The 56,940-nt window shown below is 61.8% G+C and carries 53 protein-coding genes and 1 pseudogene (2 of these 54 only partly in view); 30 read left to right on the top strand and 24 right to left on the bottom strand.

The genetic code is table 11. The annotated features are described in order from the left end of the window. The 7 genes from AF337_RS21480 to AF337_RS21450 all read left to right on the top strand — a co-directional run. Window positions 1-340, top strand: partial view of an ABC transporter substrate-binding protein gene (locus tag AF337_RS21480; protein WP_049733704.1) — the 3' end only. 959 nt of this gene lie to the left of the window's left edge; the window shows 340 of its 1,299 coding nt (coding positions 960-1,299); the start codon falls outside the window, past its left edge; the stop codon is at window positions 338-340. A gap of 267 nt (window positions 341-607) precedes the next feature. After that, window positions 608-1,522: an ABC transporter permease gene (locus AF337_RS21475; RefSeq protein WP_049733703.1), complete on the top strand. Its 915-nt coding sequence runs from the start codon at window positions 608-610 to the stop codon at window positions 1,520-1,522. A gap of 1 nt (window position 1,523) precedes the next feature. After that, window positions 1,524-2,345, top strand: a complete 822-nt coding sequence (locus tag AF337_RS21470) for an ABC transporter permease (protein WP_049733702.1) — start codon at window positions 1,524-1,526, stop codon at window positions 2,343-2,345. A gap of 1 nt (window position 2,346) precedes the next feature. Continuing rightward, window positions 2,347-3,081: an aspartate/glutamate racemase family protein gene (locus AF337_RS21465; RefSeq protein WP_049733701.1), complete on the top strand. Its 735-nt coding sequence runs from the start codon at window positions 2,347-2,349 to the stop codon at window positions 3,079-3,081. A gap of 3 nt (window positions 3,082-3,084) precedes the next feature. Further along, window positions 3,085-3,696, top strand: coding sequence for a flavin reductase family protein (locus AF337_RS21460; RefSeq protein WP_049733700.1), 612 nt, complete (start codon window positions 3,085-3,087; stop codon window positions 3,694-3,696). Between the two features lie 88 nt (window positions 3,697-3,784). Then, a complete protein-coding gene (locus AF337_RS21455) occupies window positions 3,785-4,279 on the top strand; it encodes a heme-degrading domain-containing protein (protein ID WP_049733720.1) in 495 nt (164 codons plus the stop codon). A 128-nt stretch (window positions 4,280-4,407) separates the two neighbouring features. Next, entirely contained in the window at window positions 4,408-5,031 is a 624-nt protein-coding gene (locus tag AF337_RS21450) for a DUF2799 domain-containing protein (protein WP_049733699.1), read from the top strand. A gap of 104 nt (window positions 5,032-5,135) precedes the next feature. Here AF337_RS21450 and AF337_RS21445 read toward each other — a convergent pair whose 3' ends face one another. Then, complete coding sequence (locus AF337_RS21445) at window positions 5,136-6,380, bottom strand: AGE family epimerase/isomerase (protein WP_049733698.1); 1,245 nt, start codon at window positions 6,378-6,380, stop codon at window positions 5,136-5,138. Window positions 6,381-6,551: 171 nt separating this feature from the next. On the opposite strand from AF337_RS21445, the gene metH reads away from it, so the two are divergent. From metH to AF337_RS21430, 3 genes are all read left to right on the top strand, one after another. Then, window positions 6,552-10,325 carry a methionine synthase gene (metH, locus tag AF337_RS21440; RefSeq protein ID WP_049733697.1) on the top strand — a complete coding sequence of 1,258 codons (3,774 nt, stop codon included), beginning with the start codon at window positions 6,552-6,554 and terminating at the stop codon, window positions 10,323-10,325. A gap of 190 nt (window positions 10,326-10,515) precedes the next feature. Continuing rightward, entirely contained in the window at window positions 10,516-10,749 is a 234-nt protein-coding gene (locus tag AF337_RS21435; protein WP_049733696.1) for a type II toxin-antitoxin system Phd/YefM family antitoxin, read from the top strand. After that, window positions 10,746-11,147, top strand: coding sequence for a type II toxin-antitoxin system VapC family toxin (locus AF337_RS21430; protein WP_049733695.1), 402 nt, complete (start codon window positions 10,746-10,748; stop codon window positions 11,145-11,147). The genes AF337_RS21435 and AF337_RS21430 overlap by 4 nt, the downstream gene beginning before the upstream one ends. Before the next feature lie 2 nt (window positions 11,148-11,149). On the opposite strand, the gene AF337_RS21425 is transcribed toward AF337_RS21430, so the two are convergent. Next, on the bottom strand, window positions 11,150-11,914 hold the full coding sequence (locus tag AF337_RS21425) for a GntR family transcriptional regulator (protein WP_049733694.1): 765 nt from the start codon (window positions 11,912-11,914) through the stop codon (window positions 11,150-11,152). Then, the gene (locus AF337_RS21420; protein ID WP_049733693.1) at window positions 11,911-12,795 is read right to left on the bottom strand and encodes a glucosamine kinase nucleotide-binding domain-containing protein; all 885 of its coding nucleotides are present in this window, start codon (window positions 12,793-12,795) and stop codon (window positions 11,911-11,913) included. The genes AF337_RS21425 and AF337_RS21420 overlap by 4 nt, the downstream gene beginning before the upstream one ends. A gap of 523 nt (window positions 12,796-13,318) precedes the next feature. Between AF337_RS21420 and AF337_RS21415 the strand changes: the two genes are divergently transcribed. The 5 genes from AF337_RS21415 to AF337_RS21395 all read left to right on the top strand — a co-directional run bounded on the left by AF337_RS21415 (window position 13,319) and on the right by AF337_RS21395 (window position 18,649). Next, window positions 13,319-14,578, top strand: coding sequence for an ABC transporter substrate-binding protein (locus AF337_RS21415; RefSeq protein WP_049733692.1), 1,260 nt, complete (start codon window positions 13,319-13,321; stop codon window positions 14,576-14,578). Between the two features lie 204 nt (window positions 14,579-14,782). Further along, the gene (locus AF337_RS21410) at window positions 14,783-15,730 is read left to right on the top strand and encodes a carbohydrate ABC transporter permease (protein ID WP_049733691.1); all 948 of its coding nucleotides are present in this window, start codon (window positions 14,783-14,785) and stop codon (window positions 15,728-15,730) included. 9 nt (window positions 15,731-15,739) lie between these two features. Continuing rightward, complete coding sequence (locus AF337_RS21405) at window positions 15,740-16,579, top strand: carbohydrate ABC transporter permease (RefSeq protein ID WP_049733690.1); 840 nt, start codon at window positions 15,740-15,742, stop codon at window positions 16,577-16,579. Further along, window positions 16,576-17,637: a Gfo/Idh/MocA family protein gene (locus AF337_RS21400; RefSeq protein WP_049733689.1), complete on the top strand. Its 1,062-nt coding sequence runs from the start codon at window positions 16,576-16,578 to the stop codon at window positions 17,635-17,637. The genes AF337_RS21405 and AF337_RS21400 overlap by 4 nt, the downstream gene beginning before the upstream one ends. A 10-nt stretch (window positions 17,638-17,647) precedes the next feature. Then, window positions 17,648-18,649, top strand: a complete 1,002-nt coding sequence (locus tag AF337_RS21395; RefSeq protein ID WP_049733688.1) for an ABC transporter ATP-binding protein — start codon at window positions 17,648-17,650, stop codon at window positions 18,647-18,649. 69 nt (window positions 18,650-18,718) lie between these two features. Here AF337_RS21395 and AF337_RS21390 read toward each other — a convergent pair whose 3' ends face one another. Together AF337_RS21390 and AF337_RS21385 are read right to left on the bottom strand one after the other, a co-directional pair. Continuing rightward, entirely contained in the window at window positions 18,719-19,024 is a 306-nt protein-coding gene (locus AF337_RS21390) for an NIPSNAP family protein (protein WP_020050879.1), read from the bottom strand. A 179-nt stretch (window positions 19,025-19,203) separates the two neighbouring features. Then, window positions 19,204-19,383, bottom strand: a pseudogene (locus AF337_RS21385) (TOBE domain-containing protein); the annotation flags it as partial. A 255-nt stretch (window positions 19,384-19,638) separates the two neighbouring features. Here AF337_RS21385 and AF337_RS21380 point away from each other — a divergent pair. Next, a complete protein-coding gene (locus AF337_RS21380; RefSeq protein WP_049733686.1) occupies window positions 19,639-20,667 on the top strand; it encodes a trans-3-hydroxy-L-proline dehydratase in 1,029 nt (342 codons plus the stop codon). Between the two features lie 74 nt (window positions 20,668-20,741). Here AF337_RS21380 and AF337_RS21375 read toward each other — a convergent pair whose 3' ends face one another. From AF337_RS21375 to AF337_RS21355, 5 genes are all read right to left on the bottom strand, one after another. Beyond that, window positions 20,742-21,803, bottom strand: coding sequence for an ABC transporter ATP-binding protein (locus tag AF337_RS21375; protein WP_049733685.1), 1,062 nt, complete (start codon window positions 21,801-21,803; stop codon window positions 20,742-20,744). Window positions 21,804-21,815: 12 nt separating this feature from the next. Further along, window positions 21,816-22,604 carry an ABC transporter permease gene (locus tag AF337_RS21370; RefSeq protein WP_003593296.1) on the bottom strand — a complete coding sequence of 263 codons (789 nt, stop codon included), beginning with the start codon at window positions 22,602-22,604 and terminating at the stop codon, window positions 21,816-21,818. After that, a complete protein-coding gene (locus AF337_RS21365; protein ID WP_049733684.1) occupies window positions 22,601-23,494 on the bottom strand; it encodes an ABC transporter permease in 894 nt (297 codons plus the stop codon). Before AF337_RS21365 ends, AF337_RS21370 begins: the two co-directional genes overlap by 4 nt. 73 nt (window positions 23,495-23,567) lie before the next feature. Then, window positions 23,568-24,671, bottom strand: a complete 1,104-nt coding sequence (locus tag AF337_RS21360; RefSeq protein ID WP_049733683.1) for an ABC transporter substrate-binding protein — start codon at window positions 24,669-24,671, stop codon at window positions 23,568-23,570. Between the two features lie 190 nt (window positions 24,672-24,861). Next, window positions 24,862-25,734: a MurR/RpiR family transcriptional regulator gene (locus AF337_RS21355; protein WP_049733682.1), complete on the bottom strand. Its 873-nt coding sequence runs from the start codon at window positions 25,732-25,734 to the stop codon at window positions 24,862-24,864. A 175-nt stretch (window positions 25,735-25,909) separates the two neighbouring features. On the opposite strand from AF337_RS21355, the gene AF337_RS21350 reads away from it, so the two are divergent. From AF337_RS21350 to AF337_RS21325, 6 genes are all read left to right on the top strand, one after another. Continuing rightward, entirely contained in the window at window positions 25,910-26,680 is a 771-nt protein-coding gene (locus tag AF337_RS21350; RefSeq protein ID WP_049733681.1) for an N-formylglutamate amidohydrolase, read from the top strand. Window positions 26,681-26,799: 119 nt separating this feature from the next. Then, window positions 26,800-28,392, top strand: a complete 1,593-nt coding sequence (locus AF337_RS21345; protein ID WP_049733680.1) for an amino acid permease — start codon at window positions 26,800-26,802, stop codon at window positions 28,390-28,392. A 137-nt stretch (window positions 28,393-28,529) separates the two neighbouring features. Next, window positions 28,530-29,894 (top strand): glutamine synthetase family protein, encoded by a 1,365-nt coding sequence (locus AF337_RS21340; RefSeq protein WP_049733679.1) that lies wholly within the window; start codon window positions 28,530-28,532, stop codon window positions 29,892-29,894. A gap of 202 nt (window positions 29,895-30,096) precedes the next feature. Next, window positions 30,097-31,482, top strand: a complete 1,386-nt coding sequence (locus AF337_RS21335) for an aldehyde dehydrogenase family protein (protein WP_049733678.1) — start codon at window positions 30,097-30,099, stop codon at window positions 31,480-31,482. After that, a complete protein-coding gene (locus tag AF337_RS21330; RefSeq protein WP_049733677.1) occupies window positions 31,479-32,630 on the top strand; it encodes an iron-containing alcohol dehydrogenase in 1,152 nt (383 codons plus the stop codon). The genes AF337_RS21335 and AF337_RS21330 overlap by 4 nt, the downstream gene beginning before the upstream one ends. A gap of 231 nt (window positions 32,631-32,861) precedes the next feature. Then, window positions 32,862-33,560, top strand: coding sequence for a ParA family protein (locus AF337_RS21325; RefSeq protein WP_049733676.1), 699 nt, complete (start codon window positions 32,862-32,864; stop codon window positions 33,558-33,560). A 56-nt stretch (window positions 33,561-33,616) separates the two neighbouring features. Here the strand turns inward: AF337_RS21325 and AF337_RS21320 are convergent, their stop codons facing one another. From AF337_RS21320 to AF337_RS21305, 4 genes are all read right to left on the bottom strand, one after another. After that, window positions 33,617-34,372, bottom strand: coding sequence for an ABC transporter ATP-binding protein (locus tag AF337_RS21320; protein ID WP_049733675.1), 756 nt, complete (start codon window positions 34,370-34,372; stop codon window positions 33,617-33,619). Window position 34,373: 1 nt separating this feature from the next. Continuing rightward, on the bottom strand, window positions 34,374-35,213 hold the full coding sequence (locus tag AF337_RS21315) for an ABC transporter permease (RefSeq protein ID WP_049733674.1): 840 nt from the start codon (window positions 35,211-35,213) through the stop codon (window positions 34,374-34,376). Between the two features lie 82 nt (window positions 35,214-35,295). Continuing rightward, window positions 35,296-36,267 (bottom strand): aliphatic sulfonate ABC transporter substrate-binding protein, encoded by a 972-nt coding sequence (locus tag AF337_RS21310; protein ID WP_049733673.1) that lies wholly within the window; start codon window positions 36,265-36,267, stop codon window positions 35,296-35,298. A gap of 227 nt (window positions 36,268-36,494) precedes the next feature. Beyond that, the gene (locus AF337_RS21305; protein WP_049733672.1) at window positions 36,495-37,895 is read right to left on the bottom strand and encodes a L,D-transpeptidase; all 1,401 of its coding nucleotides are present in this window, start codon (window positions 37,893-37,895) and stop codon (window positions 36,495-36,497) included. Window positions 37,896-38,150: 255 nt separating this feature from the next. Here AF337_RS21305 and AF337_RS21300 point away from each other — a divergent pair, with 255 nt between their 5' ends. The 3 genes from AF337_RS21300 (at window position 38,151) to AF337_RS21290 (ending at window position 39,818) form a co-directional block, all read left to right on the top strand. Continuing rightward, window positions 38,151-38,990 (top strand): DUF4432 family protein, encoded by an 840-nt coding sequence (locus AF337_RS21300; protein ID WP_049733671.1) that lies wholly within the window; start codon window positions 38,151-38,153, stop codon window positions 38,988-38,990. A 71-nt stretch (window positions 38,991-39,061) separates the two neighbouring features. Continuing rightward, window positions 39,062-39,400, top strand: a complete 339-nt coding sequence (locus tag AF337_RS21295) for a protein tyrosine phosphatase family protein (RefSeq protein ID WP_049733670.1) — start codon at window positions 39,062-39,064, stop codon at window positions 39,398-39,400. A gap of 73 nt (window positions 39,401-39,473) precedes the next feature. Continuing rightward, window positions 39,474-39,818: a RidA family protein gene (locus AF337_RS21290; RefSeq protein WP_049733669.1), complete on the top strand. Its 345-nt coding sequence runs from the start codon at window positions 39,474-39,476 to the stop codon at window positions 39,816-39,818. A 42-nt stretch (window positions 39,819-39,860) separates the two neighbouring features. On the opposite strand, the gene AF337_RS21285 is transcribed toward AF337_RS21290, so the two are convergent. Genes AF337_RS21285 through AF337_RS21270 form a run of 4 tightly spaced genes read right to left on the bottom strand, consistent with a single transcriptional unit; the run spans window position 39,861 to window position 44,659 of the window. Continuing rightward, complete coding sequence (locus tag AF337_RS21285) at window positions 39,861-41,528, bottom strand: thiamine pyrophosphate-binding protein (protein ID WP_049733668.1); 1,668 nt, start codon at window positions 41,526-41,528, stop codon at window positions 39,861-39,863. Further along, window positions 41,525-42,724, bottom strand: a complete 1,200-nt coding sequence (gene caiB, locus AF337_RS21280) for a succinate--glutarate CoA-transferase (RefSeq protein ID WP_049733667.1) — start codon at window positions 42,722-42,724, stop codon at window positions 41,525-41,527. Before caiB ends, AF337_RS21285 begins: the two co-directional genes overlap by 4 nt. A 16-nt stretch (window positions 42,725-42,740) precedes the next feature. Further along, the gene (locus tag AF337_RS21275; protein WP_049733666.1) at window positions 42,741-43,697 is read right to left on the bottom strand and encodes a DMT family transporter; all 957 of its coding nucleotides are present in this window, start codon (window positions 43,695-43,697) and stop codon (window positions 42,741-42,743) included. 17 nt (window positions 43,698-43,714) lie between these two features. Continuing rightward, window positions 43,715-44,659 (bottom strand): alpha/beta fold hydrolase, encoded by a 945-nt coding sequence (locus tag AF337_RS21270; protein ID WP_049733665.1) that lies wholly within the window; start codon window positions 44,657-44,659, stop codon window positions 43,715-43,717. Window positions 44,660-44,818: 159 nt separating this feature from the next. Between AF337_RS21270 and AF337_RS21265 the strand changes: the two genes are divergently transcribed. The 4 genes from AF337_RS21265 to metF all read left to right on the top strand — a co-directional run bounded on the left by AF337_RS21265 (window position 44,819) and on the right by metF (window position 49,400). Continuing rightward, complete coding sequence (locus AF337_RS21265) at window positions 44,819-45,559, top strand: ribonuclease T2 family protein (protein ID WP_049733664.1); 741 nt, start codon at window positions 44,819-44,821, stop codon at window positions 45,557-45,559. 99 nt (window positions 45,560-45,658) lie between these two features. After that, window positions 45,659-47,308 carry an energy-dependent translational throttle protein EttA gene (ettA, locus tag AF337_RS21260; protein WP_049733663.1) on the top strand — a complete coding sequence of 550 codons (1,650 nt, stop codon included), beginning with the start codon at window positions 45,659-45,661 and terminating at the stop codon, window positions 47,306-47,308. A gap of 162 nt (window positions 47,309-47,470) precedes the next feature. Beyond that, a complete protein-coding gene (locus AF337_RS21255) occupies window positions 47,471-48,496 on the top strand; it encodes an ArsR/SmtB family transcription factor (protein WP_049733662.1) in 1,026 nt (341 codons plus the stop codon). Window position 48,497: 1 nt separating this feature from the next. Then, a complete protein-coding gene (metF, locus tag AF337_RS21250) occupies window positions 48,498-49,400 on the top strand; it encodes a methylenetetrahydrofolate reductase [NAD(P)H] (RefSeq protein WP_049733661.1) in 903 nt (300 codons plus the stop codon). Between the two features lie 455 nt (window positions 49,401-49,855). Here metF and AF337_RS21245 read toward each other — a convergent pair whose 3' ends face one another. From AF337_RS21245 to AF337_RS21225, 5 genes are all read right to left on the bottom strand, one after another. Continuing rightward, entirely contained in the window at window positions 49,856-50,761 is a 906-nt protein-coding gene (locus tag AF337_RS21245; protein WP_049733719.1) for a DMT family transporter, read from the bottom strand. A gap of 132 nt (window positions 50,762-50,893) precedes the next feature. Beyond that, complete coding sequence (locus AF337_RS21240) at window positions 50,894-52,111, bottom strand: lytic murein transglycosylase (protein WP_049733660.1); 1,218 nt, start codon at window positions 52,109-52,111, stop codon at window positions 50,894-50,896. An 80-nt stretch (window positions 52,112-52,191) separates the two neighbouring features. After that, a complete protein-coding gene (locus tag AF337_RS21235; protein ID WP_049733659.1) occupies window positions 52,192-52,989 on the bottom strand; it encodes a glycoside hydrolase family 25 protein in 798 nt (265 codons plus the stop codon). 124 nt (window positions 52,990-53,113) lie between these two features. Continuing rightward, the gene (locus AF337_RS21230; protein WP_049733658.1) at window positions 53,114-53,788 is read right to left on the bottom strand and encodes a class I SAM-dependent methyltransferase; all 675 of its coding nucleotides are present in this window, start codon (window positions 53,786-53,788) and stop codon (window positions 53,114-53,116) included. Further along, window positions 53,785-55,029 carry a BtaA family protein gene (locus AF337_RS21225; RefSeq protein WP_049733657.1) on the bottom strand — a complete coding sequence of 415 codons (1,245 nt, stop codon included), beginning with the start codon at window positions 55,027-55,029 and terminating at the stop codon, window positions 53,785-53,787. The genes AF337_RS21230 and AF337_RS21225 overlap by 4 nt, the downstream gene beginning before the upstream one ends. 190 nt (window positions 55,030-55,219) lie before the next feature. Here AF337_RS21225 and AF337_RS21220 point away from each other — a divergent pair, with 190 nt between their 5' ends. Further along, on the top strand, window positions 55,220-56,644 hold the full coding sequence (locus tag AF337_RS21220; RefSeq protein WP_049733656.1) for a serine hydrolase domain-containing protein: 1,425 nt from the start codon (window positions 55,220-55,222) through the stop codon (window positions 56,642-56,644). Between the two features lie 39 nt (window positions 56,645-56,683). Here AF337_RS21220 and AF337_RS21215 read toward each other — a convergent pair whose 3' ends face one another. After that, window positions 56,684-56,940, bottom strand: partial view of a lytic transglycosylase domain-containing protein gene (locus AF337_RS21215; protein WP_049733655.1) — the end only. The gene runs 676 nt beyond the window's last position; 257 of the gene's 933 nt are visible here — the last part of the coding sequence; its start codon lies beyond the right edge, outside the window; the stop codon is at window positions 56,684-56,686.

The following is a 56,940-nucleotide window of genomic DNA, read 5'->3' as shown; positions in this document are numbered from 1 at the left end:
CTCGCATCTGAAGGGCGCCGAGCTCGACGCGGCTTACGAGTACATCAACTGGTACACATCAGGCTGGGTCGGCGGCTATCTCAACCGCCAGGGCTACTATTCCGCCTGCATGGACACCGCCAAGAACTTCATGTCGGCTGACGAATGGGGCTACTGGATCGAGGGCAAGGCGGCGCAGGGCGATATCCTGTCGCCTGAGGGCAAGGTCATGGAAAAGGCCGGAGCCGTCCGCGACGGCGGTTCCTTCGAAGCCCGCATGGGCGCCGTCGCCTGCTGGAACTCGGTGATGGACGAAGACCGCTACATGGTCCGCCGCTGGAACGAGTTCATCGCCGCCTGATGCAGGTCGGCGTGTGCCGCTTTCCCCTCCCCAACCCTCCCCACAAGGGGGAGGGAGCCCGGCGAGGTTGCGGCAGAGAAACTCCCTCCCCCTTGTGGGGAGGGTTGGGGAGGGGTCTTTTTTTGAGCCCTCCCTATCCGACGCAAGGTCCGCGGTAGCCAAGGCGCTGCCGCGCTTCCCTTCTCCCCGCCTGCGGGGAGAAGGTGCCGGCAGGCGGATGAGGGGCATCCCTCGTCTGCCGGAATATGGATAAAGGGAGAACCGGATATGGCAACCATCGCAGCAGATACGGAAGAGGGCAGCCACGGCGCCCGCGGCGGCCGCGCCTTCCGCCTCTCCCCCTCGGCCATCTCCTATCTCCAGGCGACACCGCTGATCGCCATTCTCGGTTTCTTCTTCCTGCTGCCGATCGCCATGATCGCGGTCGTCAGCTTCTGGGATTATGATTTCGCCGGCCTCTATCCCGATTTTCTCACCATGAACTACACCGATACGCTCGGTTCATGGGTGACGTGGAAGACCTATCTCAACACGCTGAAATTCACCGCCATCGTCTGGGGGCTGACGCTTCTCATCGGTTTCTGGGTTGCCTATTTCCTGGCCTTCCACATCCGCAAGACCTCGACGCAGATGATCCTCTTCCTTGTCTGCACCGTGCCGTTCATGACCTCGAACATCATCCGCATGATCTCGTGGATCCCGGTGCTCGGGCGCAATGGCCTCGTCAATTCGTCGCTGATCAAGATGGGTATCATCCCGCAGCCGATCGAATGGCTGCTCTATTCCGATTTTGCCGTCGTGCTTGCGATGGTGCATCTCTATACGCTGTTCATGGTGACGCCGATCTTCAACACGCTGATGCGCATCGACCGGTCGCTATTCGAGGCGGCGCGCGATGCCGGCGCGTCGGGCTGGCAGGTGCTGTGGAACGTCGTCATTCCGCTCGCCAAGCCCGGCATGGCGATCGGCTCGATCTTCGTCGTCACCCTCGTCATGGCCGATTTTTCGACGGTGCAGGTGATGTCCGGTGGCCAGAGCGCCTCGGTGGCGCTGATGATGAAGAACCAGATGTCGCTGCTGCAATATCCGGCCGCTGCCGCCAATGCCGTGGTGCTGCTGGCCGTGGTGCTCCTGATGGTCGCGGCCATCCTGCGCGTCGTCGACATCCGCAAGGAGCTTTGAGATGAACCACGAAAAACGCGGCCTCGAATTCTATCTGCTGGCGATCTTCTTCGCCGTCTTCGTGCTGTTCCTCTACGGCCCGCTCTCGGCGATCCTGATCCTCTCCTTCCAGGGGCCGGACGGCGGCCTGACCTTCCCGATGAACGGCGTTTCCACCCACTGGTTCTTCAACCTGTTCGAAAAGCAGGCGGTCGGCGATTTCGGCGCCTCTTTCCGCCGGTCCTTCACCCTCGGGCTGATGGTGATGGTCGTGACCGTCACGGTGTCGCTGCTTGCCGGCCTTGCCTTCCGCCGCCGTTTCCGCGGCTCGACTGCGCTGTTCTATGCCACGGTCGCCAGCCTCGTGGTGCCGTCGATCATCGTCTCGCTCGGCATCGGCGTCGTCTTCCAGGAGGGAGGGCTGAAGCCCGCCTGGTATTCCTCGGCCTTCGGCGCGCATCTCACCTGGACGCTGCCCTTCGGCGTGCTGATCATGTTTGCCGTCTTCAACCGCTTCTCGCCGGCCTATGAGGAGGCGGCGCGCGACCTCGGCGCCAGCTCCTGGCAGACCTTCCGCCATGTCGTGCTGCCGATGATCGCGCCAAGCCTGATCGGCGTCGGCCTATTCGGCTTCACGCTCTCCTATGACGAATTCGCCCGCACGCTGATGACCTCGGGCAGCTACAACACGCTGCCGCTCGAAATCTACGGCATGACCACCAATGTCACGACGCCGGTGCTCTATGCGCTCGGCACAGTGACGACACTGTTTTCCTTCACCATCATTCTCATCGCGCTCGGCATCATGATCATGCTCGGCCGGCGGCAGGCAAAGATCAACTGACATGCGCATTCTCATCGTCAATCCGAACACCACGGCCTCCATGACCGAGAAGGCCGCCACTGCCGCGCGCGCGGTGGCCGCGTCCGGCACGGAAATCATCGCCGCCACTTCGCAAATGGGGCCTGTTTCCATCGAAGGCCATTACGATGGGGCGCTGGCGATCCCCGGCCTGCTTTCCGAACTGAAGGAGCGGCAGGTGGCGGGCTATGACGCGGCCGTCATCGCCTGCTTCGACGATACCGGCCTTGAAGCGGCGCGCAGCTTTGCCGACGTGCCGATCCTCGGGCTTTGCGAATCCGCCGTCGCAACGGCCGGCTTCCTGGCGCAGCGCTTTACCGTGGTGACGACGCTGGAGCGCTCGCGGGTGCTGATCGACAATCTGGTGCGCCGCTACGGCATGGGCGAGCGCGCCAAGGTGCGCGCCTCCGACATTCCGGTGCTGGAGCTCGAAGATGCGGCATCGGGCGCAATCTGCAAGCTCAGGGCCGAGATCGAGCGGGCGCTGGAAGAAGACGGTGCCGAGGCGATCGTGCTCGGCTGCGCCGGCATGACGGATCTGGCTAGGGAATTGCAGGATATTTACGGCGTGCCCGTCATTGACGGCGTCGCAGCCGCCGTCAAGCAGGCCGAGGCGCTGGTCTCGCTCGGGCTTTCCACGAGCAAGCGCGGCTCCTACGCCTCGCCGCTGCCAAAACCCTTCACCGGCGCGATGAGCGCCTTCTCGCTGGCCGGCTGAGCCATGGCCGTTTCCTTCGACTTCACAGAGCTTTCCGAGCGCCAGCGTTACAAGCTGATGATCGGCACGATCATTCCGCGACCGATCGCGCTGGTGACGACGGTCGATGAACACGGCCGGATCAACGCCGCCCCATTCAGCTTCTTCAACTGCCTGTCGGCCGATCCGCCGATTCTGGCGATCGGCGTCGAGAACAATGCCGACATGTCATTCAAGGACACCGGCCACAATATCCGCATGACCGAGGTCTTCACGGTCAATATCGTGTCTTTCGCCATCGCCGAGGCGATGCATGTTTGCGGCGCCAAATATCCGCGCGGTGTCGACGAGCTGAAGCAAGCGGGATTGACGGCGATGGCGGGGGAGAAGGTGGCTTCGCCCTGGATTGCCGAGGCGCCGGCCGCCTTCGAATGCCGGCGGCATGTGACGCTGGAGCTCGGCCGCTCGCGGCAGATCGTCATGGGCGAGATCGTCTACGCGCATTACCGCGACGGCGTCGTCGATCCGGAACGGCTGCATGTCGATCCGGCCGCCGTCGATGCCATTGCGCGGCTCGGTGGCGATACCTGCGCCACAACGCGCGACCGTTTCGAGATGCTGACGCCGAAGCTCTGAGCTGGGGCAGATCCAAGTTTTGCTTTACTTTTTCGCCTCTCGCGAGAATGGTCTGCAACGGATCATTGCGGCAGAGGAGCGCCTTATCATGACACTCGACGACGATCTCAACCGGATCGCGGAGCAGGAAAAAGCGCTGAGCTTCGATGCCTTCGACCTGACGACGGCATGGCAGCTCGGCAAGCTCCTGCAGGAACTCGCCACCGAGCGCGGCCTCGGGATTGCGATCGATGTGACCCTGCATTCGATGCCGGTCTTCTATGCCGCGCTGCCGGGGGTGACGCCCGATAATGTCAATTGGGTTCGCCGCAAACGCAACATGGTGCTGCGCTATTTCCGCAGCAGCTATGCCTCCGGCCTGAAGCTCGGCAAGGACGGCAAGACGGTCGAGGATAACGGGCTTTCCGGCGCCGATTATGCGCCGCATGGCGGCAGTTTCCCGATCAACGTCAAGGGCACCGGCTGCATCGGCGCGGTCACCGTCTCCGGCCTGCCGCAGCGCGACGACCATAATCTCGCGGTCGAGGCGCTGGCGCTGATGCTGGCGAAGGACCTGGATACGCTGCGGCTCGCTCCGCTCTGAGTGGGTTTCTGCCGTAATTTCGACAGAAAAAAGCCATGAAAAGTGCAAAATCGCGTCGCCGCTCCGGTGACGCGGGCTTGTCCTGTGGTTAAGGTGCGGCATCGCCTTCCTCAACTCCCCGGGACGCCATGATCCGCCTCTTCCTTGCGCTTGCCGCTGTTGCCGGCTTCGGCCTTCTCCTTGCCTCCTGCAACACGCTCTCCAAGGAGGAATGTGTGGCCGCCGACTGGCGGGTGATCGGCGAGAGCGACGGTGCGGCGGGCTACGAGCCGCAGCAGCGCTTTGCCGCGCATGCGAAATCCTGCGAGCGGGTGAAGATCGTGCCGGATCAGACGATCTGGTTCCAGGGATATCAGTCCGGGCTGGTGCGCTACTGCACGCCGCTGAGCGGCCTGGCGCGCGGCCAGGCTGGCAGCGGCTATGCCAATGTCTGCCCGCCGGAAACCGCTTCGGGCTTCCTGCGCGGCTTCAATCTCGGAGCCAAGCAGCACGGGCTGCAGGAGCGCTTCAACTCGATGCAGAACGACTACAGCACCAAGGAGGCTGAGATCGACCAGCTTTCCGACAGGCTGAAGGATGCGAAGGACGGCGACAGGTCGGAATTGCGCCGGCGGATCGAGGATCTGGAAGACGACATGCACGACATCCGCCGCGACCAGCGCGACGTGCAGGACGAACTCGACCGCGTCAACGAGGATGTCGAATGGTTCCAGCGCAACCCGGCGGCCGAATTGCGGGCGCCGGGTTACTGAGCCTCAGAGCATGTCTCGCAAAAGTGTGCAGCGGTTTTGCGATAAAGACATGCGCACACAAAGACCTAAAGCGTGACAAGCGATCTGAAAGATTGCGACACGCTTTAGAGCTTGCCGCCGGCTTCGGTGATGCCCTTCGTCAGGCTGCCGGTTGCCGGGAAAAGCGGGATGAGGCAGGCCTGCAGGGCATGGTAGATGTCGCCCTTGCCGGGGAAGAGCGAATGGGCGGGAACGAGGTCTTCCGTCAGTTCCTCGTGCCAGCCGCCATTCCTGTGGTCGATGAAGGCGCGTTCGATCACGTTCCAAATCTTGCGGTAGCATTCCTCGTGGTCGTCGCTCGGCAGATGCTCGTTGAGGAAGTGGGCTGCGGCAGCACCCTCGCAGGCCGGCCACCAGAGCTTGTTACGCTTGGCGGGCTTGTCGTCCCAGTCGAGCGTATAGAAGAAGCCGCCCTTGTCATTGTCCCAGCCGAGCGCCATCGACTGCTCGAAGAGCGCCTTGGCCGCATCCGGCATCCATTCGATGCGTTTGCCGCCGAGCACCCAGAGCTGCAGGATGAGGCGGGCCCATTCCAGCCAGTGGCCGGGCGTCGTGCCGGCCGGGCGGAACATTTCGTTCGGATGATAATATTGCTTGTCGAGCTTCCAGTCGGCGTCGAAATGCTCGGCGACGCGCCAATCGACCGAGCCCGCCTGCCGGCGGATGACGAGATCGGCGATGCTTTCGGCCTTGGTCAGGTAGTCCCGGTCGCCTGATGCTTCGAAGGCGGCCATCAGCGCTTCGGTCAGGTGCATGTTGGAGTTCTGGCCGCGATAGGCGCCGCCGTCGAGCGGCTGCCAGTCGGCGGTGAATTCCTCGGCGATGGCGCCGTGGCGCGGTTCCCAGAACCTGCTGTTGAGGATTTCGGTGATGTCGGACAGCATGCCGTCGGCCAGCGGATGGCCGATCGTCTTGGCGGAGGAGGCGGCCAGCAGCACGAAAGCGTGGCCATAACCCTGCTTGGTGGTATCGACCGGGCCGTCATTGTTCAGCGACCAGAAATAGCCGCCGTTTTTGCGGTCGCGATGATGGTTCCAGAGATAGTCCATGCCGTGGTCGACGAGGTCGCTCGCACCCGGGCGGCCGAGCAGCGTGCCGATCGAGAAGCAATGCACCGCGCGCGCGGCGATATGGATGCCGCGCACCTGGCCCTCGGCGTCAAGCGGCCTGCCGCTGTCGTCGAGATCGTAGAAGCCGCCCTTGGGGTTCAGCGAATTATGCTGGAAGAAATCGAAGAGGCCGTTTGCCTGGGCGAGCAGCCAGCCGCGGTGATAGGCGCGGCTCGTCCAGTTTCCAAGCACGGGTGCCATGACATTTCCTCCGATTTCGTGGGCGATGCTTTTGAAATGCCTATATAGGGGCCATTCGAGTCTGTCATGGGGCCAGGCTTGCAAAGCACGAAATCGACAGGCATATATTGACATAAAGATATCTTTATGTGATTTGAACTGTCTGGTCTTACGACGTCAAGGAGCCCTCCCGTGTTCGATACTCTCTTTGGTCCGGAAACGGGCAAACGTGACGGCAATGAAGTCTTCGCAGCGCTGCGCAAAGCCGCGAGCGAACGCATCCTCGTCCTCGACGGCGCCATGGGCACGCAGATCCAGGGGCTCGGCTATGACGAAGACCAGTTCCGCGGCACCCGCTTCATCGGCTGCGCCTGCCACCAGAAGGGCAATAACGACCTTCTGATCCTGACCCAGCCGGATGCGATCGAAGAGATCCATTACAAATACGCCATGGCCGGCGCCGATATTCTCGAGACCAACACCTTCTCCTCGACCCGCATCGCGCAGGCCGATTACGCGATGGAAGGGGCTGTCTACGACCTCAACAAGGAAGGCGCGGAGATCGTCCGCCGGGCAGCACAGCGTGCCGAGCGCGAGGACGGCCGCCGCCGCTTCGTCGCCGGCGCCATCGGCCCGACCAACCGCACTGCCTCGATCTCGCCCGATGTCAACAACCCGGGCTTCCGGGCCGTCACCTTTGACGATCTGCGCTCCGCCTATGGCGAACAGATCGACGGCCTGATCGACGGCGGCGCCGACATCATTCTGATCGAGACGATCTTCGACACGCTGAACGCCAAGGCGGCGATCTTCGCCTGCGAGGAGCGCTTCGAGGCCAAGGGCGTGCGCCTGCCGGTGATGATCTCCGGCACGATCACCGACCTTTCCGGCCGCACACTCTCCGGCCAGACGCCGTCGGCCTTCTGGAACTCGGTGCGCCACGCCAATCCCTTCACGATCGGCCTCAACTGCGCGCTCGGCGCCAATGCGATGCGCCCGCACCTGCAGGAGCTTTCGGGTGTGGCCGATACTTTCATCTGCGCCTATCCGAATGCCGGCCTGCCGAACGAATTCGGCCAGTATGACGAAACGCCGGAACTGATGGCGGCCCAGATCGACAGCTTCGCCCGCGAAGGCCTGGTCAACATCGTCGGCGGCTGCTGCGGCTCGACGCCGGAACATATCCGCGCGATCGCCGAGACCGTGGCGAAATACAAGCCGCGGCCGATCCCCGAGCACCGCCCCTTCATGTCGCTGTCGGGCCTCGAACCTTTCGAGCTGACCAAGGACATTCCCTTCGTCAATGTCGGCGAGCGCACCAACGTCACCGGCTCGGCGAAGTTCCGCAAGCTGATCACCAATGCCGATTACACGGCGGCACTCGATGTCGCGCGCGACCAGGTCGAAAACGGCGCGCAGGTGATCGACATCAACATGGACGAGGGCCTGATCGATTCCGAAAAGGCGATGGTCGAGTTCCTCAACCTGATCGCTGCCGAGCCCGATATCGCCCGCGTGCCCGTGATGATCGATAGTTCGAAATTCTCGATCATCGAATCCGGCCTGAAGCGCGTCCAGGGCAAGCCGATCGTCAACTCGATCTCGCTGAAGGAAGGCGAGGAGAATTTCCTCGCCCAGGCGCGGCTGTTGCACAATTACGGCGCGGCCGTCGTCGTCATGGCCTTCGACGAGACGGGGCAGGCCGACAGCTATGAGCGCAAGGTGGAGATCTGCACGCGCGCCTACAAGCTTCTGACCGAAAAGATCGGTTTCCCGCCCGAGGACATCATCTTCGACCCGAACATCTTCGCGGTCGCGACCGGCATCGAGGAGCACAATAATTACGGCGTCGATTTCATCGAGGCGACGCGGACGATCCGTGAGCGCATGCCGCTCGTGCATATCTCCGGCGGCGTCTCGAACCTGTCCTTCTCGTTCCGCGGCAACGAGCCGGTGCGCGAGGCGATGCATGCCGTGTTCCTCTACCACGCCATCCAGGCGGGCATGGACATGGGCATCGTCAATGCCGGCCAGCTGGCGGTCTACGACAATATCGATCCCGAACTGCGCGAGGCCTGCGAGGACGTGGTGCTGAACCGCCGTGCCGACGGCACCGAGCGGCTGCTCGAAGTCGCCGAGCGCTTCCGTGGCGCCGGCGCCAGGGAAGGCCGGGTTCAGGATCTCTCCTGGCGCGAATGGAGCGTCGAGAAGCGTCTCGAACATGCGCTTGTGAACGGCATTACCGAATATATCGAAGCCGATACCGAAGAAGCGCGCCAGCAGGCCGCCCGGCCGCTGCATGTCATCGAAGGGCCGCTGATGGCCGGCATGAACGTCGTCGGCGATCTCTTCGGTTCGGGCAAGATGTTCCTGCCGCAGGTGGTCAAATCGGCGCGCGTCATGAAGCAGGCGGTCGCCGTGCTGCTGCCCTACATGGAAGAGGAAAAACGCCTGAACGGCGGCGAGGAGCGTCGCTCGGCCGGCAAGATCCTGATGGCGACGGTCAAGGGCGATGTGCACGATATCGGCAAGAATATCGTCGGCGTTGTGCTCGCCTGTAACAATTACGAGATCGTCGACCTCGGCGTCATGGTGCCGGCGACGAAGATTCTCGAAACGGCGATCGCCGAGAAGGTCGATGTCATCGGCCTTTCAGGCCTGATCACGCCGTCGCTCGACGAGATGGTGCATGTCGCGGCCGAAATGGAACGGCAGGGTTTCGACATCCCGCTGCTGATCGGCGGGGCGACGACCAGCCGCGTGCATACGGCCGTCAAGATCCATCCCGGCTACAACAAGGGCCAGGCGATCTACGTCACCGATGCGAGCCGCGCTGTCGGCGTCGTCTCGGCGCTGCTCTCGCCGGAAACGCGCCAGGGCTATGTCGACGATACAAGGGCCGAATATGCCAAGGTGGCGGCCGCCCATGCCCGCAGCGAAGCCGAGAAGGTGCGCCTGCCGCTACCGCGGGCTCGCGAGAATGCGCATAAGGTCGACTGGCCTGCCTACAAGCCGACAAAGCCGCAATTCTTCGGTACGCGGGTGTTCGAGGATTACGATCTGGCCGAGCTTGCCAGATATATCGACTGGACGCCGTTCTTCCAGACCTGGGAACTGCGCGGCCGTTACCCTGCCATCCTCGAAGACGAGAAGCAGGGCGAGGCGGCGCGTGCACTCTGGGCGGATGCGCAGGCGATGCTCAAGAAGATCATCGACGAGAAGTGGTTCCGCCCGCGCGCCGTCATCGGCTTCTGGCCGGCCGGCGCCGTCGGCGACGATATCCGCCTGTTTACCGACGAGAGCCGCAGCCGGGAGCTCGCCACCTTCTACACGTTGCGCCAGCAGCTTTCGAAGCGGGACGGGCGGCCGAACGTGGCGCTCTCCGATTTCGTCGCCCCTGTCGCAAGCGGTGTGCCTGATTATATGGGCGGCTTCGTTGTGACATCAGGCATCGAGGAAATCGCCATCGCCGAGCGCTTCGAACGTGCCAATGACGATTATTCCTCGATCCTCGTCAAGGCGCTGGCCGACCGCTTCGCCGAAGCCTTCGCCGAGCGCATGCATGAGCAGGTGCGCCGCGAATATTGGGGCTATGCGAAGGATGAGACGCTCAGCAAAGAGGATCTCATTGCCGAAGCCTATGCCGGTATTCGGCCGGCGCCCGGTTATCCCGCCCAGCCCGATCACACCGAGAAGGCAACGCTTTTCAAGCTGTTGGATGCGGAAAAGGCGGCTGGCGTCAAGCTGACGGAGAGCTATGCGATGTGGCCGGGTTCATCGGTCTCCGGCCTCTATATCGGCCACCCCGACTCCTATTACTTCGGCGTCGCCAAGGTGGAGCGCGATCAGGTGGAAGACTATGCCAAGCGTAAGGGTATGGAAGTTTCCGAAGTCGAACGCTGGCTCGGGCCGGTGCTCAACTACGTGCCGCGCAAGACGGGCGAGGAGATCGAGGACGCGGCCTGATTTGGCGAGTCTTCGCAGTCGCTTGAGGCGGCGCGCTCAGGAACTGATTCAATGAATGAAAGCCGGGAAGTGATTCACTTTCCGGCTTTATGATTTTGATATGGTTCAATAATTATCCGAATTTTCGAATTCGGTAGCGGAATTCGTGGTGAGGTGATATGATTAGCTAAGTTAGCTAATGAGGACTGCGATGCAGGTTACCATTCATGCCGCGAAGACCAATCTGTCGAAGTTGATCGACGCCGCCCTTTCCGGTGAGGAAGTGGTGATCGCCAAAGGGCATAAGCCTGTTGTGAAGATCATTCCGATTGCGCAATCTTCCTTCAAAATCGGCCTGCTCAAGGGACAGGTTGCTGGAAAGGGGCCGGACTTTTTCGAGCCCATGGATGGAAGCGATCTTGCTGCCTGGGAAGGGATCGAGTGAATTCGCTTCTGCTCGACACCCATGCCTGGGCATGGTCGCTGACCGGCGACGAGCGGCTCTCGGCCAAGGCGGTCGCTCTGATCGAAAAAGCGGAGACTATTCTCGTCAGCCCGATATCCCTTTTTGAAATCGGGCAGAAGGTTCGCCTCGGTAAATGGCCAGAGATGGAGCCTTTCATCGGCCGGCTGCCGGAAATGTTGCAGGAGCAGGGTGGCATTGCTGCGGCCCTGACACCGGAAATCTGTCTGGCTGCAGCCATAATGGACTGGGCCCATCGCGATCCGTTCGACCGGCTTCTTGCCGCGACCGCCACGCAGAACGGGATACCAATCATCTCAGCCGATGCGATCTTCGACGAACTCGCCGGGAACCAGCTTTGGATCGCCCGCTTCTGGTAGGCTCAGGTCACCCCGATCGTCAACTCCGCGACGAAATCATAGGCGTCGCCGCGATAGAGCGAGCGGGTGAATTCGACGGCGCGGCCGGAGCCGAGATAGGAGATGCGCTCGATCGACAATCCGGCGGCGCCGACGGAGACGCCGAGAAGCTGGGCGTCGGCTTCCTTCATATTGGTCGCCGAGATGCGCTGCACGGCGCGCACGGGGCGGACCTGGAGGCGTTCGAGTTCGGCGTAAAGCGAATTGGTGACGACTGAGGGATCGGGCAGGAATTCGCCGGAGACGCTGGCGTTCTCGATTGCCAGCGGCTGGTCGTCGGCAATGCGCAGGCGCGAGAGGCGCGAAACCTTCACGTCAGTGCCAAGGCCGAGAATCATCATCTCGTCAGGCGAGGGGGTGTGGACGCCCTTGTGCAGCCACTCGGAGCGGGAGGACATGCCGCGGCGCGCCATATCCTCGGTGAAGGAGGTGAGCTGCGACAGGCGCTGCTCGACCCTCGAGACCGGTTTGGCGACGAAGGTGCCGGAACCATGGCGGCGTACCAGCAGGCCGTCGGCAACGAGTTCGTCGATCGCTTTGCGCACGGTAACCCGGCTGACAGCGGCAAATTCGGCGATGTCGCGTTCCGGCGGCAGCGCATCGCCATGGCCGAGCGTGCCGGTGCGCACGGCTTCCTCGAGTGTGCGGCGCAGCTTGACGTAGAGCGGGCCGGTGCCGGCCGCCTGCAGGCGCTGCAGGGAAAGGAGAGCGGCGAGGTCGTCGGTCATGCCGCACCTCTCTGCCCGTTGTTGAGGAGTTTCACCGCAAGTTCGACTGCACCCTGTAGCGCATCGCCCTTCGGCCTGACGAGTCGTGAGTTATAGCGTTCGGAAAGCCACGGCGCATAGGCTTCCGCAAGCCCGCCGAGCAGGCAGATCGACGGGCATTCCGGCCAGAGCAGCGCGTCAAGGCTTTCGCCGATCGCCGTTGCCGCATCCCTGACAATGCCGGCCGCGACAGCATCACCCTTGGCCGCATGTTCGAAGACGACAGGCGCGTAGCGGGCAAAATCCGTCGGTCTTGCCGAATGGGCAAATTCAACGATGCGTTCAGGATCGTTGCCGTATTCGGCCAGGATCGCTTCGGTGATTGATGAAGCCGGGCGTACGCCGTCATGGGCGAGCAGCGATCGCTCCATCAGGTCGCGGCCGAGGCGGGCGCCGCTTGCCTGGTCGCCGACGATAAAGCCCCAGCCGCCGATGCCGTTCAGCCGGCCGTTCCTGCGGGCATTATAGACCGAGCCGGTGCCGAAGGCGCCGACGATGCCGTCGGCATCGCCGAGTGCGCCCTGCAGGGCAATCAGCGCATCGGTGACAACTAGGCCTTCGGCAAAGGGCAGGGCCTTTTCGATTCGCTGGCCGTTATCGCCGACATTGGCGCCGGCGACGCCGACGACTGAGGCAACGGAGGAAACGGCTTCAGCATCGAGCCCCGCATCGCGCAGCGCCTGTCGGGCGGATTCGACGATGTTGAGAAGCGAGTTTTCCAGATCCGACAGGATGTTGGCAGGGCCTGATTTGCCGCGGCCGATGATGTTGCCGTTTCTATCCGCGACCGCTGCCCGGCAGCTCGTTCCGCCGCCGTCTATGCCGATTGCAAGCTCTGTCATCGGGCCTCCGAATACGCCGTTCCCCATGGTTTTTATTACAATACCAAAAAAATACCATTTACCAAGTAAGAATGACGGAGAAAATCAATCTTTTTATCATATTGATTTTGTTAAATAAAATTTTTAAATGAATTTTCGGAGGCTAAAAAGTTAAAATCGGCTGGACAATTGGTATTTTTTTGGCCTTAATTCGGCAAAAGGGAACAGCGCATCGAGGCCCACGAAAACCGGCAGCCAAGCCAAGCCGGAGCCGCTTCGAGGATGATCGAGAAACAGCCCGCCGGCCCGTCAGGCTGGGGGTGAAGTTCAGGTATCCATCGGCCTTTCCATCGTTTGCCGCGCCCGATGCACGTCACCGGGAGGCGGCCCGGCCGCAGGCAATCTGCCTTCGCGGTCATCGAGCTTTCGGGACCGGCAGCCGCTGGCGGTCCTCCAAGGGGCATTGGGTGTTTCCTCAGGCACGCCAACGCTTGTTTCAGATCGAAAACAGCGCCTTGTGGCGCTCAAAACACAGGAGAGGGAAATGAAAAACACTGCTCTGAAAAGCTTTCTGCTTGCCTCCAGTCTGCTGACGTCGGCAGGTCTCGTCCATGCCGCCGACGTCACGCTGACTGTGGAAAGCTGGCGTAACGACGACCTGCAGATCTGGCAGGAAAAGATCATCCCGGCCTTCGAAGCCAAGAACCCGGGCATCAAGATCGTCTTCTCGCCGACCGCGCCGACCGAATACAACGCGTCGCTGAACGCCAAGCTCGATGCCGGTTCCGCTGGCGACATCATCACCTGCCGTCCGTTCGACGCTTCGCTCGAACTCTTCAACAAGAAGCAGCTCGTCGACATCACCAGCCTGCCGGGTATGGAGAACTTCTCGCCGGTCGCCAAGGCCGCCTGGACGACAGACGACGGCAAGTCGACCTTCTGCGTGCCGATGGCTTCGGTCATCCACGGCTTCATCTACAACAAGGATGCCTTCGACAAGCTCGGCATCTCCGTGCCGAAGACGCAGGACGAATTCTACGCGGCGCTCGACAAGATCAAAGCCGACGGGACCTATATCCCGCTCGCCATGGGTACGAAGGATCTCTGGGAAGCCGCCACCATGGGCTACCAGAACATCGGCCCGAACTACTGGAAGGGTGAGGACGGCCGCGCCGCCCTGATCTCCGGCAAGCAGAAGCTGACGGATGCCGACTGGGTCAAGCCCTACGAGGAGCTTGCCAAGTGGAAGCCTTATCTCGGCGACGGTTTCGAAGCCCAGACCTATTCGGACAGCCAGAACCTCTTCACGCTCGGCCGCGCCGCGATCTATCCGGCCGGTTCCTGGGAAATCGCGCTCTTCAACACGCAGGCGCAGTTCAAGATGGGCGCCTTCCCGCCGCCGGTTCCGAAGGCCGGCGACACGGGCTACATCTCCGACCATCCCGATATCGGCGTCGCCCTGAACGCGAAGAGCACGCATGCCGAGGAAGCCAAGAAATTCCTCAGCTGGGTCGCTTCGCCCGAGTTTGCCGATATCTACGCTAACGCGCTGCCGGGCTTCTTCAGCCTGAACTCCAACCCGGTCAAGATGTCCGATCCGCTTGCTCAGGAATTCGTTTCCTGGCGCGGCCCGTACAAGTCGACCGTGCGCTCGACCTATCAGATCCTGTCGCGCGGCACGCCGAATCTCGAAAACGAGACCTGGGTGGAATCGGCCAACGTGATCAACGGCACCGATACGCCGCAGGTCGCTGCCGAAAAGCTCCAGAAGGGTCTCGACAGCTGGTACAAGCCGGCGAAGTGATGTGATGAGGGGCGGCGTGTGCTGCCCCTCATCCGGCCTGCCGGCCACCTTCTCCCCGCTCGCGGGGAGAAGGAGACTCGCAGCGACCTCTCGGTCCGATGGCATCCCAGCAGGGCGTTGCCTCTCTTCCCAGGTGGCAGAGAGTTCGGGTGAGGCGCAACGTTTTCCACCTGTGCACGCAAGTGACTAGAACAGGCAAAAGCCATGAGTTCAACCGACAACGCGGCCGATATCGTCCCGATCAAGCGCCCGGTACGCTGGCACATCTTCGTTTTCATGCTGCCGGCGGTAATCGTCTATTCCGCCGTCATGGTGCTGCCGCTGATCGAGACGCTCAGGCTTTCGCTCTACAATATTGTCGACGGTCAGCCGGCCTTCGTAGGCTTTGCGAATTTCAAGGTGCTGTTCGGCGACCCGCGCTGGGCGCATGATTTCTGGAACGCGCTGGTCAACAACCTGATCTTCTTCGCCATCCACATGTGCGTACAAAACCCGATCGGTATTGCGCTTGCCGCCCTGCTTTCGGTGCCGAAGCTGCGCGGCGTCGCCTTTTACCGCACGGCGATATTCCTGCCAACGCTGCTTTCTTTCGTCATCGTCGGCTTCATCTGGAAACTGATCCTTTCGCCCATCTGGGGTGTGGCGCCCTGGATGCTCGATCTCATCGGGTTGAAATTCCTGTTCGCGCCCTGGCTCGGCAAGCCCGGCTCGGCGCTGATCGCCGTGTCGCTGATCTCCAACTGGCAATATATCGGCATTCCGATGATGCTGATCTATGCGGCGCTGCTCAGCATTCCCGAAGAGGTGATCGAGGCGGCAGAATGCGACGGCATCACCGGCTGGGCCCAGTTCTGGAAGATCAAGCTGCCGCTCATCCTGCCGGCGATCGGCATCATCTCGATCCTGACCTTCGTCGGCAATTTCAATGCCTTCGACCTGATCTACACCGTGCAGGGGGCGCTCGCCGGGCCTGACATGTCGACCGACATTCTCGGCACGCTGCTCTACCGCACCTTCTTCGGTTTCCAGCTGCAACTCGGCGACCGCTCGATGGGCGCGACGATCGCCACGGTGATGTTCCTCATCATCCTCGCCGGCGTCTCGCTTTATCTCTTCGTCATCCAGCGGCGCATGCGTCGCTACCAGTTCTGAGGAGCGCGCATGTCCAAGGCACGCACATCTCCCATCCGCACCGGCCTCGTGCATCTGGCGCTCGGCGCCTATACGCTGGTCGCGCTGTTTCCGGTTTTCCTGACCGTGGTCAACTCGTTCAAGGATCGCGCCTCGATCTTCCGCGAGCCGCTGATGGTGCCGACGCCGTCGACCTTCAGCCTCGTCGGCTACCAGACGGTGCTGGGGCAGGGCGATTTCGCCACCTATTTCCAGAACAGCTTCATCGTCACGATCGTCTCGATCCTGCTGGTGCTGCTGTTCGGAGCGATGGCGGCCTTCGCGCTCTCGGAATACCGCTTCCGCGGGAATACGCTGCTCGGGCTCTATATGGCGATCGGCATCATGATCCCGATCCGTCTCGGCACGGTGGCGATCCTGCAGGGCATGGTGGCGGCCGGTCTCGTCAACACGCTGACGGCGCTGATCCTCGTCTATACCGCGCAGGGCATACCGCTGGCGATTTTCATCCTGTCGGAATTCATGCGCACGGTTTCGGACGATCTCAAGAATGCCGGGCGCATCGACGGACTTTCCGAATATGCGATCTTCTTCCGCCTGGTGCTGCCGCTGGTGCGCCCCGCCATGGCGACAGTCGCCGTCTTCACCATGATCCCGATCTGGAACGATCTCTGGTTCCCGCTGATCCTCGCGCCCTCCGAGGCCACCAAGACGGTGACGCTCGGCTCGCAGATCTTCATCGGCCAGTTCGTCACCAACTGGAATGCGGTGCTGGCGGCGCTGTCGCTGGCGATCCTGCCGATCCTCATCCTCTACGTCATCTTCTCGCGGCAGCTGATCCGCGGCATCACGTCAGGAGCCGTCAAATGAGCCAGGATAAACCGATCCGCGTCCTCGTTGCCGGCCTCGGCAATATGGGCCGCAGCCATGCGCTCGCCTATCACAACAATCCGAGCTTCGAGATTGTCGGTCTCGTCAATCGTTCAACGCCGAAGCTGGAGCCCGAGCTGCAGGGTTACAAGATCCATCCCGACTTCACGACGGCGCTCGCCGAGCTGAAGCCGGATCTCTGCTCGATCAATACTTATTCCGACAGCCATGCCGATTTTGCGGTCGCCGCCTTCGAGGCCGGCTGCGACGTTTTCGTCGAAAAGCCGCTGGCGACCACCGTCGCCGATGCCGAGCGGGTTGTTGCGGCAGCGAAAAAGGCGGGGCGCAAGCTGGTGATCGGTTATATCCTTCGCCATCACCCGTCCTGGACGAGGCTGATCGAAGAGGCGCGCAAACTCGGCCCGCCTTATGTCTTCCGCATGAACCTCAACCAGCAATCCAGCGGCCCGACCTGGGCGACGCACAAGTCGCTGATGCGCACGACCTCGCCGATCGTCGATTGCGGCGTGCATTATGTCGACGTCATGTGCCAGATCACCGATGCGAGAGCCGTCGAGGTGCGCGGCATGGGGCTGCGGCTGTCCGACGAGATTGCCGCCGACATGTATAATTACGGCCAGCTGCAGGTGCTCTTCGAGGATGGTTCGGTCGGCTGGTACGAGGCCGGCTGGGGACCGATGATTTCGGAGACCGCCTTCTTCGTGAAGGATGTGATGTCGCCGAAGGGCGCGGTGTCGATCGTCATGGATCCGAACGCCAAGTCCGATGATATCGATACGCACACCAAGACTTCGGTGATCCGTCTGCATACGGCGGAGACCGGCCCGGACGGCAAATTCATCCGGCCCGACCAGGACATGACGATGACGGGCGAGCCCGGTCATCAGGAACTTTGCGACCTGGAACAGGCCTTCGTGCTGAGGGCGATCCGCGAGGATCTCGACCTCGATCGCCATATGGCGGATGCGGTGGCGTCGCTGCGCATCTGCCTTGCCGCCGACGAAAGCGTGCGTACCGGCCAGCCGATCAGATTGTAAGGAAAAATCAGTGGGATCGCTTCAACTCAAATCCATCCGCAAGACCTATGGCACGCATGAGGTGCTGAAAGGCATCGACCTCGAGGTGAGGGATGGCGAATTCGTCATTTTCGTCGGGCCGTCGGGCTGCGGGAAGTCGACGCTGTTGCGCAGCATTGCCGGCCTCGAGGACGTTACCTCGGGCGCCGTCGTCATCAACGGCCGCGACGAGACACTGACGCCGCCGGCCAAGCGCGGCATCGCCATGGTGTTCCAGTCCTATGCGCTCTATCCGCACCTGACGGTCAAGGACAATATGGGGCTCGGCCTCAAGCAGGCCGGCACCGCCAAAGACGAGATCGACAGCCGAGTCGGCAAGGCATCGGGCATGCTGTCGCTGGCTCCCTATCTGGCGCGACGGCCGGCCGAACTATCAGGTGGCCAGCGCCAGCGCGTCGCGATCGGCCGCGCCATCGTGCGCGAGCCGGAACTCTTCCTGTTCGACGAACCGCTGTCGAACCTCGATGCGGCGCTGCGTGTCCAGACCCGCCTCGAAATCGCCCGGCTGCACCGCAGCCTGAAGGCGACGATGATCTATGTCACCCACGACCAGGTCGAGGCGATGACGCTCGCCGACAAGATCGTGGTGCTGAATGCCGGCGCGATCGAGCAGATCGGCTCGCCGATGGAACTTTACAACCGTCCCGCCAATGTCTTCGTCGCCGGCTTCATCGGTTCGCCGCAGATGAATTTCATCGCGGCCGAGAAGGTCGGCGACCACAGCGCCAAGACGATCGGCGTGCGTCCCGAACATATGACGCTGTCGCGCGAACAGGGAACCTGGGCGGCGAAGGTCGTACATGTCGAACATCTCGGCGCCGACACGATCATCTATCTGGAATCCGACCAATGCGGCCTGCTGACGGCACGTCTGTTCGGCGAACACCAATATGAACCTGATGAAATCGTTTATGCGACGCCGGATCAGACCCGTGTCCACCGCTTCGACGTGGACGACCAGGCAATCCGCTGAGCGCATGACAGAAGGAAAAGCCCTGCCAGCGCGCGGGGCTTTTCGCTTTCAGTCGGCGCGCGGGCTCGATCAGCCGAGGACGGGTCGCATGAAACTCCGTTCATAGCTGACGATACTGCGGTTGCGTTTGTCGAGTTCGAAAGCGGCCTGACATTCCGGATCGCTTGCCATCCGTGTGCGATAGTCCTCGTAGGCGGCAAGGCTCGGGAATGAAAACAGCGCAATGGCAATGTTGTTGGCGCCTTCGGATGGCAGGAAATAACCGTGATGGGTGCCGCCCATCCTGTTGACGATCGGAATCCAGAGCCGGGCATATTCCTCGAATTCGGCAAGCTTGTACGGATCGATCACATAACGCAGGTGGCAGGTAATCATTGACATATCCCATCGCGTAAAATACCGGGCGGACGGCTGCCCTGCTCACGTTCTGGCACCGAGCTGGGAGAGTTCAAGCGCATTGTAGTGATGGCTGCATCACATTTGCTGACAGTTCGGCCGATCGAACTGAAAAAGGCGCCGTTTTTGGCGCCTTTTTCATGAGTGGCTTGTCAAACTTAGTCGCGGATGACCAGAAGATCGGCCGCCATGAGCCGCAGGGTCACCGTTTCGCCGGCCTGCGGCGGGGTGGACGCCGGGCTATTGAACATGTCGAAGGAGATGACGTTGCCGCCGACGTTCATGCGGGTGCGGATGACCGACTCCAGGAAATGGGCCGAGACGACCTGGCCGGTGATGGTCAGGATCATACCTTCGCTGCGCCGCCGGAATATCGTCGCCGCTGCTTACCGCAGAACAATTTCCTTTCTGCTCGCGTTCCGCGTCGCCCTGAGGCGGCTCTCACTTGACTCCGATATCGTAGATCGTATACGTTATTTTAAGCTGAAGAGTGTGGCGTCCCCAGCTTTGCTTTCCTGCAATTTCGGCCGCAAGATTGCTGTACGGTTTTGTCGGACTGCTCCAGCTTCGAAGAACAGGTGCGGGAACATCAAATGCGTACATCCAAGATCGTGCATATCGTCAGCTGCCATGCGGAAGGTGAGGTCGGCGACGTCATCGTTGGCGGCGTCGCGCCGCCTCCCGGCGCGACGGTGTGGGAGCAGTCGCGCTGGATTGCCGAGGATGAGACGCTGAGAAATTTCGTATTGAACGAACCTCGCGGTGGCGTGTTCCGCCACGTCAACCTGCTTGTCCCGCCGAAGAACCCCAAGGCGCAAATGGGCTGGATCATCATGGAGCCGGCCGACACGCCTCCGATGTCCGGTTCAAACTCCATGTGCGTGTCGACCGTGCTGCTCGATACGGGCATCATTCCGATGCAGGAACCCATCACCCGCATGATCCTCGAGCCGCCGGGCGGCCTGATCGAGGTCGAGGCCGAGTGCCGCAACGGCAAGGCCGAACGCATCCGCGTCCGTAACGTCCCTTCCTTTGCCGACAAGCTCGATGCCAGGATTGAGGTCGAAGGTATCGGCGCGGTCACGGTCGACACGGCCTATGGCGGCGACAGCTTCGTCATCGTCGACGCGGCTTCGATCGGGCTCAGCCTTCGACCGGATCACGCGCGCGATATCGCCCGCATGGGAGTCAAGATCACCGAAGCCGCCAACGAGCAACTCGGCTTCAAGCACCCCGGCAATGATTGGGGCCACATCTCCTTCTGCCAGATCACCGATCCGGTCGAAAAGAGGGATGGCGTGTTCTGGGGCAAGAACGCGGTCGCCATCCGTCCGGGCAAAATAGACCGTTCTCCCTGCGGCACGGGATGTTCGGCGCGCATGGCCGTGCTTCACGCCAAGGGTCAGATGAAGGCGGGCGAAAAATTCGTAGGCACCTCGCTGCTGGACACGGAGTTCCACTGCAGCATCGATAGCGAAGTCGACATCAACGGCAAGCCCGGCATCATCCCGATCATCTCGGGTCGTGCATGGGTCATCGGCACGAAGCAGCTCATGGTCGATCCGGCCGATCCGTTCCAGGCCGGCTATCGCCTCTCCGACACTTGGCCCATGGATCTCTAAAGAGACGGGGATGCCGTTAAGTAATGCAAAAGGCGCCGTTTTACGGCGCCTTTTGCATGAGTGGCTTGTCAAACTCAGTCGCGGATGACCAGCAAATCGGCCGCCATGAAGCGCAGCGTCACGGTTTCTCCGGCCTGAGGCGGGGTGACGCCTGGGCTATTGAACATGTCGAAGGAGATGACGTTGCCGCCGACGTTCATGCGGGTGCGGATGACCGACCCCAGGAAGTGGGCCGAGACGACCTGACCGGTGAGCGCGGTATCGCTTCTGACGCTGTCGGAGAGCGAGCCTGCTTCAGGGCGCAGCGCCAGCGAGATTGTCTCGCCGGCATTGTGGGCTGCGACCGACTGCTTCAGCGTGATGGCCTGATCGCCGATCTGGATGCGGTTGGCGTCGGGATCGACGACCTTGGCTTCGATGAGGTTCAGCGTGCCGACGAACGAGGCGACGAAGCGCGTTGCCGGCGTGTTGTAGATCTCGAAGGGCGAACCGATCTGGTCGGCCTTGCCGGCATTCATGACGACGATGCGGTCGGAGATCGACAGCGCCTCTTCCTGGTCGTGGGTGACGAAAACCGTGGTAATACCGAGCTGCTGCTGGATCGCGCGGATTTCCTCGCGCAGCGACACGCGGATCTTGGCGTCGAGTGCCGACAGCGGCTCGTCGAGCAGCAGCACCTGCGGCTTGACGGCGAGCGCGCGGGCAAGCGCGACACGCTGCTGCTGGCCGCCCGACAGCTGGTAGGGGAACCGGTCGGCCAGGTGATCGAGCTTGATCAAGCCGAGCATTTCCTTGACGCGGGCATCGATCTCAGGCTTTGGGGCACCGGCGACCTTGAGGCCGAAGGCGACATTGTCGTGCACCGTCATGTTGGGAAACAGCGCATAGGCCTGGAAGACCATGCCGATGTTGCGCTGGTTCGGCTTCAGCGCGCTCTGGTCCTTGCCGTTGATGGTCAGCGTGCCGCCGGTCGGGGTTTCGAAGCCGGCAATCATGCGCAGAACGGTCGTCTTGCCGCAGCCCGATGGCCCGAGAAAGGAGATGAACTCCCCCTTCTCGATATTCATGTTGAAGTTTTTGACGACCTGCACCGGGCCGAAGGATTTTTGAATGTTGTTCAGTGTGAGAAAGGACATGAGCCAGTTACCTTAAGCCTTTGCCGGGCGGGCTTTGCCGAAGCGGGAAACGAGGTTGAGCAGGCCCATGCTGAGCCAGGTGATCGAGAAGGCGATGACGGCGAGTGCCGATGGCTCATAGGCCTTGTTGGCGCCGACAAGCTGCAGGTAGGGGCCGAAGGCCGGGCGGTTGAGCAGGGCGGCGAAGGTGAATTCGCCCATGACGATCGCCAGCGTGATGAAGGCGCCCGACAGCACGCCGCTCATGACGTTCGGGAAAATGCACCTGAACATGATCGTCGTCCAGCGAGCGCCGAGGCTCTCGGCCGCTTCCGTCAGGGTGCGGACGTCGATGGCGCGCATGGCGGTATCGACGGCGCGGTACATATAGGGCAGAGACAGGGTGATGTAGGAGAAAACCAGCAGGATGTTGGTGCCGGTCGTCGAACCCGTCAGCGGCAGGTAGGAAGACGAATTGTACATCCTGAGATAACCGAAGACGATGACGATTGCCGGAATGACCAGCGGCAGCAGCGTGATGAATTCGACGACCGGGCGCATCTGCGGCAGCCGCAGCCGCACCCAGTAGGCCGTCGGCACGACGAGCAGCATGCCGAAGACGATGGTCAGAAGCGCCATCATCATGGAATAGCCGAAGGTCTCGCGGAACTGGGCATCTGAGAAGACCGACTGATAGGCATCGAGGCTGTATTCACCGCGGCGCATGCGCAGCGAAAATTCAATGGTACCGATTAGCGGAATGATGAAATAGGACGCGCCCAGGATGATGGCGATCCAGGCTCCGAGACGTTGCGCTTTCATTTCTGCCACCGTTCGGCGCGCATGCGCAGCATGAGGTACAGGACATTGGAGACGCCGGTTATGACGATCATTCCGAGCGCGATGGCGTAACCGAGGTTGGCATTGTGCAGAACGTCGCCGCGGATCTGCGCATAAAGCAGGATCGGCACGATGTTCAGCGAGCTGCCGGTCAGGGCGAAGGCGGTGGCGATGGCGCCGAAGGCATTGGCGAAGAGCAGCAGCGTCGTGCCGAGCAGGCTCGGCCAGAGGATCGGCAGCGCAACCATCGTCCAGTACTGGCGGTTGGTGGCGCCGAGGATTTGCGAGGCTTCGCGCCATTCCTTCTTCATGCCGTCGAGCGCAGGCGTCAGGATCAGCACCATCAGCGGGATCTGGAAATACATGTAGGTGATGGTGAGGCCGAGGAAGGACAGCAGGTTGAAACCGGTGCTGTAAAGGTTGAAATCGAACCATTCGCGCAGGAAAACTGTCACGAGGCCGGTGCGGCCGAGCGTTGCCAGAAAGGCGAAGGCGAGCGGGACGCCGGCGAAATTCGAGGCGACGCCGGAGAAGGTCAGAAGCGTCGAGCGGACGGAGGCGGGCAGGCCACCGAGCACGACGGCCCAGGCGAGAAAGAAACCGATCAACGCACCGCCGAGAGCCGACGCCACCGAGACGCGGATACTGATCCAGTAGGCGCTGATGATCGAGGGGGTAAAGAGATCGCCGATATTCTTCAGCGTGAGGTCGCCCTCGGGGGTCAGGAACGCGCCCGCCACAAGATAAAGCGTGGGGATGATCAGGAACAGCAGGGAGAAGATAATGAAGGGTGCAATGCCCAGCCAGTCGATCACGCGATCTCTGTTGATCAAGGGGGCGCTGCTCACCATAGGCGTTGAAACCGTGCTCATGGAAAAGGCTTATCCTGGGGCGTCGGAGTGAGAGAACCTCCCCGCCTTTGCGGCGGGGAGGCAGGATCGGATATTACTTGACGCTGGCGCCGACGACGGAATCCCAGTTCTTGGTGATGGCTTCCTTGCCGGCGGCCTGCTCTTCGAGCGTCGGGAAGACGGCCTTTTCATAGGCTGCTGCCGGCGGCAGCTTGTCGAGGAGGTCCTTCGGGATCTTGTTGTTCTTGGCAAGATCGTTGAAGCGGATCGGGTGGCAATAGCCCTTCAGCCAGCCGAGCTGACCTTCGTCGGAATAGAGGTATTCCATCCAGAGCTTGGCAGCGTTCGGATGCGGAGCGAAGGCGGAAATCGCCTGGACGTAGACACCGGCAACGACGCCCGTTTTCGGAACGACAACCTCGAACGGAGGATTGCCCTTGAGGCTCTGGCCCCAGGACAGGGCGTTGTAGTCCCAAGCAACGATGATCGGCGTTGAGCCCTGAGCGAACGGAGCCGCCTTGCCGACGACAGGCACGAAATTGCCGGCCTTGTTGAGTTCGGCAAAGAACTTCAGGCCTTCTTCGCCTGCCTTGGCCGCGTCACCGCCGGATGCGGAAAGACCAGCGGCATAAACGCCCTGGACAGCCTGGTTGGCGGTGCGCGGATCGCCTGCGAGAGCGACGGTGTTTGCGTAGTCGCTCTTCTTCAGGTCGGCCCAGTCGACCGGCGATTCCTTGACGAGATCCTTGTTCACGAGGAACGAGAGAACGCCGTAATAGTCGCCATACCAATAGCCTTCGGGATCCTTGGCCGTATCCGGGATCGAGTCCCAGGTGGAAACCTTGTAAGGCTGAATCAGTCCGTCCTTCTTGGCGGACGGACCGAAGGAGAGGCCGACGTCGATGACGTCAGGCGCCTGCGGGCCGGTATTGCCCTTGTTGGCCTTGATGGCTTCGACTTCATCACCCGAACCCGCATCCGGGTTCAGTTCGTTGACCTCGAGACCATACTTGGCCTTGAAGCCGGCAATGACGTCGCCATAGCCGCACCAGTCGTGCGGAAGAGCGATCGTCGTCAGCGTGCCTTCCTTCTTGGCGGCGGCGATAAGTTCAGCGCTCGGCTCGGCGGCGGCAATCGCGGTCGAAGCCACGATCATCGCAGTAGAGAGCGACAGAAGTCGAGAAATGTTAGAGATCACTGTTGTTCTCCTTCGGGTTTTCAGTGTCTGGCGATGCTGTTAATCAGCTTACATGAAGCTTGTGTGACGGCTGGATGACGTTAACTTTGCTATGAATAGCAGGCGTTTGCGACACGTGTTTTATTTGCGACGGCACTACCTGTTTCCGCGAAAATCCGTCCTTGTTTCCCCTCTGTTTGTCTTGTCCCTCCTAACCCGGTTTGCGGAAAAGTTTGGTCTGCTCGAACAAGCCCTCCAGCGTCTTCATGCGCTCCTTCGTCTCGTCCCAAGTGGAATTCTGAACGGCCTCGATGAGCGCTTCGACGATGAAGAGGGTGACGACGGAGGAATCCCAAGCTGATGGCGCCTCGATCCGGACGCGGAAGGCATGCCGGGCGAGCTTGGCGGCGGGCGAGCTCCACTGGTCGGTGAAGACGACGATTTCTGCGCCGCGTTTGCGGGCGGCAGTGGCAAGGCTCACCATCTCCTGCTCGTAGCGGCGGATGTCGAAGATGATCAGGATGTCGCCGGCATTCATGTTGAGGGCATATTGCGGCCAGCTGCTGGAGTTCGACGACAGCAGTGTCGTCGCCGGTCGAATCACCTGCATGTGGGTGAAGAAATACTCGGCAAGTGCGCCGGTGATGCGGCCGCCGACAAAATAGAGACCGCGCTTGCGATCGGACAGCAGCGAGGCGACGCTGTCGAAGGTCGCGGTGTCGAGATCGGTCAATGTCTGGCGCAGATTGCCCATGATGGCATCGGCGAAACGGTTGAGGATATGGGTGCCAGGCGCGTTCTGGGCCCAGCGGTCGTGCTTGGCGATCGGGTTGGAGATCGTCGCCTCCACCTCCAGATGCAGATGCGCCTGAAAGTCCGGATAACCCTTGAAACCGAGCTTCTGCACCATGCGCACGACGGTCGGCGTGGAAACGCCGGCATTCTCGGCGATCGTCGTGATGCTGCCGAGACCGGAAACCGGATAGTTGTCGAGAAGGCTTTCGGCCAATTGTTTCTCGGCACGCGTCAAGACCCCGAAATGCGAGTGTATGACGTCCGAAACCGTCTTCGACGCAACTGTCACTTCAATGCTCCCCGGGATGGTCTGGCGCCACTTTCCCAACCAAAGTTAACAACGCTGTCATAATCCATGTCAACTGCTGTCATGAAAAGAAATTTTCAGAGGGCGCTTGACACTGACCGAAACCTGAAGAATTCTTTTCTATAAATATTTTATTAATGGATAAGGAGTGGCGCCTTTGGTGCTGGCCCGGCCGAAAATCCTCAGCGAAGCGGACGGCGACTGCGTCGGGATCGAGCGCATCGACGGCCGGAGCCCGGTGTTGATCGTCTGCGAACACGCCTCGAACACGCTTCCCGCATCTTTCGGCGATCTTGGCTTGCCTGACGAAGCGCTTTCGAGCCACATCGCCTGGGATCCGGGGGCTCTCGCAGTCGCGCGCGGTATATCGGACGGCCTCGACGCGACGCTCGTCTACCAGCGGTTCTCACGGTTGATCTACGACTGCAATCGGCCGCCCAGTTCGCCCGGCGCCATGCCGGAGACGAGTGAGATTTACGCCATTCCCGGCAACAAGGATCTGACCGCCGAAGAGCGTCTTGCCCGTACCGACGCGCTCTACGTGCCCTTCCACGACGCCATTCGCGGGCTGATCCGCGATCGCCGGGCAAGGGGGCAGGACAGCGTTATCGTGACCATGCACAGCTTCACGCCGGTCTATCATGGCCGCGAACGCGCCGTCGAACTCGGCATATTGCACGACGAGGACAGCCGGTTTGCCGATCGCATGCTGGAGGCTGCGGCCGAAGCGCCGCTTTACAGGACGGAACGCAATCAGCCTTACGGGCCCGAGGATGGCGTGACCCACACGCTGATCCTGCACGGGCTTTCGAACGGCTTGCGCAATGTAATGATCGAGGTCCGCAACGACCTCATCACAGACGATGTCGGCCAAGGGGTCATGGCCGACTATCTAAAAGGGTTGCTCCAGCAAAGCCTGGACGCCTGACAAAAAGAAGACCCGAGGGAGCAGTCTAACTGCGAGCGTCCGCACGGCGAAAATGCCGCGGACAATTTGGCACTGAACCGGCCCGCAATCCCGCGGCCGATCGTGAACAGGGGGAAGTCATGTCTGACTATACCGATCAGGATAAGACGCAGGACGTCCATGTCCTGCACTCGATGGGCTACGCCCAGGAACTCGAACGGCGTATGAGCTCGTTCTCAAATTTTGCGATTTCGTTTTCGATCATCTGCATCCTTTCGGGCGGTATCAATTCGCTCGCGCAGGCGACGTCGGGCGTCGGCGGTGCCGCGATCGGCATCGGCTGGCCGGTCGGCTGTATCATCTCCCTGTTTTTTGCCCTCGGCATGGCGCAGATCTCGTCGGCCTATCCGACGGCCGGTGGTCTTTATCACTGGAGTTCCATTCTCGGCACCCGCTTCACCGGCTGGCTCACCGCATGGCTGAACCTGCTCGGCCTCATCACCGTTCTCGGCGCCATCAATATCGGCACGGCCCTGTTCCTCGGCGGTACGTTTGGCGCTCAGCTCGGCATCGCCGATGCCAGCGGCGTCGTCTCGCCCGGCATGCAGGTCGTTCTGGTCGTGCTCTTCACGATCGTGCAGGCTGCCATCAACCATTTCGGTATCGGCCTGACGGCAAAGCTCACCGATTTTTCGGGGACGCTGATCCTTGTGACGGCCGCCGTGCTGACGATCGCCTGCTTCTATTTCGCCCCGACCCATGACTTCTCGCGTCTATGGACGTTCACCAATTATTCAGGCGATGCCGGCGGCGGGGTTTGGCCGCAGTCGGACAGCATGTGGTATATTTTCGGCCTGGGCCTGCTTCTGCCGATCTACACAATCACCGGCTACGACGCCTCCGCTCACACCTCTGAGGAAACCAAGAAGGCAGCGCTGTCGGTGCCGCGTTCGATGGTGTCCGCGGTTATCTGGTCGTCGCTTGCCGGCTGGGTAATGCTTTCGGCCTTCGTCATCGCCATTCCCGATATGGCGGCGGGCGCAAAGCAGGGCTGGAGCGTGTTCTTCATGACCATCAACGCCATCATGCCGGCCTGGCTGGTGACGCTGCTTTACGTCGCGATCTTCATCTCGCAGTTCCTGTGCGGCCTTGCGACTGTTACGTCCTGCTCGCGCATGATCTTTGCCTTCTCGCGTGATGGCGGCATTCCGGTGGGCTCGAAAACGCTTGCCAGCGTCAGCCCGAAATTCCGCACGCCGGTTGCGGCGATCTGGACGGGTGCGGCTCTCGAAAGCCTGTTCGTCTGGGGCGCGCTGTTTATCTCGGTCGGCGAGGCAAGCCTCTATGTCACCGTGGTCAACGCGACGCTGATCTTCCTCTTCCTGTCCTTCCTCTTCCCGATCGTGCTCGGCATCTTCGCCTACGGTACCAAGAAGTGGCCGGCACCCGGACCGTGGAATCTCGGCGGCGGCCTCTACAAGGTGGTCGGCGTTCTCGCGACGCTCGGCATGATCCTCATCGTCTACATCGCGATCCAGCCGCCGAATGACAAGGTCTTCGGCATAACCGTCGCCTTTATCGTGCTGGCGATCATCATCTGGTTCGCCGTTGAAAAACGTCGCTTCCAGGGCCCGCCGATCGGCGACATGATCGCCAAACGACGGGGCGAAATCGCCGCCGCGGAAGCTGCTGTCGGCGAAACCGGCACCGTCGCCGTCCCGGCGAATAGTTAGGCATATTGCAAGGAAACGGGGCCGCAGCCTGCGGCCCCATCACCGGTTCAACGAAAAGGCATCAGGCCCAAATCCGGCCGAGCGCATGCGATTTCGTTGCCCCGATTTTCTCAATTCCAATGTCAGGCGGATCAATCATGAGCAGCTACACATTCGACGATCTCAAGAAGGATGTTGCCGAAGGGCGCATCGATACGGTTTTGGCCTGCCAGGTGGACATGCAGGGCCGGCTGATGGGCAAACGTTTCCAGGCGGAATATTTCGTCGAAAGCGCCTGGAAGGAGACGCATAGCTGCAACTATCTGATCGCCACCGACATGGAGATGGAGACGGTCTCCGGCTACAAGGCGACGAGCTGGGAAAAGGGTTACGGCGACTATACGATGAAGCCGGATCTGGCGACGCTGCGCCGCATTCCCTGGCTCGACGGCACGGCGTTGGTGCTCTGCGACATGCTCGACCATCACACCCATGAAGAGGTTGCCCATTCGCCGCGCGCGATCCTGAAGAAGCAGGTGAAGCGCCTCGAAGACATGGGCATGAAGGCCTACATGGCCTCCGAACTCGAATTCTTCCTGTTCGACCAGAGCTACGAGACGGCGCAGGCGTCCGGCTACCGCAACCTCAAGCTCGCCAGCGCCTATAACGAGGACTATCACATCTTCCAGACCACCAAGGAAGAAGAAGTGATGCGGGCGATCCGCACTGGGCTGCAGGGCGCCGGCATTCCGGTGGAAAACTCCAAGGGCGAGGCTTCGGCCGGCCAGGAGGAGATCAATGTGCGTTATGCCGATGCGCTCGCCATGGCCGACCGGCATGCGATCATCAAGAACGGCTGCAAGGAGATCGCCTGGTCGAAGGGCAAGGCCATCACCTTCCTCGCCAAATGGAATTACAACGCCGCCGGCAGCTCCTCGCATATTCATCAGTCGCTCTGGAGTCTCGAGGAAAAGCCGCTGTTCTTCGATCACACCGGCAAATACGGCATGTCGCCGCTGATGCATAATTACGTTGCCGGACTTCTCGCCCATGCGAGCGAAATCACCTATTTCCTGGCGCCTTACATCAACTCCTACAAGCGCTTCATGGCCGGCACCTTTGCGCCGACCAAGGCGATCTGGAGCAAGGACAACCGCACTGCCGGCTACCGCCTCTGCGGCGAGGAGACCAAGGGCATCCGCATCGAATGCCGCGTCGGCGGCTCCGACCTCAACCCCTATCTCGCCTTCGCCGCGCTGCTTGCCGCCGGCATCGACGGGATCGAGAACAAGCTCGAGCTCGAAGCCCCCTTCGTCGGCGATGCCTATGGCGGCAAGGATATTCGCGAAATTCCGCGCACGCTGCGTGCGGCAACGACCGCAATGACGGAATCGTCAATGCTGCGCAAAGCTTTCGGCGACGATGTGATCGACCATTATACCCGCGCGGCCGAATGGGAGCAGGAAGAATACGACCGCCGCATTACCGATTGGGAAGTGGCGCGGGGGTTCGAAAGAGCTTAATACGCATTTGCGGGCTTGCCCCTCACCCTAACCCTCTCCCCGTAAACGGGGAGAGGGACTTGCCCTGCGAGACGTTGGCGAGGGCCGGAGAGGGTGCGGCTATCCCCCTTCGCCCCGTTTACGGGGAGAAGGTGCCGGCAGGCGGATGAGGGGCTATGGCCCTCGACGGAATTTTTGATCAATACGAGGACGGAAATCGATCATGGCAATGATCCAATGCATTTCACCGATTGACGGGTCGGTCTACGCCGAGCGCGCCGCACTTTCGCTCGACGCTGCCAAGGATGTGGTGGCGCGGGCCCGCAAAGCGCAGAAGGCCTGGGCGAGACGGCCGCTTGAAGAGCGTGTTCAGCTTGTCCTGAAGGGTGCTGCACGGCTGAACGAGATGTCCGACACGGTTGTGCCGGAGCTTGCCTGGCAGATGGGCCGGCCGATCAAGTACGGCGGCGAATACAAGGGTTTCAACGAGCGCTCCAACTATGTCGCCTCGATCGCGGCCGATGCGCTGGCGCCTTTGGTGGTCGAGGAGAGCGAGCGTTTCGAGCGCCGTATCGAGCGTGAGGCGCATGGTGTCGTCTTCGTCGTCGCACCCTGGAATTATCCCTATATGACGGCGATCAACACGATCGCGCCGGCACTGATGGCCGGCAATACGGTGGTGCTGAAACATGCCTCGCAGACGCTGCTGGTCGGCGAGCGCCTGGTACAGGCCTTCATCGAGGCCGGCGTTCCAGAGGACGTGTTCCAGAATGTCTTCCTCGATCATCAGACCACGTCGGCGCTGATTGCCGCCGGCAGCTTCAATTTCGTCAACTTCACCGGATCGGTCGAAGGCGGGCGCTCGATGGAGCGGGCCGCCGCCGGCACCTTCACCGGCCTCGGTCTCGAACTCGGCGGCAAGGACCCGGGCTACGTCATGGAAGACGCCGATCTCGAGGCGGCCGTCGATACGCTGATGGATGGCGCGACCTACAATTCCGGCCAGTGCTGCTGCGGCATTGAGCGCGTCTATGTGCACGAGTCTCTTTACGACGCCTTTGTCGAGAAATCGGTTGCCTGGGTGTCCAACTACAAGCTCGGCAATCCACTCGATCCCGAAACGTCGCTCGGGCCGATGGCGAACAAGCGCTTCGCCAAGGTGGTGCGCGAGCAGATTGCCGAGGCGGTTTCCAAGGGCGCGAAGGCGCTTGTCGACCCGAAGCTTTTTCCGCAGGATGACGGCGGCGCCTATCTCGCACCGCAGGTTCTCGTCAATGTCGACCATTCCATGGCCTTCATGCGCGAAGAGACCTTCGGTCCGGCGGTCGGCATCATGAAGGTGAAAAGCGACGAGGAGGCGCTCGCTCTGATGAACGACAGCCAGTACGGGCTGACGGCCTCGCTCTGGACCAAAGATGTCGAGCGGGCAGCGCGGCTTGGCCGCGAAATCGAAACCGGCACCGTTTTCATGAACCGCGCGGATTATCTCGATCCGGCGCTCTGCTGGACCGGCGTCAAGGAGACCGGCCGCGGCGGCTCGCTGTCGATCATCGGCTTCCAGAATCTGACCCGTCCGAAATCCTTCCACCTGAAGAAAGTCACAGCATGAGCAGCAACATCACCGCAAACTGGAGCTATCCGACATCGGTCAAGCTCGGCCGGGGCCGGATCAAGGAACTGGCCGACGCCTGCAAGAGCCTCGGCATCAAAAAGCCGCTGCTCGTCACCGACCGCGGCCTTGCCGCGATGGCGATCACCAAGAACGCGCTCGATATCCTCGAAGATGCCGGCCTCGGCCGGGCGATCTTTGCCGATGTCGATCCGAATCCGAACGAGAGGAATCTCGAGGCCGGCGTCAAGGCTTTCAAGGATGGCGGCCATGACGGCGTCGTCGCCTTCGGCGGCGGCTCCGGCCTCGATCTCGGCAAGTGCGTCGCCTTCATGGCCGGCCAGACCCGGCCGGTCTGGGACTTCGAGGATATCGGCGACTGGTGGACGCGTGCGAGTGTCGAGGGCATTGCCCCGATCGTCGCCGTGCCGACAACGGCGGGCACCGGCTCGGAAGTGGGCCGCGCCAGCGTCATCACCAATTCCGTCACGCATGTGAAGAAGATCATCTTCCATCCGAAGTTCCTGCCAGGAGTCGTCATCTCCGACCCGGAACTGACCGTCGGCATGCCGAAAATCATCACGGCCGGCACCGGCATGGACGCGTTTGCCCATTGCCTGGAAGCCTATTCCTCGCCCTTCTATCACCCGATGTCGGCCGGCATCGCGCTCGAAGGCATGCGGCTCGTCAAGGAATTTCTGCCGCGCGCCTATCGGGAAGGCACCGATCTCGAAGCCCGCGCCAACATGATGTCCGCTGCCGCCATGGGCGCGGTCGCCTTTCAGAAGGGGCTCGGCGCCATCCACGCGCTGTCGCATCCGATCGGCGCCGTCTACAACACCCACCATGGCATGACCAACGCGGTTGTCATGCCGGCGGTTCTGCGCTTCAACCGCAAAGTGATCGAAGAGAAGATCGGCCGGGCGGCGGCTTATCTCGGCATATCAGGCGGTTTCGACGGCTTCTACGACTACGTGCTGAAGCTCCGCTCCGAACTCGGCGTGCCGGAGACGCTGACGGCGATGGGAATCGCTCCAGACCGGATCGATGAATTGTCGGCCATGGCGATCGAAGATCCGAGCGCGGGCGGCAACCCAGTTGCGATGACGCTCGAAAACACCAAGGCCCTGTTCAGGGATTGCTTCTGAACTCATAAGAGCGGACCCGCAGATTGTCCCGGAAAGCCTTTGGCTTTCCGGGCTTTTTTATTTTGGGGGACATCCCTAATTTTAGGGATGTGAAAAATACCGGCTGCAATTTCGGCGCGCGTGTTTGGAATTTGTTAACCATGATTAGAAAGGATGGATTAACCGCACGATGCTCCGATGGTGCGTAAAAGAGCGATTCCGGCTCGCACCATTTCCTTCCGAGGACTGACCATGCCTGTCATCACATTCGCAAACACCAAGGGCGGCGCCGGCAAGACCACCGCTGTTCTCCTGCTCGCCACCGAGCTTGCCCGCAAGGGTTACCGTGTCACCATTCTCGACGCCGATCCGCAGCACTGGATTTCGCGCTGGCACGAGATCTCAGGTCATGTGCCCAATGTTTCGGTGATCGATTTCGTGACCACCGCCTCGCTGCCGCTGCATATCAGCGAGAACAAGCACAATACCGATTATTTCATCGTCGACCTGCCGGGCGCGCGCAATCCGCTGCTTGCCACCGCCGTCGGCCTTTCCGACCATGTGCTGATCCCGATCCAGGGCTGTGCGATGGATGCGCGCGGCGGTGCACAGGTGCTGGAACTGCTGCAATATCTGGACGAGAAGGCCGGCATCAAGATCGGTCATTCGGTGGTGCTGACCCGCGTCAACTCGATGGTGACGACAAGGGCGCTGCAGCTCGTCAAGTCGCTGCTCAGCGAGCGGCACGTGCCGGTGCTGGATACCGCGATCATCGAGCGCTCCGCCTTCCGCGACATCTTCGACTGTGGCGGCACATTGCACACGATCGATCCCACACGCGTCAGCAATCTCGACAAGGCGCGCGAGAACGCCACCTGTTTCGCCGAGGAAATAATGAGCAAACTGCCGGTCAGGCTGACGGCATCGCCCCGGATGGCGACGGCGGCCTGACAGGTTCCGCATCCTCAGACGAAATGCGTCCGGTTCGCCAGCGACGCATTTCGTTTTCAGGGGCTTGCGGTGCGGACGCCATTATTGAGAGAATGCGCCAGAAGGTCGGAAAGACGTCTTTTGACTCCGGCCAATTCGTCCGACATGCGATTGCGTTGCCGGGGCAAGCCGACATCGACCACTTCGAGAATGCGGCCCGGCCAAGGGCACATCACGACGACGCGATCGGCGAGAAAAGCAGCCTCTTCGATATCGTGGGTGACCAGCAGCATCGTCGTGGCATTCAAACGCCAGAGATCGATCAGATGATCCTGGAGTTCAGCGCGCGTCATCGCATCGAGTGCTGAGAAGGGCTCGTCCAATAGAAGCACGGACGGTTTCGTTACGAGCGCGCGCGCCAAGGCCACACGCTGAGCCTGCCCGCCGGACAATTCCTTGATCCAGCGGTTCTCATAGCCGGCAAGGCCGATCTTCTCCAGGGCTGCCGATACCTGCTTTTCGCGTTCGCCGCTTGCCAGATGACGCAGGCCGAAACCGATATTACCCGCGACCGTCAGCCAGGGAAAAAGCCGGGGCTCCTGGAAGACGATATTCACGAGCGCGTCCGGCTCCGTCAGCCGCTGTCCCTCCAGGCTGATCTCGCCTTGGGTGGGCGCCTCCAGGCCCGATAACAACCGCAGAAGAGTGCTCTTGCCGCAGCCCGACCCGCCGATGACTGCGATCAGTTCCCCCTTTCCGACCTTCAGGGAGAAATCTTGCAGCGCATGCGTTCCGTTGGGATAAATCTTGGAGAGAGAGCGGATATCGAGCATGTCAGATCCCGCCCGCATGGCTGTCACGCCAGCGCAGAAATGGCGCCGTTGCGATCAGAAGCAGGCTGTCGGTCGCCTTGCCGACAATGGCAAAGATCAAGATAGCGGCAAGGATCTGATCCGGCTTTCCGAGCTGCTGACCGTCCACCAGGAGATAGCCCAGGCCCTCCGACGCGCCCATGAATTCCGCCGCGACGACGAACATCCAACCGAGACCCAGGCCAGCGCGCAGGGCAAGGATATAGTCGGGTAGAACTGCCGGCAGCAGGATCAGGCGAACGAGGTCGAAGCCGGACAGCCGGAAGACGCGGCCGACCTCGACGATGCGCCTGTCAACGCCGACGACGGCGCCATGGACCCCGAGATAGACCGGGAAGAAGACGCCGACGCCGATCAAGGCGACTTTGGAGGCTTCGAAAATACCGAACCACAGGATGAACAGCGGCACCCAGGCAATCGACGGAATGGCTCTGAGGGCCTGCAGGGTCGGATCGAGCAGGCGTGCGAGCAATCTGGAGTAGCCGGTCAGGGCCCCGAGCGCAGTCCCCGCCAGGGACCCGAAGGCAAAACCGATCGCCACTCTGCGCAGCGTCGCACCGACATGCGTTGTCAGATCTCCCGATGCCGCCAGCGTATAGACCGTATAGAGAATTTTCGAGGGCGGAGGCATCAGACGACCCCCGACCACTCCCGTGCGGACGAGGATCTCCCAGGCGGCAAACAGCGCAACCGGAAACACCATCCCAACGATCGGATGATCGAAAGGCGAGACCCGGCGCTGCCGGGTCTCCTTTGTGGTTTCGGTGTTGTGCCATGACAGCGCGATGTCCACCAACGACATGGGAATGCCTTTAGTTTTTCGTTTTGATGCATGTCGTTCTCCCGGAACCGCTGCACACTTCCGGGCGACCTGCATGATGGCTTTATTGGCCCAGCGCTGCGGAGGCATAGCTGGGGTCGATCAGCGCCGACACGGTCTGTTTGACATCGACGTCGGCTTTGATGACCTCCGCCTTCTGAAGAGCAAGACCCGCAGCCTCGATCGTTTCGCGCTGGGCATCGCCGATCACGGAATAGCCGAGGTTAGTGCGCTCCAACTGGCGCTCGATCACGCTATCGGGCAGCTTGGTGGCGGCAACGAGGGCGGCTTTCAGCTTGGCCGGGTCTTTCAGAGCTTCGGTGCGGGCCTTCTCGTAGGAGGCAAGAACGCGTTTGACGATATCGGGATGCGCGGCGGCAAACTCCTCGCGCACGTTGAGAACGCCCCAGCTGTTGTTTTCCGGCTTGCGATAGAAGAGCACATCGCCGTCTTCGATCTCGGCGGAGGCCATGATCGGATCGAGGCCGGCCCAGGCATCGACGTCACCGCGCTTCAATGCAAGGCGGCCGTCGGCATGCTGGAGCAGGACGAGCGACACGTCCTTTTCAGTGAGACCCGCATCGGCAAGCGCGCGAACCAGGAAAATGTGCGGATCGGTGCCGCGCGTCACGGCGATGGACTTGCCCTTGAGGTCCTCGACCTTGGCTATGCCGGTATCCTTGCGTGTTACCAGCGCGGTCCATTCCGGACGCGAATAGACGTAGATGGATTTGATCGGATTGCCGTTGACGCGACCGATCAAAGCGGCGGCACCGGCGGTCGAGCCGAAGTCGAGAGAACCGGCATTCAGAAATTCGAGGGCTTTGTTTGAGCCTGCGGACTGGACCCAGGTTATCTTGATCCCATCCTTTTCGAATTCCTTTTCCAGGATGCCTTCATCCTTCAGGATAAGGCTGACCGGGTTGTAGGTCGCCCAGTCCACGCGAATTTCCGAGATATCGGCAGCCCGCGCCCCCGTGCCGACTGCGACCAAACCCGCAAACAGGCTCAAAGCCAGGCGAACAAACGATTTCATACAACCTCCAAAATTGTTATTTTGTTAAATCTACAGATTTAATGTCTTTTTGCGCGCTTTCAGGTTCCAAACTTTGAAACGGGGGAAGCAAATTTGAACTGCCGCAGCGGCTCCCGCTAGATTGTTGTGTCAAAAAGGAAGGGCCGGGATCGACCGCGCTGCGGTCGATCCCGGCCCTTCGATATGGTTCCTCACCAGGCTTCATTCCGCCTGGAGACGCATTCCGATCAATCGACGAATTCGACCGTCACCCCCGGCTTGACCATCTTGGCAAGCTCGGTCGCGTCCCAATTGGTGAGGCGGATGCAGCCGTGGCTCTGGGTGCGGCCGATCTTGGAGGGCTCGGGCGTGCCGTGGATGCCGTAGGTCGGCTTGGAGAGCGCCATCCAAACGGTGCCGACGGGGCCGTTCGGGCCTGGCGGAATGTTGAGAATCTTGTCGTTGGCGCCCTGCTGGAAATTGATCTTCGGATTGTAGGTATAGCCGGGATTGAACGCGACGCGCTCGACCGTCACGGTGCCCGACGGCGAGGGTGTGTCGGTGGAGCCGATCGATGCCGGATAGGCGGCAATGAGATTGCCGGCGTTATCATAGGCAAAGACCTGCTTGCGGCCCTTGTCGGCGATGATGCGGGCAACCTCGCCGCTTTTCGGCTCGCCCGGATTGACGACCTTGATGACGGTGCCGGCAACGCTGAAATCGGCGCCCGGGTTCATCTCCTTGAGGAAGGCCTCGTCCATGTGGAAGCGCTCGGCCAGCATTTCGGTGGTCGAGGTAAAGGCCAGCGACGGCAGCAGCGCCTTATGCGAATAGTCTTCCGGGATCTCGGCGACGTAGGGGCCGGCGGCATCGGCCGGCGTGATCGTGTAGCTGACGACCGGCAGGCCGCCGTTCATGCGCAGCTCTTCCAGAATGGCGTCGGTGTCGTTCGGGTCGAGTTTGGAGCCGGTCATCTGGTCATAGGCATAGACCGACTTGGTGACGTTCGAGCCCATATGGCCGTCGATGACACCGGGCGAGATGCCGGCGCGGTCGAGGAAGACCTGCAGCGCAACGATCTCCGGCTTCGACTTGTTTTTCAGTGTGATGACGGGTTCATCAGGCGCGGCCTTGGGCGCGTCGGCAGGCGGGAGCTGCTGATCGGGATCGATCGAGGCATAGTCGTCGCCGGGCTGCGGATTGCCGATGCTGTTGTCCTCGGGATAGGCTTGGCCGTCGAGCGGCTGGCGTTCGATCGCCGCATCGCGCGGGATGCCGCCGGTGACCGCGCCGCGCTCGGAATAACGCGTGTCGCCAGAGGTGTTGTCGTCGGCATAATAGGGATCGTTGCCGTTCTGGTCTGCATTGACCTCGCTCGGGCCGGGCCGCGGCGGATAATAGCCGCGGGCGCGCATCTCGGTGGCGACGACATTGCCGTAGTCGTCGATCAGCACGCGGTTGCCGCTGCGGTCGCGGGCGTAGATATAGCCGCGCGGGACATAGTCGAGGATTTCGCCGTTCGGCGTCACCAGCACGACATCGCTCTGGCGGCGGTCGCGGAACTGCTGCGCGCTTGCCTGCGGTGCTGCAGCCGCGATGGCTGCCAGCACGGCCGCAAGCGAAAATGCCGACTTCAAAAAGCGATTCACGTCTCACACCTCGAACAGGGACTGGGCCGACACACACCTGCGAATTTTGACGCTAGTGTGGAATTTATGAAACCGTGCTGAACAAAATATGAAAATCACTAAGATTTCCTTTTACGCATAAACGTTTGCGTCTCCGTGTCAGTTCCGCAAAATCCATGGTTGCGGCAAAAGCGCAAGAGAGGAAAAGGGTTCGATTGACGAAAGACGGCGCAAAATCTAACGCTACTCGGCCGATAAGCCCCTGAGGAGACTGCGATGATCGAATTTGCCGCTGCAAGCGGGCCGCGCCTGATGCTCGATGAAACATCGGTGCTGGATATCGGCGGCTGCATCGTCGAAGGCGTCGATATCGCGCCGAAGCGCGCCATTCCCGACGATGGCGACCCGCGAATCGATCACTCGCTCGAAGGCTTCCTGTTCACCTGCGGGCCGGACCATATCCGCCACCGCCAGCCGATCGCCGGGCGGACCGACGGCAAGGTCTATCCGCTGCACGGATCGGCCTCCGGCCATGCGGCCAAGGTGCTGTGGACGAAATACGAGAACGGCAATGCCGAATGCCGCGCCGATATCGACATTATCACCGTCGAGGGACTGCCGCAGCGCATCGAGCGGCTGTGGCGGATCGATGGGGCGACCGGCGAGGTGCGGCTCGACGACCGGGTCGTCAATACCAGCGATCAGGCGGTGCCGACCTTCCTGATGTATCACATGAACACCGGCGGCAAATGGCTGGACGAGGGCACGCGGCTGGAAGGACCGATGTTGGAGAATGGCGGTTTCCCCTGGACGTTCGGCGAGGAGCCGGGCAGCATCTTCTGCGTGCCGGCGCCGGCAACGGAGGAGGGCCTGGCGGAAATCCGCCTCGGGCCGATTGCCGCGATCGGCGGCAGGACGCTCCGCGTGCGCTTCCGCGCCGATACGCTGCCCTATCTGCAGGTCTGGCGGAACCAGAAGGCGCCGGCCCATATTATCGGCATCGAGCCGGTTTCGCATCGCTGGGTCACGCGCGACGAGCTTCAGGCGGCCGGCGAATTCAACATGCTGGCATCAGGCGAGAGCCGCAGCTATGGGCTGAGCTTTGCCTTCCTGTGAGCGAAGGGTTGTTGACGCTTGCCAAGCTGCGTCGTAGACCTTCAGCCCACCATTTTTGAGGAGACAGGACGATGGATATTCGCCAGATCGACGATGAATATTCGGTTTCGGGTCAGATCACGCCCGAGGACCTCGACGAGATCAAGGCGCTGGGGTTCAAATCGATCGTCTGCCACCGCCCGGATCATGAAAGCCCCGATCAGACGTCGTTCTCTGTCATTGAGGCGCGCGCCAAGGAGCTCGATCTCGATATCGCCCATGTGCCTGTCGGCCCGATGGGCGTGACCGAGGAAGCCGTGCAGGGTATGGTCGATGCGCTCGACGAATTCCCGCGGCCGATGCTCGGCTATTGCCGCTCCGGCGCCCGCTCGACGGCGATCTACCAGAAGACCCACCATATCCGCAGCTAAGGTCCCGTCCGGCTGCCGATTTTCCGGCGCTGCACCGCAGCGCCGCCACCTTCCATTCACTCAGGAGACTATGATGAGCATTAAGCGTATCGACGTCGGCGCGCGCATGAGCGGCGCCGTCATTCACGGCAACACGGTCTATCTCGCAGGCCAGGTCGGCGAGGGCGAAAGCGTCACCGATCAGTGCAAGTCCTCGCTTGCCGAAGTCGACCGCCTGCTGGCTGCATCGGGCAGCAACAAATCGAAGATCCTGCAGACCCTCGTCTATCTCTCCGACATCGCTTATTTCGCCGAGATGAACGCCGCTTGGGAAGCCTGGATCGATCCGGCCAATCCGCCCGCCCGCGCCACCAGCGAAGCCAAGCTCGCTGCGCCGAAATACAAGGTCGAGTTTATCGTTACGGCCGCCATCGACTGATCGTCGCCGCAGCGCTGCATCAAAGCCGGTAGGTGCGTGGACTCACGGACTTACCGGCTTTTTTGTTTGCGCGATTTCCGAGAGCGTGCGTGTCGGCGTGATCGCCTCGGGATCGAGTTTGACTTCGATAATTGCGGGCTTGCCGCTTTCGCGCGCCCGCTCGAAGGCCGGGGCGAATTGCGCGGTGCTTTCCACCGTCTCGCCATGGCCGCCATAGGCGCGGGCAAGGGCGGCGAAATCAGGGTTGGTCAGGTCGGTGCTGCTGACGCGGCCGGGATATTCGCGCTCCTGATGCATGCGGATCGTGCCGTACATGCCGTTGTTGACGACGATTGCGATGATCGGCAGGCCGTAGCGGATGGCAGTGGCGAATTCCTGGCCGTGCATCAGGAAACAGCCGTCGCCGGCAAAGCAGATGACCTCGCGCTCGGGAAAAAGCTGCTTGGCGGCGACTGCGGCCGGCAGGCCGTAACCCATCGAGCCTGAGGTGGGTGCGGCCTGAGTATTGAAGCGGCGGAAACGATGGAAGCGGTGCAGCCAGGTGGCATAGTTGCCGGCGCCGTTGGTGAAGATCGTTTCCGGTCCGGTATTGGCTTCCAGCCACTCCATGATCGGTCCCATATGAACGGCGCCAGGACCTGTCGCCGGCGGCTTCGACCAGGAAAGATAGGCCTGGTGCATGCGCTCAGTGCGCTCCGCCCAATGCGGCTCGGCCGGCGCTTCGAGATCGGCAAGGGCCGCGACGAAATCGGCAGGAGCGGCGCAGATCGCGAGATCCGGGCGGTAGACGCGTCCGAGTTCAGAAGGATCGGGATAGACGTGCACCAGCGATTGCTGGGGGTAGGGGATATCGATCAGCGTATAGGACGAGGACGGCATTTCCGACATGCGGCCGCCGAGCAGGATCAGCAGGTCGCTCTCCTTGATCTCCTTGGCCAGAACAGGATTGATGCCGATGCCGACATCGCCGGCATAAGAGGGATGGAGATGATCAAACAGCATCTGCCGGCGGAAGGAGCAGCCGACCGGCAGTTGGAAACGCTCGGCGAAGATGGCGAAATCGGCGACGGCATCGGCATCCCAGCGCGTGCCGCCAAGGATCACCAGCGGCCGCTCGGCCTTCAGCAGTCTGATATAGAGATCGTCGATCTGGCGGCGACCGGGATGGGCCTCGACGCTGACATAGCGCTTGGCGCGGGGTGCCTCGACCTCGTCGCGCAGCATGTCCTCCGGCAGCGTCAGTACGACAGGGCCGGGGCGGCCGGAGGTGGCGATCGCGAAGGCGCGAGTGACGAATTCGGGAATGCGGGCGGCATCGTCGATCTCGCCCACCCATTTGGCGAATTCGGTGAAGGCGCGGCGGAATTCGACCTCCTGGAAGGCCTCGCGCTCGCGGGCTTCGCGCTGCACCTGGCCGATGAAGAGGATCATCGGGATCGAATCCTGCTTGGCGATGTGCAGGCCGGCGGAGGCGTTGGTGGCGCCGGGGCCGCGGGTGACCATGCAGATGCCGGGTTCGCCGGTCAGCCGGCCCCAGCAATCCGCCATCATTGCCGCCCCGCCCTCCTGGCGGCAGACGACGACGTCGATCTCGCTGTCGCGCAGCGCGTCGAGGACGGCGAGGAAACTCTCGCCCGGCACGCAGGACAGACGCTTGACGCCGTTCGCCTTCAGCGCCTCGACGATGAGTTGCCCGCCTGTTCTTTTCATGACGATGCCTTCCTCTCGCGCTCGGCGAGTTCCGCCAGAATTTCTTCGGTGTGTTCGCCGAGACGCGGGCTCGGCCTGGTGTAACGCAACGGTGTCTCCGACAGCACCACCGGCGTCCTGACCCCCGGGATGACGGTGCCGGCGGCATCCGCAAGGTCGATGCGCAGGCCGCGGGCTCGTACCTGAGGGTCGGCGAACATCTCTTCGATCGTGTTGATCGGGCCGGCGGGAACCCCATTCTCCTCGCAGGCCTTCAACAGATCCGCCTTCTGCCATTTCAGCGTCTCGGTGGAGATGAGACGGCGAACCTCGCCGCGATTGGCGACCCGGGCCTTGTTGGTGGCGAAACGTTCGTCGCCGGCAATCGCATCCAGGCTGAGAATGCTGCAGAGGCGGCGAAACTGGCCGTCGTTTCCAACTGCGAGGATAAGATAACCGTCCGCCGCCGGCACGACCTCATAGGGCGAGATATTCGGATGGGCATTGCCGAGGCGGGTGGGTGCTGTGCCGGAGACCAGGTAATTCATGTTCTGATTGGCCAGCACGGCCGATTGCACATCGAGCAGGGCCATGTCGACGAGCTGGCCTTCGCCCGACTTGAGCGCGTGGATCAGGGCGGCCTCTATCGCCGAGACGGCATAGATGCCGGTGAAGATATCGGCGATCGCCACGCCCGCCTTCATCGGCTGGCCGTCCGGCTCGCCGGTGATCGACATGAAGCCGGACATGCCCTGGACGATGTAATCATAGCCGGCGAGGCTGGCGTAAGGGCCGGTCTGGCCGAAGCCGGTGATCGAGCAATAGACGAGTTTCGGGTTCACCTTGCGCAGGCTGTCGTAGTCGAGCCCGTATTTGACGAGGCCGCCGAGCTTGAAATTCTCGATCACCACATCGGCTGACGCAACCAGGCGGCGGACGAGCTCCTGGCCTTCGGGGCTTCTCAGGTCGGCGGTGACGGAGCGTTTGCCGCGATTGGCGGCGTGGTAATAGGCGGCCGAAAGATTGTCGCCGTCGGCGCCTTCGACGAAGGGCGGACCCCATTGGCGCGTATCGTCGCCGCCGTCGGGGTTTTCGACCTTGATGACGTCGGCGCCGAGATCGGCGAGTATCTGCCCCGCCCACGGGCCGGCCAGCACGCGGGCAAGCTCAATCACCCGGATGCCTGCAAGCGGCGGCCTTTTCGTGGTCTGCGTCATATTCCCTCGTCGATTTTTACGGCACCAGCGTCGCCTCAGATGTATCGGATACAGGCTTTGAAGCAAAGCGGCGCTCGCGCCAGATGATGTACAAGCCCGATGCCATGATGATGGCGATGCCGAGCCATTTGATCGCATCCGGAAAGTCGCCGAAAACCAGCCAGGCAAAGATCGTCGCCGAGACGATTTCGAAATATTGCAGCGGCGCCAGCGTCGAGGCGGGTGCGGTGCGATAGGCATAGACGCCGAAGATGCCCGCAATTGCGGCCATGGCGCCGACGCCGGCGACGTAGAACCAGGCGCTGCCTTCGGGCATGACGGGATCAAAGAGATCGGAGCCGCTTCCTTCGCCGGCAAAAAGCAGGATGGTGCAGAAGAGGAGGCCCCAGATGCCCATCTGGAACTGCATCGCCCAGGGGTCTTCCCGGTGCGACAGGACGCGGGTCATCAGCACGAAGGTCGCGATGCAGAGCGCGCTGACGACGGGCAGGAGGGCGATATAGCCGACCTCCTGGAAACTCGGCTGGATGATCAGCATCGCCCCGAAAAAGCCGACGCCGCAGGCGGTATAACGCCGCCAGCCGATCGTCTCCTTGAGAAAGATGCCGCCGAGGATCGTCACCATGATCGGCTCGACGAAAAAGATCGCAATCGCGTCGGCGACCGCCATGTATTTCAGCGTGGTGACGAACGAGATCATCGAGACGGTGATGATCAAGCCGCGGATGGCATGGAACAGGCTCTGGCGCCAGGAGAAATCGGCAAAGGTGCGCCGCCATATGACGATCGGCAGCATGCACAGCGCCTGCACGACGAAACGGCCGGCGGTGACTTCAGCGGAGGGGATGGTGACGACGGCGAGCTTGGCGAAGATATCGATCAGCGGCGAGAACATCACCGAAAGGAACATCAGCGCAAGCCCCGTCGTCACCTCGGAGGCTGAGGAAACGGGGCGGGCGGAGGTGCTGCTCATGATGAAATCTCTCTGGCTCAGGATCTTGCCGTTTGCAATCTGGCGACGGCCTCGTCGCACCAGTCCGCGAAGGCGGCGGTTGCAGCATCCGCGCCGATCTCATTCAGCGTTTCGTGCCGCATGTCCTGATATATCTCAGTGCTGATACGAGAGAAACCGCTGGCTTTCAAATGGTTTGACAGCCAGAGCACGGCTTTTCCGCGCTCCGTCGCCGGGTCTTCTCCGCCGCCGACGAGGTGGAACGGCAGGTCGCGGGGCAGCCGATCCAGATGAAGCTTCTGCGGTGCGCGAAACGTCAGTTCGAAGAGATCGAGCCAGAGCGAGACCGAGGCGTCGAAGCCGCAGAGCGGATCGGCGATATATTTGTCGACTTCATCGGGACGGCGCGACAGCCAGTCGAACTCGGTGCGGTGGGCGGGGATCGATTTCCCCCACGCTGCGAAGGTGAGTTTCGGCAACAGGCCGCTCGGCACGTCGGAGCCCTTCAGCATGCGTTCGGCAAGCAGGATCGCCTGGGCGGCGCGGCCGGCAAGGCCGACGGCGAAATTCGAATTCCAGACGGCGACGGCGTCGAAATCGGAAGGCGCCGTGACCGCGGCATTGAGGGCGATCAGGCCCCCCATCGAATGGCCGAAGAGGATCACCGGCAGGCCGGGATGGCGCGAGAGCGCATGGGCGCGCATGGCAAGGACGTCGCCGATCACTTTTTCGACGCCGTCCCGCCGGGCGAAGCAGCCGATCGGCGCGTCGGGCGCCGTCGTCTCGCCGTGGCCGCGGTGGTCATGGGCGTAGACATGATAGCCGCGCGCCGCCATCGCCTCGGCAAAGGCGCGATAGCGTTTCGAATGTTCGGCGAGGCCGTGTGATATCAACAGGATGCCGCGGGCCGGGCCGGCGGCCTCGGCATGATGATAGGCGAGCGACGCGCCCGGCGCGGCGAGCCATTGCGTTTCAGAAAACATCTGGATCCTCCTCGCGGCAACAGACCAGATCGCCGCCCAAAAGCAACACCGGTTCCGGGGCTATCCGATAACAAATTGCGTTCCTGCCACGATTCAGGGTTGCGGGCTTTTAATCTTCGTGCTTATTTGTTCCTGTATTGTTCTTTTTTGGGGGTTGAAATGAGCAGCATGCAGTTGCGTAGCGCGGCGTTCGCCGTATCGATGGTTCTTGCCGGTGGCGCTTTCGCGCAGGAGGGCAGTGGGGCGACCCGCTTTATTCTTTCGGCAAGCTGGCAGCCGGCCTTTTGCCAGACGAACCAGAAGAAGGCCGAATGTGCGAGCCAGACCGGCGAGCGCCCCGACGCGACGAATTTTTCGTTGCACGGGCTCTGGCCGATGCGACAGAATTATTGCGGCGTGAGCGCCGAGCAAAAGGCCGCCGACAAGGATGGCAAGTGGAGCACATTGCCGGCGGTCACGCTGTCGGCCGAGACGCAGGCGGCGCTGGCAAAAGCGATGCCCGGCACGCAATCCGGCCTGGAACGGCATGAATGGGTCAAGCACGGCACCTGCACGAAAATGAGCGCCGAGGATTATTTCGGCGTTGGCGTACATCTTCTCGGCGCGCTCAACACCTCGGCCGTGCGCGATCTCTTCGCCGCCAATATCGGCAAGCCTGTTAAGGCCGAGGCGATCAAGGCGGCTTTCGACAAGAGCTTCGGGCCGGGTGCCGGCGACCGCGTCAAGATGAGCTGCCGACGGGTCGGCAATGTCAAGATGGTCAGCGGGTTGACGATCGGGCTTTCGGAGGCCGCCGGGGCGGCGTCGGCGAAAGGCACCGGGCTTGGCGATCTGATCCAGGGGGCGGGAAAAACGACGTTCGGCTGCGACGAGGGCGTCGTCGACGCTGCGGGCTTCTGACCGGAAATCCTGCGTAAACCGGGTTTCGGCGTTGCCCGCAGGCGCTGTTTCGCCTACATAGCGGCACGATCGAAGTTTCCCGCCCGGAGCAGCGCAGTCATGGCACGTCAGTTCATCTATCATATGTCCGGCCTCAACAAGGCCTATGGCAACAAGAAGATCCTGGAGAACATCCACCTTTCCTTCTACCCGGATGCCAAGATCGGTATTCTCGGGCCGAACGGCGCCGGTAAATCCACTGTGCTGCGCATCATCGCCGGCCAGGACAAGGAGTATACCGGCGAAGCCTGGCTCGCCGAGGGTGCCACGGTCGGTTATCTCGAACAGGAGCCGCACATCGATCCCAACAAGACGGTGTTCGAAAACGTCATGGAAGGCGTTGCCAAGAAGACGGCGGTGCTCGAGCGCTACAATGAACTGATGATGAACTATTCCGACGAGACGGCGGAAGAGGGAGCCAAGCTTCAGGACATCATCGACAGCCAGAACCTCTGGGATCTGGAAAGCCAGGTCGAGATGGCGATGGAAGCGCTGCGCTGCCCGCCGCGCGACGCCGATGTCACCAGCCTTTCCGGTGGCGAGCGCCGCCGTATCGCGCTCTGCCGCCTGCTGCTTTCGCAGCCGGATCTGCTGCTGCTCGACGAACCGACCAACCATCTCGACGCCGAGACGATTGCCTGGCTCGAAAAGCATCTGCGCGACTATCCGGGTGCCGTGATGATGATCACTCACGATCGCTACTTCCTCGACAACGTCACCGGCTGGATCCTCGAACTCGACCGCGGCCGCGGCATTCCCTACGAAGGCAATTACTCGGCCTACCTGCTCGCCAAGGCCAAGCGCATGCAGCAGGAAAACCGGGAAGAGGCCGGCCGCCAGAAGGCGATCAGCCGCGAACAGGAATGGATCGCCTCCAGCCCGAAGGCGCGTCAGGCCAAATCCAAGGCGCGTATCAAGTCTTACGAACAGCTGGTGGAGGCGGCCGAAAAGCAGCGCCCTGGCGACGCCCAGATCATCATCCCGGTCAGCGAGCGGCTCGGCCAGGTGGTCATCGAGATGGAAGGCATCACCAAGGGCTTCGAAGGCCGCACGCTGATCAACGACCTGTCGATCAAGCTGCCGCCGGGTGGCATCGTCGGCATCATCGGCCCGAACGGCGCCGGCAAGACGACGCTGTTCCGCATGATCACCGGCCAGGAAAAGCCTGATGCAGGATCGGTCCGCATCGGCGAGACGGTCCATCTCGGTTATGTCGACCAAAGCCGCGATGCACTTGACGGCAGCAAGACCGTCTGGGAGGAAATCTCGGGCGGCGCCGAAGTCATCAAGCTCGGCAAGTTCGATATGAACTCCCGCGCCTATTGCGGCGCCTTCAACTTCAAGGGCGGCGATCAGCAGCAGAAGGTCGGCAACCTCTCCGGCGGCCAGCGCAACCGCGTTCACCTTGCCAAGATGCTGAAGGCAGGTGGCAACGTTCTGCTGCTCGACGAACCGACCAACGACCTCGATACGGAAACCTTGGGTGCGCTCGAAAGCGCGCTTGAGGCGTTTGCCGGATGCGCCATCATCATCAGCCACGATCGCATGTTCCTCGACCGCCTGGCGACGCACATCCTGGCTTTCGAAGGCGAAGGCCATGTCGAATGGTTCGAAGGCAACTTCGAGGATTATGAGCAGGACAAGGTTCGCCGCCTTGGTCCCGATGCCCTCAACCCGGGCAGCCAGGCCCATAAGCGCCTGACACGCTGATCGCCGCCGTTTTTGCCGTCGAGAAGCCCCGGTTCTACCGGGGCTTTTTCACATTCTGCCTTGTCGCAATTTGAGCAGGCAATTTCGCTCGCGTGCGAATTGCCGCTTGCCACCGTCATCCAAATCACATAAAGATATCTTTATATCTTGATTGGATCGAAGATGAGCGAACCCTTGAAGCTTGGACTGGATGCGCTGGTGGACGTCATGAAGGCGGCCGGCGAGCCCACGCGCCTGCGTCTTCTGGCGCTTCTCGACGGCGGCGATCTGACGGTGACCGATCTTACCGAAATTCTCGGCCAATCCCAGCCCCGCATCTCCCGCCACCTGAAACTGCTCGGCGAGGCCGAACTGATCGAACGCTACCAGGAAGGCGCCTGGGCCTATTTCCGCCTCAAGCAGGAGGGAAAGGCGGCCATGCTGGTGCGGGCCTTGCTGAAGCATGTCTCCGAGAACGATCCGACCGTGCTTCGTGACGGCGAGCGGCTGTCGCAGGTCAAGCGCCAGAGGGCCGAGCGGGCACAGGCCTATTTCAGCCGCAATGCGGCTGAGTGGGACGAGCTTCGCCGCCTGCACGCGGCCGACGAAGAGGTCGATGCCGCCGTCATTCGGTTGCTCGGCAGCCAGCCGATCGATTCGCTGCTCGATCTCGGCACCGGCACCGGCCGCATCCTCGAGCTTCTTTCCGGGCTTTACCGCCGGGCGATCGGTGTCGATGCCAGCCGCGACATGCTGAGCGTGGCGCGCGCCAATCTCGACAAGTCCCGCATCACCAAGGCCACCGTCCGTCACGCCGATATCCTGAACCTGCCGTTCGAGGCCCAGGATTTCGACCTGGTGACGATCCATCAGGTGCTGCATTTCTTCGATCAGCCGGAGATTGCGATCACGGAAGCGGCGCGCATGCTGCGGCCGGGCGGCCGGCTCGTGGTCATCGACCTTGCGCCGCACGCGCTCGAATATCTTCGCGACGAGCATGCGCATGTCCGTCTCGGTTTCTCGCACCAGGCGATATCCGACTGGCTGCACAGGGCCGGGCTCGACGTCGAGCAGGTCGTCGACCTTCATCCGGGTCAGCAAAGCGGGCAGGGGTTGACGGTCACCGTCTGGCTCGCGCGCGATCCGAGGCGCCTGATGGCTTCGCAACTAAGCGAAGGCGCCGAACCTACATTTGCCGGGAGAGTATGACATGGCTTTGAATAACGAGGCACGCGGCCGCAACATCGGGATTTCCTTCGAATTCTTCCCGCCGAAATCGGAGGAGATGGAAGGCCAGCTCTGGGAGACGGTCAGCAAGCTGCAGGACTGGGACCCGGATTTCGTCTCGGTGACCTATGGCGCCGGCGGCACCACCAAGGCCCCGACGCTGACTGCCGTCACGCGTTTCCTGTCGCAGACGCCGCTCGCCACCGCTTCGCACCTGACCTGCGTCGGTGCGACGAAGGAAGAGACGCACCAGATGATCGAGACGTTCCGCAAAGTCGGCGTCACGCATTTCGTGGCGCTGCGCGGCGATGCGCCCGGCGGCGCCGGCGCGCCCTACCAGCCGCATCCCGGCGGTTATGCCAATGCGGCCGAGCTGGTGGCCGGCCTCAAGGCGGTCGGTGATTTCGAGATTTCGGTTTCCGCCTATCCGGAAAAGCACCCGGAAAGCCGTGACACGGCTGCCGATATCGACATGCTGAAGCGCAAGGCCGATAACGGCGCCGACCGGGCGCTGACACAGTTCTTCTTCGACAACGACAATTTCGAGCGCTACCTGGAGAAGGTGCGCGCTGCCGGGGTCTCGATCCCCGTCGTGCCCGGTATCATGCCGATCCAGAACCTGACGCAGCTGAAGCGTTTCGCCGGCGCCTGCGGCACGATCATCCCGGCCTTTCTCGATGAGCGCTTCGCCGGCTTCGACGACAAGCCCGAGGAGCGGGCGAAGGTCGCAGCCGATGTCGCCGCCGAACAGATCGAGGATCTCGTCCGGCGCGGCATCCATGAGTTCCATCTCTACACGATGAACCGTGCGCCGCTGGTTTCCGCCGTGCTCGACAATCTCGGCTTTTCCCGCCGCGCGGCAAAAAGTGCGGGCGCCGCCGCCTGATCTATACGGTTGAAAAAGTGAAAAGCGCATGTCGGGCGGGACATGCGCTTTTTCATTGGCGGATTGATCAGGGGAGTTCAGGTACTACCAGTCATTCCGCTCTCGTCGGCCAGCTCAGATGAAGAGCATGGACAAGACGAAAGCAAACGCTGCACTGACCAACAGAACATTCAAGGATTGCGTGAGTCCCATGTCTGTCTCCTCGCGTTAACCGGCCAATAATATGTCTGAAATATGTCGGTTGGGAAGCGGATTCTATGCTGCGCTGCAGAAGGATGCGGCGGATAAGTCGATAGGCCTCTCGGCAAGCCTTTGAAACTAATCGATTATATTCGATAATTTTTTGTTCACAGATTTTAACATGCCGTTAAATTCGGCGATGGCCGGTTTACCTATGCGCCGAAAACATGGCGAATGGTCAACTGGTTGAAAACACGTGGAATTCGCAACCGATATCAGGTGGTCTTCACCAGCAGGCGATAGGCGCGGCCGTCGAGAATGACGAGGCCGAAACCGATCAGCGCCATGCCGGCGAATTCGCCGGGTGTGAGCCTTTCGCCCAGGAAAAGCACGCCGAGAAGGATGGCGCTCGGCGGCACCAGCAGGGTGACGAGCGAGGCGTTGGTGGCGCCCGCCGCCGCCATGATCCGGAAATAGAGGATATAGCCGAAAGCGGTCGAGAGCAGCGCCAGCGCCAGGATGGCCAGCAGCGCATCGATCGGCGGCGCGGCCAGCGCCCAGGGGCGATCTGCGAGCAGCGACAGCGGCAGCGCGATCAGCGAGGAGGCGGTCAACTGGCCGGCAGCGGTGACCGGGGCCGGAACATTCTTGAATCGTTTGCCGTAGGTGGCGGCGAAACCATAAGAGATGGCGGCAAGCACCGGGAGAAGCAGCGCCCAGAGCGGTGCTTCTCCGCCGGCCGAGATGCCGGGGCCAATCAGCACGATCGTTCCGGCGAGGCCGACGAGGCAGCCGGCGATCTTTGCCGACGACAGTTTCTCGTCCGAGGTGAAGTAATTGGCGATCAGCACGGTCCAGATCGGCGTCGTCGCATTCAGGATTGCCGCAAGGCCGGCGCCGATGCGGGTCTGCCCGAAGAAGATCAGCGCATGCGGCAGGGCATTGTTGATCAGCCCGAGGATCAGGAATTCGCGCCAGCGGGCTTTGAGGATCGAATAGAAGTCGAAGCGGCCGGCGATATAGATATGCAGTGCGAGCGCTGCGAGCAGCAGCCTCAGGAAAACGAGGGTCAGCGGCGGCACGTGCTGGACGGCGATGCGGGCAAAGAAGAAGGAGGCGCCCCAGATCAGGCCGAGCAGCATCAGCAGGCTCCAGGTCCAAGCATTCATTCTGCTGTCCACGCCGGGTTCCTCCACCACAAGCCGCTCAGTTGCCAAAACAGGCACCGGCTTTCCGAGCTGATGCTTAGCGCAGACGGCGAACCGCGCCACCCGTTTCTTGCGAAGCGGGTGACGGTAAGGTGTCGGCGGCGATCAGAGAGCGTTGAGAAGGGCAGGCGTCGCCCAGCCGTCGGCCGGCATGCCGAGGCGCTGCTGCTCTTTCTGGATCGCGACACGCGTGCCGGAGCCGAGGATGCCGTCGATCTCGCCGACATCATGGCCGAGCGACTGCAGCTTGGTCTGCAGCGTCTTCATCTGGTCGTTGGCGAGCCCCTGCTCCGGCACGCCCTTGAGATAGGTCGGGGCGCCGGAAAGCCGCGTCCCGAAATAAGCGGCCGAAGTCGTGTAGATGAACGACTTGTTCCATTCGAGATAGATCTTGAAATTCGGGTAGGCAATGAAGGCCGGTCCCATGCGGCCCTGCGGCAGAACGAGGTCGCCTTCGAGGTTGCCGAAGGCGGTATTGTCATCGCGTGGCTTGACGCCGAGGGCGAACCAGTCGCCCGCCTTCATCGTGCCGCCAAGGCCGGATTTCTCCCAGGGCAGGTTATCGGGCAGGGTGACTTCCTGCAGCCATGGCTGGCCGCGCTCGAAGCCGAGATGCTGGATGAACTTCGCCGCTGTCAGGATGGCGTCCGGGCCGCTCTGCTTCAGGCGGACATGACCGTCGCCGTCGCCGTCCATGCCGTAGGCGATGATGTCGCGCGGCAGCATCTGCACCTGGCCGATCTCGCCGGCCCAGGCGCCGGTATTGGTGGCGGGGTCGAGATCGCCGTGCTGGACCATCTCGATGAGGGCGATCAGCTGCGGGCGGAAGAGTTCCGGGCGGCGGCAGTCGTGCGACAGCGTCACCAGGGCGTTGCGGGTGTTGAAATCGCCCTGGACGGCGCCGAAATCGGTTTCCATCGCCCAGAAGGCGGTGATGACGCCGGCGGGAACGCCGAATTCCTGCTCGGCGCGGGCAAAGACATCGGCATATTGCTTCATCTTCTGGCGGCCGATATCGAGGCGGGCCTGGCTGACGGTGCGCTGGGAGAATTCGAGGAAGGTCTGCTTGAAGACGCCCTGGGCCCGATCCCGGCTCAGAACCTTGGGGTCGATCTCGGCGCCGGCAAGGGCGGCGTCGGCGGCTGCCGCACTTGCGCCGGCGGCAACTGCATCCTTCTTGACGCCTTCGAGGAAGGCGGAGAGATCGCCGCCGCAGGGCGCGGCCGGGGCTGCGTCCGGCGCCTGCTGGGCGGCCGCGCCGCCGGCGATGGCGAGGGCAAACAGAAGGGCGAGTGCAGAGCGGCTTGCGAGCGAGCGGTGCATGGATGCGGTCCTTATATCAAACAGATTGCCGTCGCTTTCACAGAGGAATGTGAGGAAGCAAGAAACATCATAAGACGTTACTAAGAATTTCTATCCTTGGAAACGGCGGCGACCCAATTGTTCCAGTTCTTTGCGCTGCCGGCAAAGACATTGATATCGGTGGGGCCGCTGATGCCGGGAATGACGCCGGTCGAGGTATATTGCCAGAAGGCCCAGCGGCGGTCGGAATAGGTGACCTCGGGATGTTTTGCCACCGAACGCACCCAGAAATGATAATCCTGGAAGTAGCCGGCGAGATTGTCGCGGTGAAAATCGACCGAGGTGTAGATGATCGGGCGCTTGCCGTAATAGGCCTCCAGCCGGTCCATGAAACGCTGCATTTCGGCGCGCACGGTTTCCGGATCGGGACGATAGCGGCAGGTCTTCGATTCGGCGTTCCATTCGACGTCGAGCACCGGCGGCAGGCGCATGGCCTCCTTCGGCACGTTGCGGATGAACCAGTCGGCCTGCTGATCGGCCGATGAACAGAAATAATAGAAATGATAGGGCGCGTGCGGGATGCCGGCGGCGCGGGCCTCGCGCCAGTATTCGTCGAAGCGCGGATCGACCCTGTCCTTGCCTTCCGTCGCCTTAATGAAGGCGAAGGCGACGCCGGAATTTTTCACCGTTGCCCAGTCGATATCGCCCTGCCATTTGGAGATATCGATGCCGTGGACCGCGTTCTGCTGCGGATGCTTCGGGCCGAAGTCCTGCGGATCGGTATCCTTGAAGCGCGTCTTCGGCTTGATCGATGCTGTTTCGAGATAGTCGTGGCCAGAAGAGGAGCAGCCTGCCAGGAGAATGGCCAGAGGCAGAACGCAAAACAAAAGCCGGCGCATGGGTATCCCGTCGTGAACCGAATGATCTCTTTGCCCCACAGCCTGACCTTCGAAAAGACGAGTCGGCAGAGGATAACCCTCTTTTCACCATATCAACGTAAAAAATCGGTTAGTTTCAAGCGAATTATGAGCGCTTGCTGATAATGGCCGCCCGCCAGGCATAACCGCCGCCGACGGTATCGAACACCAATCTCGCGTTATTTTCATGGGCTTGCGCTTCCAGGACCTCGCGCAGATCGGAGCGCGGGGTGACGTGGAATTTTGCAAGCCATGACTGCAGCATGCGGCGGAACCAGCCGGGCAGGCCTTCCTGCTGGCCGAAATCGACGATGTGCAGCTGGCCGCCGGGGTTGAGGGCCGCGATCGATGCATCGACGGCGCGCTCCCAGTCCGGGATCATCGACAGGGCATAGGAAATCAGGATGCGGTCGAAGCCGCTGACGCCGAATTCGCGCGGCGTGAAGGCCGTGGCGTCGGCGACGCGGAATTCCGGGATCGTCGCCTTGGTGGCGAAGGTCTTGCGCGCCGAAATCAGCATTTCCTGGGAAATGTCGAGGCCGAACAGCTTGGCGGTGGGGAAATGCCGATGGGCAAAGGCCATGTTGCGGCCGGTGCCGCAGCCGACTTCGAGCAAGGTGCCGCCCTCGGGCACGTCGAGATTGCGGATCGTGCTGTCGCGGCCGAGAAGGTAATATTTGCGCGTCAGATCGTAGATATGGCGCTGGTAACGGTACATGCCATCCATCAGGCTGGCATGTTCGCCGCTCTTTCCTGCCGTCTCGGTGCCGACCTTGCTCACGCCTTCTTCCCGTAAATGTGGAAGCCGCCGTAGATCGCCGAGCGATCAAGCGCCGTCAGCTCGCGCGACTTCTCCTCGAAGTAATCCCACTGGTCGCGGATCGAGGGAGACAGACGGCCTTCGATGATGCTCTTTTCGGCCGCGGTGCGGAAGATCACCCGGGCGCCTTCGCGCGCCGTGCGGGTGATTTCCCGCCAGACGTCGTTCAGTTGCTCATCCGTCATCCAGTCCTGCGCGTCGAGCAGGATGTAGCGGTCGCGCGAGGCGGCCGGCTCGCGGGCCAGAAGCTCGGTGAAGCTTGCATGGTGGACGTTGACGCGGTCGACATTGGCGCGGATCACCTCGTAGTGCTCCGACTTCAGATAAGTCGGCAGTGGGCCTTCCTCTTCAGTGCCGTAGCGGCGGCCGAAGGCCTGCCAGGCGAAATAATTGTCGCGCATCGGGAAATGACAGGCGAGCTTTTCCAGGCGGTGCTTCAGCACCGGTGCGATCGAATGATCGGCTGCAAGGCTTGCGAGCTCGTCATATTGCTGCGGCGGAATGCCGAGGCCGAAGAGCGAGCTCTTGCGGCCGGTGATCCAGCGCACCACCGGCTTTTCGAACAGCGGCGCGATCTGCTCTTCGAAGAACTGGCGCTGCTCGCGGATCGAGCGGGTCTTGGTCATCTCGCGCAGCTTGACGCCATGCAGGCGTGCAAGAAGATGGGCCGCGCCGATGAAGCGGCCGAGCAGACCGGTTTCGTAGATGTTGCGGTCGAAGACGGTGACGCGGCGACGGCCGAACTTGCGGCCGTTCCAATAGCTGCGCGTCGCATCGTCGAGCTTGGCGGCGAGATGCCGGTCGTAGGCGCGGCTGTTCGACTTCTCGTTCGGCATCGCCAGGAAGCGGACGAGATCGGCATGATCCGGCAGATGCTTGAAGGCGGCAAGCTTCAGACGGTTCAGCGCGATATGGTGCGGGTTGAGATCGACGACGTCGATCGAGGCCGGCGCCTTGGAGAGATAGGCGAGCATGTTGCAGCCGCCGGAGCCGATGGTGACGATGCGGTGGTTCGGCTTCAGTTCCATCGCCTGCATGTCGAGATCCGGATCCTCCCAGATCTGCGGATAGACGAGGCCGGAGAAGAGAAGGCCGAAGAGACGCTCGGAAAAACCGTCCTTCGAAAAAGCCTTGTGGCGGAGAAGGGCGTCCTTGAGTTTCCGGTTCTTGCGGAAGCCGGCATCCGGTGCAAATTCTGACATGAGTCTGTCACCTTTTTAGCGTTCAGGGCGTGTAGCGCGCCACTGCTACAGTTTGATGACGTGGGCTGTGGGGCGCCGTTCGCCGGGAGGATCGCCTCCTGGTAAAGTGATCGCGAGGGCAGCTCTTCTTCGCTGCGGCCTCTTTCCGGCGCGTGCGATTCCTGCTTCTCTCCCGGCATGGAGGAATGCCATGCGATTTGTCCTGCGTATCCTGAAGGCGCTTGCTCTCCTTGTCGTGCTCGTCGTCATCGCCGTCGCCGGCTGGCTCTTCGTCCAGCCGCCGGAACTGCTGCGTGTCGGCGACGGCTATGCCGCCAAGATCGTCTGCTCCAACGTCTTCATATCAGGCCGGGAGGCCGATGAGGTGCTCCATGACGATGTCCAGGCGCCCGGAAATCCGCTGCTCCGGCTGGTGCGCGTCAGCGTCGACCGCGACAGCGATCGCGTGACGGCGCGCTTCATGGGACTGTTTGCGCCGAGTTATGCGCTCTATCGCGGCGCTTTCGGCTGCACGAGCGTGCCGGACGGCAATTTCGAGGCGGCGGCGAAGGCGGTGCCTTTCGATGCGCCGGCCAGGGCGGAGGTGAACGAGGCTCTGTGGCCGGAGGGTGAGAGCGCCGGCGATCGGCCGGACGGGAAGATCGCTGCGCTGCTTGCCGATGAGAGCGTTGCCGGCCCGGCCATGCGGGCGATCGTCGTGGTGCGCAATGGCCGCATCGTCACTGAGGCCTATGGTCCCGGCTTCTCGGCGAAGACGCCGCTGATCGGCTGGTCGATGACGAAGACGGTGAATGCTGCGATTGTCGGCCGGCTGATGCTCGACGGCAAGATCTCCTTCGACGATGACAATCTGCTGGCGCAATGGAAGAACGACGGGCGCGCCAGGATCAAAGTCTCCGACCTGCTTGGCATGGAGAGCGGCCTTGCCTTCAACGAGGATTATGGCGCTGTCGCCGATGTGACGCGCATGCTCTATCTCGATCCCGACATGGTATCGCTGCCGGCCAACGCGCCGATGGAGGCGGAGCTGGGCAAACGCTTCCGCTATTCGAGCGGCACGGCGGTGCTCTTGTCACGCATCTGGATGGACAGGGTCGGCAATGCCCAGACGGCCTTTTCCTATCCTGACGACGCGCTGTTTTCGCCGCTCGGCATGACGAGCGCCGTCTTCGAGCTCGATGCGCGCGGCACGTTTGCCGGAAGCTCCTATCTCTATGCGACGGCGCATGACTGGGCGCGCTTCGGGCAGTTCCTGCTGCAGGACGGCGTCTGGAACGGCCAGCGGCTGCTGCCGGAGGGTTTCGTCGGCGCCATGCGCACCCCGACGACGGCGTCGAACGGCCGCTATACGCAGGGCCAGGCCTGGCTTGCGCCCGGCGGTTCAAATGCAAAATTCGGGCTGCCGGAGGATACGTTCTGGCTGACGGGGCATGACGGGCAGAGCATGGCGATTGTACCGTCCGCCGATCTGGTCGTAATCCGGCTCAGCCTGACGCCGAGCTGGCTCGGCTATCAGCCGCAGACGCTTCTCAAGGCGGTCCTGGCGGCCTTGCCGCAAGCGGGAGCCCCGCAACAGCAGGCCGGGTCGCCACGGCAGGGCCAGCCGCAGCCATAGGCTCGTGATGCCGTTCGTCCGTTATCGGTCTTGGTCGTATCAGTAATTGCCCTGGGCGATGTCGGTCATGCCCTTGCGCTTGGCGTCGTAATAATAACCGCGCGCATAAAGGCGCACGGCATCGTCTTCCTTGCTGTCGGAGACGAGCCAGGCGCCGCGCAGATATTTCGCGGCATATTTGATATTGGTCTCGGCATCGAAGAGACCGCCCGGGGCGCCGTCATACCCCATGGATTTGGCCGTGTTGTACTTGATCTGCATGAGGCCGAAATAGCCGCGCTTGTTGTAGGCCTTGG

It is taken from the genome of Rhizobium ecuadorense (assembly GCF_001187535.1).
Classification (GTDB): Bacteria; Pseudomonadota; Alphaproteobacteria; order Rhizobiales; family Rhizobiaceae; genus Rhizobium; species Rhizobium ecuadorense.
This window is presented reverse-complemented; position numbering and strand designations above follow the sequence as displayed.

What these genes read in the sequence shown, in the direction of transcription:
- AF337_RS21405 (WP_049733690.1), top strand. Translation starts at nt 15,740, where the DNA reads ATGTCCAAGGCACGCACATCTCCCATCCGCACCGGCCTCGTGCATCTG.
- AF337_RS21330 (WP_049733677.1), top strand. Translation starts at nt 31,479, where the DNA reads ATGAGCAGCAACATCACCGCAAACTGGAGCTATCCGACATCGGTCAAG.
- AF337_RS21435 (WP_049733696.1), top strand. Translation starts at nt 10,516, where the DNA reads ATGCAGGTTACCATTCATGCCGCGAAGACCAATCTGTCGAAGTTGATC.
- AF337_RS21465 (WP_049733701.1), top strand. Translation starts at nt 2,347, where the DNA reads ATGCGCATTCTCATCGTCAATCCGAACACCACGGCCTCCATGACCGAG.
- AF337_RS21310 (WP_049733673.1), bottom strand. Translation starts at nt 36,267, where the DNA reads ATGAAATCGTTTGTTCGCCTGGCTTTGAGCCTGTTTGCGGGTTTGGTC.
- AF337_RS21345 (WP_049733680.1), top strand. Translation starts at nt 26,800, where the DNA reads ATGTCTGACTATACCGATCAGGATAAGACGCAGGACGTCCATGTCCTG.
- AF337_RS21315 (WP_049733674.1), bottom strand. Translation starts at nt 35,213, where the DNA reads ATGTCGTTGGTGGACATCGCGCTGTCATGGCACAACACCGAAACCACA.
- AF337_RS21285 (WP_049733668.1), bottom strand. Translation starts at nt 41,528, where the DNA reads ATGAAAAGAACAGGCGGGCAACTCATCGTCGAGGCGCTGAAGGCGAAC.
- AF337_RS21255 (WP_049733662.1), top strand. Translation starts at nt 47,471, where the DNA reads ATGAGCGAACCCTTGAAGCTTGGACTGGATGCGCTGGTGGACGTCATG.
- AF337_RS21300 (WP_049733671.1), top strand. Translation starts at nt 38,151, where the DNA reads ATGATCGAATTTGCCGCTGCAAGCGGGCCGCGCCTGATGCTCGATGAA.
- AF337_RS21340 (WP_049733679.1), top strand. Translation starts at nt 28,530, where the DNA reads ATGAGCAGCTACACATTCGACGATCTCAAGAAGGATGTTGCCGAAGGG.
- AF337_RS21290 (WP_049733669.1), top strand. Translation starts at nt 39,474, where the DNA reads ATGAGCATTAAGCGTATCGACGTCGGCGCGCGCATGAGCGGCGCCGTC.
- AF337_RS21240 (WP_049733660.1), bottom strand. Translation starts at nt 52,111, where the DNA reads ATGCACCGCTCGCTCGCAAGCCGCTCTGCACTCGCCCTTCTGTTTGCC.
- AF337_RS21445 (WP_049733698.1), bottom strand. Translation starts at nt 6,380, where the DNA reads ATGGCACCCGTGCTTGGAAACTGGACGAGCCGCGCCTATCACCGCGGC.
- AF337_RS21425 (WP_049733694.1), bottom strand. Translation starts at nt 11,914, where the DNA reads ATGACCGACGACCTCGCCGCTCTCCTTTCCCTGCAGCGCCTGCAGGCG.
- AF337_RS21470 (WP_049733702.1), top strand. Translation starts at nt 1,524, where the DNA reads ATGAACCACGAAAAACGCGGCCTCGAATTCTATCTGCTGGCGATCTTC.
- AF337_RS21365 (WP_049733684.1), bottom strand. Translation starts at nt 23,494, where the DNA reads ATGAGCACGGTTTCAACGCCTATGGTGAGCAGCGCCCCCTTGATCAAC.
- AF337_RS21220 (WP_049733656.1), top strand. Translation starts at nt 55,220, where the DNA reads ATGCGATTTGTCCTGCGTATCCTGAAGGCGCTTGCTCTCCTTGTCGTG.
- AF337_RS21380 (WP_049733686.1), top strand. Translation starts at nt 19,639, where the DNA reads ATGCGTACATCCAAGATCGTGCATATCGTCAGCTGCCATGCGGAAGGT.
- AF337_RS21415 (WP_049733692.1), top strand. Translation starts at nt 13,319, where the DNA reads ATGAAAAACACTGCTCTGAAAAGCTTTCTGCTTGCCTCCAGTCTGCTG.
- AF337_RS21450 (WP_049733699.1), top strand. Translation starts at nt 4,408, where the DNA reads ATGATCCGCCTCTTCCTTGCGCTTGCCGCTGTTGCCGGCTTCGGCCTT.
- AF337_RS21375 (WP_049733685.1), bottom strand. Translation starts at nt 21,803, where the DNA reads ATGTCCTTTCTCACACTGAACAACATTCAAAAATCCTTCGGCCCGGTG.
- AF337_RS21390 (WP_020050879.1), bottom strand. Translation starts at nt 19,024, where the DNA reads ATGATTACCTGCCACCTGCGTTATGTGATCGATCCGTACAAGCTTGCC.
- AF337_RS21295 (WP_049733670.1), top strand. Translation starts at nt 39,062, where the DNA reads ATGGATATTCGCCAGATCGACGATGAATATTCGGTTTCGGGTCAGATC.
- caiB (WP_049733667.1), bottom strand. Translation starts at nt 42,724, where the DNA reads ATGACGCAGACCACGAAAAGGCCGCCGCTTGCAGGCATCCGGGTGATT.
- ettA (WP_049733663.1), top strand. Translation starts at nt 45,659, where the DNA reads ATGGCACGTCAGTTCATCTATCATATGTCCGGCCTCAACAAGGCCTAT.
- AF337_RS21275 (WP_049733666.1), bottom strand. Translation starts at nt 43,697, where the DNA reads ATGAGCAGCACCTCCGCCCGCCCCGTTTCCTCAGCCTCCGAGGTGACG.
- AF337_RS21335 (WP_049733678.1), top strand. Translation starts at nt 30,097, where the DNA reads ATGGCAATGATCCAATGCATTTCACCGATTGACGGGTCGGTCTACGCC.
- AF337_RS21270 (WP_049733665.1), bottom strand. Translation starts at nt 44,659, where the DNA reads ATGTTTTCTGAAACGCAATGGCTCGCCGCGCCGGGCGCGTCGCTCGCC.
- AF337_RS21320 (WP_049733675.1), bottom strand. Translation starts at nt 34,372, where the DNA reads ATGCTCGATATCCGCTCTCTCTCCAAGATTTATCCCAACGGAACGCAT.
- AF337_RS21370 (WP_003593296.1), bottom strand. Translation starts at nt 22,604, where the DNA reads ATGAAAGCGCAACGTCTCGGAGCCTGGATCGCCATCATCCTGGGCGCG.
- AF337_RS21410 (WP_049733691.1), top strand. Translation starts at nt 14,783, where the DNA reads ATGAGTTCAACCGACAACGCGGCCGATATCGTCCCGATCAAGCGCCCG.
- AF337_RS21420 (WP_049733693.1), bottom strand. Translation starts at nt 12,795, where the DNA reads ATGACAGAGCTTGCAATCGGCATAGACGGCGGCGGAACGAGCTGCCGG.
- AF337_RS21225 (WP_049733657.1), bottom strand. Translation starts at nt 55,029, where the DNA reads ATGTCAGAATTTGCACCGGATGCCGGCTTCCGCAAGAACCGGAAACTC.
- AF337_RS21265 (WP_049733664.1), top strand. Translation starts at nt 44,819, where the DNA reads ATGAGCAGCATGCAGTTGCGTAGCGCGGCGTTCGCCGTATCGATGGTT.
- AF337_RS21475 (WP_049733703.1), top strand. Translation starts at nt 608, where the DNA reads ATGGCAACCATCGCAGCAGATACGGAAGAGGGCAGCCACGGCGCCCGC.
- AF337_RS21325 (WP_049733676.1), top strand. Translation starts at nt 32,862, where the DNA reads ATGCCTGTCATCACATTCGCAAACACCAAGGGCGGCGCCGGCAAGACC.
- AF337_RS21455 (WP_049733720.1), top strand. Translation starts at nt 3,785, where the DNA reads ATGACACTCGACGACGATCTCAACCGGATCGCGGAGCAGGAAAAAGCG.
- AF337_RS21235 (WP_049733659.1), bottom strand. Translation starts at nt 52,989, where the DNA reads ATGCGCCGGCTTTTGTTTTGCGTTCTGCCTCTGGCCATTCTCCTGGCA.
- AF337_RS21400 (WP_049733689.1), top strand. Translation starts at nt 16,576, where the DNA reads ATGAGCCAGGATAAACCGATCCGCGTCCTCGTTGCCGGCCTCGGCAAT.
- metF (WP_049733661.1), top strand. Translation starts at nt 48,498, where the DNA reads ATGGCTTTGAATAACGAGGCACGCGGCCGCAACATCGGGATTTCCTTC.
- AF337_RS21460 (WP_049733700.1), top strand. Translation starts at nt 3,085, where the DNA reads ATGGCCGTTTCCTTCGACTTCACAGAGCTTTCCGAGCGCCAGCGTTAC.